Source organism: Mycobacterium sp. 050272, assembly GCF_039023525.1.
Classification (GTDB): domain Bacteria; phylum Actinomycetota; class Actinomycetes; order Mycobacteriales; family Mycobacteriaceae; genus Mycobacterium.
Genome location: NZ_JBCHKV010000021.1, coordinates 57,672 through 98,723, shown reverse-complemented (window position 1 = coordinate 98,723; position 41,052 = coordinate 57,672). Strand labels below are relative to the sequence as shown.

33 protein-coding genes, 1 tRNA gene and 1 pseudogene (1 of these 35 cut by a window edge) are annotated in these 41,052 nt (G+C 66.4%); 10 read left to right on the top strand and 25 right to left on the bottom strand.

Features of this window, described 5'->3' with window-relative positions; translation table 11 throughout:
• Positions 1–90 precede the first annotated feature (90 nt).
• Positions 91–729, bottom strand: a pseudogene (locus AAHS21_RS28035) (thiolase family protein); the annotation flags it as partial.
• Positions 730–751: 22 nt separating this feature from the next.
• Complete coding sequence (locus AAHS21_RS28030) at positions 752–2,977, bottom strand: acyl-CoA dehydrogenase (RefSeq protein WP_342930771.1); 2,226 nt, start codon at positions 2,975–2,977, stop codon at positions 752–754.
• Between the two features lie 183 nt (positions 2,978–3,160).
• Here AAHS21_RS28030 and AAHS21_RS28025 point away from each other — a divergent pair, with 183 nt between their 5' ends.
• Entirely contained in the window at positions 3,161–3,760 is a 600-nt protein-coding gene (locus AAHS21_RS28025) for a TetR/AcrR family transcriptional regulator (RefSeq protein WP_342930770.1), read from the top strand.
• Between the two features lie 408 nt (positions 3,761–4,168).
• On the top strand, positions 4,169–4,549 hold the full coding sequence (locus tag AAHS21_RS28020) for a hypothetical protein (protein WP_243393722.1): 381 nt from the start codon (positions 4,169–4,171) through the stop codon (positions 4,547–4,549).
• Positions 4,550–4,574: 25 nt separating this feature from the next.
• Here the strand turns inward: AAHS21_RS28020 and AAHS21_RS28015 are convergent, their stop codons facing one another.
• Genes AAHS21_RS28015 through AAHS21_RS28000 form a run of 4 tightly spaced genes read right to left on the bottom strand, consistent with a single transcriptional unit; the run spans position 4,575 to position 8,938 of the window.
• Positions 4,575–5,738, bottom strand: a complete 1,164-nt coding sequence (locus AAHS21_RS28015; protein ID WP_342930769.1) for an alpha-D-ribose 1-methylphosphonate 5-triphosphate diphosphatase — start codon at positions 5,736–5,738, stop codon at positions 4,575–4,577.
• Position 5,739: 1 nt separating this feature from the next.
• Positions 5,740–6,825, bottom strand: a complete 1,086-nt coding sequence (locus tag AAHS21_RS28010; protein WP_342930768.1) for a zinc-binding dehydrogenase — start codon at positions 6,823–6,825, stop codon at positions 5,740–5,742.
• On the bottom strand, positions 6,822–8,249 hold the full coding sequence (locus tag AAHS21_RS28005) for an MFS transporter (RefSeq protein ID WP_342930767.1): 1,428 nt from the start codon (positions 8,247–8,249) through the stop codon (positions 6,822–6,824). The genes AAHS21_RS28010 and AAHS21_RS28005 overlap by 4 nt, the downstream gene beginning before the upstream one ends.
• A complete protein-coding gene (locus tag AAHS21_RS28000; RefSeq protein ID WP_342930766.1) occupies positions 8,246–8,938 on the bottom strand; it encodes an HAD family hydrolase in 693 nt (230 codons plus the stop codon). Before AAHS21_RS28000 ends, AAHS21_RS28005 begins: the two co-directional genes overlap by 4 nt.
• Positions 8,939–9,164: 226 nt before the next feature.
• On the opposite strand from AAHS21_RS28000, the gene AAHS21_RS27995 reads away from it, so the two are divergent.
• Positions 9,165–9,893 (top strand): GntR family transcriptional regulator, encoded by a 729-nt coding sequence (locus tag AAHS21_RS27995; RefSeq protein WP_342930765.1) that lies wholly within the window; start codon positions 9,165–9,167, stop codon positions 9,891–9,893.
• On the opposite strand, the gene AAHS21_RS27990 is transcribed toward AAHS21_RS27995, so the two are convergent.
• The 3 genes from AAHS21_RS27990 to AAHS21_RS27980 form a co-directional block, all read right to left on the bottom strand.
• Positions 9,894–10,385 (bottom strand): isochorismatase family cysteine hydrolase, encoded by a 492-nt coding sequence (locus tag AAHS21_RS27990; protein WP_342930764.1) that lies wholly within the window; start codon positions 10,383–10,385, stop codon positions 9,894–9,896.
• A 225-nt stretch (positions 10,386–10,610) separates the two neighbouring features.
• Positions 10,611–11,204 (bottom strand): cytochrome b/b6 domain-containing protein, encoded by a 594-nt coding sequence (locus AAHS21_RS27985; RefSeq protein ID WP_342930763.1) that lies wholly within the window; start codon positions 11,202–11,204, stop codon positions 10,611–10,613.
• A complete protein-coding gene (locus tag AAHS21_RS27980) occupies positions 11,201–12,322 on the bottom strand; it encodes a catalase family peroxidase (RefSeq protein ID WP_342930762.1) in 1,122 nt (373 codons plus the stop codon). Before AAHS21_RS27980 ends, AAHS21_RS27985 begins: the two co-directional genes overlap by 4 nt.
• A gap of 281 nt (positions 12,323–12,603) precedes the next feature.
• Between AAHS21_RS27980 and AAHS21_RS27975 the strand changes: the two genes are divergently transcribed.
• From AAHS21_RS27975 to AAHS21_RS27965, 3 genes are read left to right on the top strand one after another with little or no spacing between them, the layout of a single operon-like run.
• Positions 12,604–14,376: an amidohydrolase family protein gene (locus tag AAHS21_RS27975; protein ID WP_342930761.1), complete on the top strand. Its 1,773-nt coding sequence runs from the start codon at positions 12,604–12,606 to the stop codon at positions 14,374–14,376.
• A gap of 11 nt (positions 14,377–14,387) precedes the next feature.
• Positions 14,388–15,758 (top strand): aromatic ring-hydroxylating dioxygenase subunit alpha, encoded by a 1,371-nt coding sequence (locus AAHS21_RS27970; protein ID WP_342930760.1) that lies wholly within the window; start codon positions 14,388–14,390, stop codon positions 15,756–15,758.
• Positions 15,759–15,807: 49 nt separating this feature from the next.
• The gene (locus AAHS21_RS27965; RefSeq protein ID WP_342930759.1) at positions 15,808–16,185 is read left to right on the top strand and encodes a hypothetical protein; all 378 of its coding nucleotides are present in this window, start codon (positions 15,808–15,810) and stop codon (positions 16,183–16,185) included.
• Positions 16,186–16,314: 129 nt separating this feature from the next.
• Here the strand turns inward: AAHS21_RS27965 and AAHS21_RS27960 are convergent, their stop codons facing one another.
• The 5 genes from AAHS21_RS27960 to AAHS21_RS27940 form a co-directional block, all read right to left on the bottom strand.
• Positions 16,315–17,397 (bottom strand): hypothetical protein, encoded by a 1,083-nt coding sequence (locus AAHS21_RS27960; protein WP_342930758.1) that lies wholly within the window; start codon positions 17,395–17,397, stop codon positions 16,315–16,317.
• Positions 17,387–18,238 (bottom strand): ABC transporter permease, encoded by an 852-nt coding sequence (locus AAHS21_RS27955; protein ID WP_342930757.1) that lies wholly within the window; start codon positions 18,236–18,238, stop codon positions 17,387–17,389. The genes AAHS21_RS27960 and AAHS21_RS27955 overlap by 11 nt, the downstream gene beginning before the upstream one ends.
• Positions 18,235–18,951: an ABC transporter ATP-binding protein gene (locus AAHS21_RS27950; protein ID WP_342930780.1), complete on the bottom strand. Its 717-nt coding sequence runs from the start codon at positions 18,949–18,951 to the stop codon at positions 18,235–18,237. Before AAHS21_RS27950 ends, AAHS21_RS27955 begins: the two co-directional genes overlap by 4 nt.
• Before the next feature lie 71 nt (positions 18,952–19,022).
• On the bottom strand, positions 19,023–20,045 hold the full coding sequence (locus AAHS21_RS27945) for an ABC transporter substrate-binding protein (protein WP_342930756.1): 1,023 nt from the start codon (positions 20,043–20,045) through the stop codon (positions 19,023–19,025).
• Positions 20,046–20,190: 145 nt separating this feature from the next.
• Positions 20,191–22,551, bottom strand: coding sequence for a hypothetical protein (locus AAHS21_RS27940; protein ID WP_342930755.1), 2,361 nt, complete (start codon positions 22,549–22,551; stop codon positions 20,191–20,193).
• 67 nt (positions 22,552–22,618) lie between these two features.
• Between AAHS21_RS27940 and AAHS21_RS27935 the strand changes: the two genes are divergently transcribed.
• The gene (locus AAHS21_RS27935) at positions 22,619–23,542 is read left to right on the top strand and encodes a LysR family transcriptional regulator (RefSeq protein ID WP_342930754.1); all 924 of its coding nucleotides are present in this window, start codon (positions 22,619–22,621) and stop codon (positions 23,540–23,542) included.
• A gap of 31 nt (positions 23,543–23,573) precedes the next feature.
• Here the strand turns inward: AAHS21_RS27935 and AAHS21_RS27930 are convergent, their stop codons facing one another.
• The 7 genes from AAHS21_RS27930 to AAHS21_RS27900 all read right to left on the bottom strand — a co-directional run bounded on the left by AAHS21_RS27930 (position 23,574) and on the right by AAHS21_RS27900 (position 31,739).
• Entirely contained in the window at positions 23,574–24,158 is a 585-nt protein-coding gene (locus AAHS21_RS27930) for a class I SAM-dependent methyltransferase (protein WP_342930779.1), read from the bottom strand.
• A gap of 69 nt (positions 24,159–24,227) precedes the next feature.
• On the bottom strand, positions 24,228–25,751 hold the full coding sequence (locus AAHS21_RS27925) for a SulP family inorganic anion transporter (RefSeq protein ID WP_342930753.1): 1,524 nt from the start codon (positions 25,749–25,751) through the stop codon (positions 24,228–24,230).
• A gap of 295 nt (positions 25,752–26,046) precedes the next feature.
• Positions 26,047–27,375 carry a HAMP domain-containing sensor histidine kinase gene (locus tag AAHS21_RS27920; protein ID WP_342930778.1) on the bottom strand — a complete coding sequence of 443 codons (1,329 nt, stop codon included), beginning with the start codon at positions 27,373–27,375 and terminating at the stop codon, positions 26,047–26,049.
• A gap of 170 nt (positions 27,376–27,545) precedes the next feature.
• A complete protein-coding gene (locus AAHS21_RS27915; RefSeq protein ID WP_342930752.1) occupies positions 27,546–28,493 on the bottom strand; it encodes an FAD-binding oxidoreductase in 948 nt (315 codons plus the stop codon).
• Between the two features lie 25 nt (positions 28,494–28,518).
• Positions 28,519–30,306 carry a selenocysteine-specific translation elongation factor gene (gene selB / locus AAHS21_RS27910; protein ID WP_342930777.1) on the bottom strand — a complete coding sequence of 596 codons (1,788 nt, stop codon included), beginning with the start codon at positions 30,304–30,306 and terminating at the stop codon, positions 28,519–28,521.
• Positions 30,303–31,622, bottom strand: coding sequence for an L-seryl-tRNA(Sec) selenium transferase (gene selA, locus AAHS21_RS27905; protein WP_342930751.1), 1,320 nt, complete (start codon positions 31,620–31,622; stop codon positions 30,303–30,305). Before selA ends, selB begins: the two co-directional genes overlap by 4 nt.
• Positions 31,623–31,643: 21 nt before the next feature.
• Positions 31,644–31,739 (bottom strand) — tRNA-Sec (locus AAHS21_RS27900).
• Between the two features lie 326 nt (positions 31,740–32,065).
• Between AAHS21_RS27900 and selD the strand changes: the two genes are divergently transcribed.
• Positions 32,066–33,049 (top strand): selenide, water dikinase SelD, encoded by a 984-nt coding sequence (gene selD, locus AAHS21_RS27895; RefSeq protein WP_342930750.1) that lies wholly within the window; start codon positions 32,066–32,068, stop codon positions 33,047–33,049.
• 6 nt (positions 33,050–33,055) lie between these two features.
• On the opposite strand, the gene nrfD is transcribed toward selD, so the two are convergent.
• From nrfD to fdh, 3 genes are read right to left on the bottom strand one after another with little or no spacing between them, the layout of a single operon-like run.
• On the bottom strand, positions 33,056–34,144 hold the full coding sequence (nrfD, locus tag AAHS21_RS27890; RefSeq protein ID WP_342930749.1) for an NrfD/PsrC family molybdoenzyme membrane anchor subunit: 1,089 nt from the start codon (positions 34,142–34,144) through the stop codon (positions 33,056–33,058).
• The gene (locus tag AAHS21_RS27885; protein ID WP_342930748.1) at positions 34,141–35,148 is read right to left on the bottom strand and encodes a 4Fe-4S dicluster domain-containing protein; all 1,008 of its coding nucleotides are present in this window, start codon (positions 35,146–35,148) and stop codon (positions 34,141–34,143) included. Before AAHS21_RS27885 ends, nrfD begins: the two co-directional genes overlap by 4 nt.
• Positions 35,123–38,464, bottom strand: a complete 3,342-nt coding sequence (gene fdh / locus AAHS21_RS27880; protein WP_342930747.1) for a formate dehydrogenase — start codon at positions 38,462–38,464, stop codon at positions 35,123–35,125. The genes AAHS21_RS27885 and fdh overlap by 26 nt, the downstream gene beginning before the upstream one ends.
• An 83-nt stretch (positions 38,465–38,547) precedes the next feature.
• On the opposite strand from fdh, the gene AAHS21_RS27875 reads away from it, so the two are divergent.
• Complete coding sequence (locus tag AAHS21_RS27875) at positions 38,548–39,381, top strand: DUF1707 domain-containing protein (protein ID WP_342930746.1); 834 nt, start codon at positions 38,548–38,550, stop codon at positions 39,379–39,381.
• A gap of 11 nt (positions 39,382–39,392) precedes the next feature.
• Here AAHS21_RS27875 and AAHS21_RS27870 read toward each other — a convergent pair whose 3' ends face one another.
• Positions 39,393–40,280 (bottom strand): fructose bisphosphate aldolase, encoded by an 888-nt coding sequence (locus AAHS21_RS27870; RefSeq protein ID WP_342930745.1) that lies wholly within the window; start codon positions 40,278–40,280, stop codon positions 39,393–39,395.
• A gap of 239 nt (positions 40,281–40,519) precedes the next feature.
• On the opposite strand from AAHS21_RS27870, the gene AAHS21_RS27865 reads away from it, so the two are divergent.
• Positions 40,520–41,052, top strand: partial view of a cytochrome P450 gene (locus tag AAHS21_RS27865; RefSeq protein ID WP_342930744.1) — the start only. The gene runs 661 nt beyond the window's last position; only the first 533 of its 1,194 coding nucleotides appear in the window; its start codon is at positions 40,520–40,522; its stop codon lies off the right edge, out of view.

Genomic DNA, 41,052 nt, shown 5'->3' with positions numbered 1-41,052 from the left:
GGGTTTGGCGATTTCTCATCCTGCCGCCGAAGGACCCGTCCTCCTCACATCCCGACCATGTCGGCGTCTACAACGTCATGACCCGCAACAGCTAGCTAGCACGTCCTCGACCGTGAGCGGCTTGTCCTTCCAGATCGCGCCGTCGGTGTGGTTGGCGTTGGTGCGGGTGTCGACGACGATCTTGGCCATCGCCCGCTCGTCGTAGCCGTAGATCGCCGCATAACGCTGGGCCACCTGGCCATACGGCCCGTTCTGCCCGAGGTTGCCGTAGGGAATCTCGAATTCGGCTTGCGGAGAGCCATATTGGTTGCTCGACGAGCCGAAGAACATGGCATCGACCATCGGCCGGGGCTTCTGCTTCGACATCGGTGTGATGTAGCGGGCCGGCAACGCGCACAGCACGGCGTCGCAGATGCCGAGCTCGACAGCCGCGGCCGCCCGCCACACCATGGCCGCGGCGCTGGCTCCCCCGAGATCGACATGCTCGGCGAATCGTGCACCCACGCCCAGGTATTCGGCGATCGTGGAGGGGACGAAGATCTCCGACTCGGCCAGGTGGGAAGCGACGATCCCGTTGACGACCTCACCCGGTAGTCCCGCGTCGTCGAGTGCCGCGGCGGAGAGCTCGGCCCATTGCTCAAGGACGAAGGGCGCCGGTGACGCCTTGTTCAGCCGCTCGGGAGGCAGCTCGACGTAGCCGACTATCGCGGCTTCTCCGCGTAATCCCATGGCGTGTCCTTATTTTCGGAGTTTACTTGCGGGGAAGTCCCAGAATCATCTGCGCGATGATGTTCAGCTGGATCTCCCTCGTCCCGCCACCGATCAGCTCGGCCGGGAGATGCAGGTAGGGCTCGACAACCGCGGCATCGTCATCGTCGACCATCGCGACCTGCCCGGTCAGCTGCAGCGTCGCCTGAAAGGTCCGCCGCAGCAGCACATTCATCGCGACCTTGGCGATGCTGGACGCCGGGCCCGATGCCTGACCGTCGAGCAGCCGGATGGTTTCGCGCACCCCGAGTGCCCGGATGGCATTGGTGTAGGCGTCAAGCTCACCGAGCTCGCGCAGCGCGTCGTCGCGGTCAGGCCCGGGTTCCGACGCGAGGCGGCGCAGCGCTATGGCCCGGTCGAATTTCACGTATCCACTGATGGCCGAACGCTCTTCGGCCATGGTGGCAATCGCGAGACTCCAGCCGTCGGTCGGACCACCCAGCAGCATCTCGTCAGGGACGAAGACGTCGTTGAGGAAAACTTCGTTGAAGTGTGCCTGCCCGGTGGCCGTCTTGATGGGCTGGATTTCGATGCCGGGCGAGCGCATATCGATCAGGAAATAGCCGATGCCGCGGTGCTTGCTGGCTTCCGGGTCGGTGCGCGCCAACAGGGCGCCCAAGTCGGCGTATTGCGCCAGCGACGTCCAGATCTTGTGTCCGTTGATCTTCCAGCCGCCGTCGACCTTGCTCGCCCTGGTGGCCAGCGATGCGAGATCGGAACCGGCTCCCGGTTCGCTGAACAGCTGGCACCAATGAATCTCACCGCGTTGGGTCGCCGGTATCAAGCGCTCCTGCAAGTCTTTTGAACCGGCAGCCAGTACTGAGGGCAGAATCCATTCGGCAATGTTGAGCGACGGCCGCACCAGACCGGGTCGCTTGGCGAACTCTTCGTCGATGATGAGCTGTTTGAGGGGATCCGCGTCGACGCCCCACGGCGCCGGCCAATGCGGCGCCATCAGGCCGGCGTCGGCGATCAGCGTTCGCTGCGGCCCGGAGGCCTGGTCCTCGTAGTCACCGTGCGGGGCCGGTGTGTCGTTGCGCAGCTGCATCGCGGCATCGAGCGTCTCGGCGACCCACGACCGGAATTCGGCTTCCGCGTCGCCAAGGTTGACCGACATGTCGCGCGTCCGGGTACACGTGGCCTCGCCCAGCCGACGCGCCCAGCGGTTCGCCGGTCCGATCGATCCGGCCAGGCTGATGGCCCGCCGCCAGTACAGGTGCATGTCGTGTTCCCAGGTGAACCCGATCGCGCCGAGCATCGTCAACGCGTCGAGCACCAGGTCCGGCACCGGCGAGACCGCGATCGTCGCCGCCCCGGCCGCCGCAAGCTGGTGCTGCTCGAGTGACTCGTCCGCGGCACGAACCGCATCCCAGGCCGCCGCGGTGGCCAGCTCACTATTGACCAACAACGTTGCGGCGCTGTGCTGTAACGCCTGGAAAGTGCCGATCACCTTGCCGAACTGTTCCCGGGTGCGCAGGTGCGCGGTAACCGCCTCGACGCACCACTGCACGATGCCGGCGGTGGTACTGGCCACCAGCCCTACCGCGAGGCACCCGGCGCGATCGGGGTCGATACCGGTGAGGACATCCGACTCGGCCACCGGATACTCGGCCAGCCGCACGATTCCGATATCGGTGACCAGGTCTGTGCCCGGGATGGATTCGATTGTCGTCGTTGAATTTCCGACGCGAACAACGGCCCATACGACGTCGCCGCCGTCGCTGCGGGCGGCGACCAGCAGCACCCGCGCCGAGCACGCGCCCGCGGTCACCTCGGAGGTGCCGGAGATCAGCCAACCCTGGCCATCGGGGCGCGCCCGAAAGTCTCCGCCGTCGGGTAGGACCACAACGGCGGGCGCCCCGGACGCCAGCTCTCGCAGCAGCGATTCCGCCGCCGGTTTCGGATCGGCCAGCAGCGCGACGGCTCCAGTGATTACCGTCGGCAGCAGCGGTCCGGGCAGTAGCGCCTTGGCCGCCGACTCCAGGACACATGCGGCATCTATCAGCCGCCCGCCCTGGCCACCGAGATTCTCCGGAAGATGCACCGCGTGAAAACCGTTGGCCACCAATGCGTCCCACCATTCGGGAAGCTGACCGGTCGCCAGGGCGGCGAAAGCGTCTCGTGTCGAAGCGATCGGTGCGTGCCGGGTGGCGAACTGGCCGACGGCTTCGCTGAGATCCTGCTGCTCGGGGGTCAGTCCCAGGGTCATGACCGCGTCCGCGCAGTGGCGAACATGGGCTTCGGCCGCACCGGCTGATATCCTTCCGTCTTACAAGACGAACCGTCTCGTCTTGTGGAAGATTACCGGGGCGGGTCGAGATCTGCAAAGCGACCCCGAGCCCCGCGGCCCGCGGCGAGGACGGCGAGGGACCTGACAGACGAGGATCACCAGATGCCAACCGATCTCACCCAGGCGAGCCCACCGGCCGGCTCACCGAGACGCCGCAGCGAGAAGTCGCGGACGGCCATCGTCACCGCCACGCGCGAGCTACTTCTCGAACGCGGATTCGACGGGTTGACGATCGAGGCGGTCGCCGCGCGCGCCGGGGTAGGCAAGCAGACGATCTATCGGTGGTGGCCCAGTCGTCCGGCGTTGGTGGCCGACGTCATGCTGGAAGACGCCGACAAGATCCTCGCGTCGGTCGACCACACCGAGGACCTGACCGCCGACCTGTTGAGATGGGTGCGCAAGCTGACCTCGACGCTGACGACGGAGCGTGGTTCGGCGATGCTGCGGACGTTGACCGTCGCCTGCATGGAGCATGAGGAGACCGCAGTCAAGTTGCGCGCCGGATTCAGTTTGCCGTTGCACGACAGCGTTCGCTCCCGACTGTTGGCTGACGGCATCGATGCGGCCACCGCCGAGTCGGCGGCCGATGCCATTGTCGGCGGCGTGGTATATCCGATCCTCTCGGACGCGCGGCAGTATTCACGACGGCGAGCCGAATTGACCACGCAAATCATCGTCGAGTCCTTGCAGCGCACACGCTGAAGACGCGGTATTGCGTGATCGGGATCGATGCTGAAATGCCGTCCGCGTGTCCCGAAAAATAGTTAGATCGGCGAGCCATATCTCGGCCCGACGCGAGATTCACGGCTTCATTCAAACGTTGGGTGGCGGCGCCCCGGTCGCCGCGAAAATGGCTGGCATACCGCATCATCTAGACGGATTATCGGTATCACCAATTCGGATTGGACCTCGATCCGGCCGGATGTAAAGATCCGTTGAGTACCTCGATCGGACGACTATCCAGGAGTCCAGCAATGGATCTGTCTATTCAGCGGGTGCCGAACTCGCAAACTGCTATGCCGAGCAACTGCGTCGCCGATTGCCGCGGTACTCAAGGTGGTAGTCGCGCGGCTATCCCAAACCCGGCGCGAGCGAATTAGGCTTCGGAGCATGACCAACCGGCCGAGTCCGTGGGGGAATGAGCGAGCGAAACTCTCGCATCAGTTGGACATGCGCGGTGAAGACCTCGGCCGCAGGCACGCGCGGCGGCTTTGCCACCGCTTCGCGCGCGTCGGCGTCGAAACTTCGCCGGCCCGCTTACGCGCGATGCTGGCCGGCGCACCGTGTGCGGCCAGTGAAGAAGCCAATCTCCGATTCGCGTTGATCGCAGCCGAACTCGATCGGGAAGCCCGCACCGCGAAGTACCGCCAGATGAGACGCGAGGGCGCCCGATCGTTACTGATCGCCGGCATGACGCTGCTCGCATTGAATTTCCTGCTGTGCGCGGCCTACGCGCTGCTGAACCTGGCCCAGCAGTCCTCACCGTACTGACGAGTCGCGCTTTCCGCGGGGCGCGTCACCAAAGGGCGGGACCGCTGACCTGCCGGCCCGACGACCAGGTTGCCACCACTGCGGCCATCGGCTCGGTGCGGACCGCGACCAGGTCGGCGGGTTGACCCGGTGTCAGCCCCCCGATTTCGCAGCTCGAGGACGCAACGACGTGGCGCGGATGCGTGCTGAGCATGGCCACCGCGGAGTCGATCGAGGCCACCCCCGCCTCGCTGATCGCCACGGCGGCCCGGGCCAGTGACCCGCTGTGGTAGTCCGAGGTCAGCACATCCACCACGCCGGCCTCGATGGCCTCCCGCGCGGACAGGTTGCTCAAATGCGACGAACCGCGCCACGCGTTGGGTGCGCCCATGACGACGGCGAGTCCGTTATTGCGTGCTGCCGCAGCAGCATCCAGGGTCAGGGGGAACTCGCATATGCTGGCCCGCATCGCGGCCGCCTCGGTGACGGCGCTTTCGCTGTCCGGGTCGTGTGTGGCGAAGACCGTGTTGTGCGCTGCGGCGAACCGGGCAATCTGTCTGCGGCGCAACGGTGTTCCGGTGGCATGCCGATGCAACGTCGCCAGCCAGCGGTTGAGTTCGTCGTCGTCCAGGCACAGCCTGGTCCCCATCGCCGGACGCCATGCCCGTTCGGTTTGGTATTGCCCCTGACCCGGGGTGTGGTCCATCACCGAAAGCAGCCCGATTCGGCGGCCGTGCTGGCGGAGCAGTTCGGCTGTGCCGTCCACGGATTCGGGGTCACTGACGTCGACCCGAAGGTGGACCGGCACTGTCACCGGGAGATCCCCGGCGACCCGGTGCAGGGTCTGCAGCACGCAATGGGCACGACGATATCCGTCGGCCGTGTCGGGTCCTTCGCCCACCGAGATGCACAAGTATGGACGCACGACGCCGTGGGCAACCGCGTCGGTCGTGAAGTCCTCCAACGCGGCGTCGAGCGGTATCACCGTTGCAGGCCGCGGAGATTCAAAGCGTGGCAACGAATCCGCGTGCAGGTCGGTGAACGCCGGCCAAAGCTGCAATGGGCGCACATCGACTTGCTTCGAATGGGGTGGTGGCTGGGTGTCGACGGAGCTGATGCAGCCGTCTTCGATCGTCACCCAACGGGGCCCGACCGCTTCGTCGCGGTCTACCTGTTCCGTAGTCCCGGTGATCACCCGGGCCGCTCGCATACTAATCATCTTGTGGGGCAACTGATTGACGTAGTGATCGCGACGCTGCCGCGCGGCGTAACGCGTCGTCGAGGTGATCCAGATCGGCCGCCGCCGACACGAGCCCGGCGAAGGGATAGCGGTCGTGGTGAGCGACCAGGAAATCGACGGCAGCCCGAAGATGCAGGGGGCGATAGTTGTGCACTCCGGTGATTGTCATGAGATTTCGGACCAGATACTCCGGGTCGATCGATATGGGCTGACTGGCGGCCACCGATCCCGCAAGGACGGCCCGGCCCCCGACATCCAAGCTGGAGATGCAGGCTTCGACGGCCAACGGGCTTCCCGACAATTCCAGCGCCACGTCGACCGGCGGCACGTCTTCGGGATCACCGACAACCAGGTCGGCACCGAAGCTATACGCCGTTTCCTGCCGCGCCGGGTCCGGATCGCATACCGCAACCCAGGCACCGAGTGCATCGGCCATCGCTGCGGCGGTGACTCCCAGCATGCCCGCACCGGTGATCAGGATCCGGGTGGGATCGCGGTGGCGATCGAGTTCGGCTGCGTCGAACACCGCCGCGACGGTCGCGGTAGCGCACGACGCGGGTGCGGCCACGGTGTCCGGCACGCTATCGGGTACCTCGACAATCGTGGTGCCCGGCAACAGAACACAGTGACTGGCGAAGCCGCCGTTGAGCGGCCAGGCGCTGTCGAGTGCCTCGTGACCGTACTTCTTGAGATGCAGACACTTTTGTTCCAAGCCCCACACGCAATTGCGGCATCGTCCGCAGGACGCCGTAATGGACCACACGACCCGGTCTCCGACGGCCACCTCGGTGTCGTTGGGATAGCGGGGCCGCCCGCCGGAACCGATGGCCACTACATGACCGACCTGTTCGTGGCCGAGGATGCCCGGGTGCGGAGCGTCCCTGCGTCCACTCACGGTGTGCAGGTCGCTCCCACAGATGGTGGCCAGATCGACTGCGACCAGGACCCGGCCGGGGCCCGGGTCGGTCGCCGCACTGGTGGTCACCACGGTGATCGGCAGCCCCACCCCGTCCCAGCGCGCATACCGCGCGGCCACGGCGCCGTTGACTGCCGTCATGCCGACACCGGTTGCGACGCCGTCGGCGCAATCACCTTGCGAGCGCCCCGTTTGCGTGGCCCCGACCCGACGTCGACGGTATCCAGCGCGACGTCCTTGGGCTCGGCCAGCAGCGTGGTGGCGACGATGCCGAGCGCAAAGCACACACCGGCGATCAGCACCGTCGGTCGCAACCCCAGGTGGGCGAGGGCCACCGGAGTAATCAGAGCGCCCAGGAATGCGCCCACTTTCGCGGTCCCGGCCGAAATCCCGTGTGCGGTACTGCGGATCGCGGTCGGATACGATTCCGCGGCCAACAGCATGGTCGTGTAGTTGGGTCCGACGGCGATGCCGAACAGCGACAACCCGAAGACCACCGCGAACGGTGTCACCGTCGACGTCAGCCCCGGTATCGCGGCGATCAACGCCATCGACAACGCGGAGAGGCTGAATCCGATCATCTGCAATGGTTTACGGCCGATTCGGTCCAACAACGCAAGGCCAACGAGCGCGGCGACCAGGCTGAAACACACCACCAGCGCGGCGTTGATCGCCATGTTGGTGACGATACTGGTGTGCGGCGCAATGCTCTTGATGAGCAGCGGCTGGCTCACCGAATTTCCGTACACGGCAACATTGAAGAAAAACCAGCTACCCGCGGTGCCGAGCAGGGTCAGCTGAAACGATTTGGAGCGCAGGGCTTTCCACAATGTCACTGATCCGGGCGCGCGGTCTGCGACTGCTGGCTCTACCGTGCTTCCGGAGAACACGCTCAGATCCCGCGCCGCCCGGTCGGCATCGCCGGCCACGACCAGGGTCCACCGCGGGGATTCCGGCATGTGCCGGCGATTCCACAGCACCAGCAATGACGGGATCGCCCCGAGGCCGAGAATCAGCCGCCAGGACAGCCCCGGCGACGTGCCAAGAGCGACGATGACAAGCGCGACCACGTAGGCCGCGACCTGTCCGAAAACGTAGAACAGAAAGGTCAATCCGACCAACCGACCGCGATTTCGCCGGTTGGCGTACTCGGTCATGATCACCCCGGAGGCCGGATAGTCGCCGCCGATACCGATCCCGAGGACGACACGGGCGATCAGCAGGCTGATGAAGTTCGGGGCGAAGGCTGAGGCGAGCGCACCGATGACCATCAGCACCGCCTCCAGCCCGTAAACCCGCCGGCGGCCCAACAGATCGCCAAGACGCCCGAACAGGAATGCGCCCACCGCGACCGCCAGCAAGGTAGAACTGGTCAGCGCCCCGACCTGTCCTGCCGACAGATGAAATTCGGGCTTGACCAACAGGGTCACCGTGCCGATGACGTTGAGGTCGTAGGAATCGGTGAAGAATCCCATGCCCGCGGTGACGGTGGCCTTCAGATGAAACCGGCTGACCGGCGCATCGTCGAGCCGCGCCCGCACCCCGGCTGTGGCCGGCGTCGTCATCGCGGCACCGCCTGGTTATGGGCGTCGATGCAGGCGACCAGGTCGGCGACCGAGTCCAGCACGTGAGTGTGGGGCACGGTCGCGAAGTCGGCATCACCGTGTGCCCCGGTCCGGACGCCGGCCACGATCGCCGCGCCGGCTCGCGAACCGGCCCACAGGTCGCTGGTGGTATCGCCGGCGACGGCGATCTGGTCGACGGCTTCGGTTCCGGTGCGCAGCAAAGCCGTGAGGATCATGTCGGGATAGGGCCGTCCGCGGCCGGCGTCCGCCGGTGACAACGCATGTGTGATCAGGTCGCCCCACCCCAGGGCCGCGATGATGCGGTCGCGAGTGGTCGGGGCAAAGCCCGTTGTGAGCACGACGGCGCAGCCCGATCCGCGGAGCTTTTCGATGGTCTCGGCGGCCTGCGGGATGGGCGCCACCCGGTTGCTCTGAATGACTTCGACGTAGGCCGCTTCGAACGCGGCGTTGGCTGCTTCCGCGCGCTGCACGTCGCCGTCGAAGATGGCCCGGAACACCTCGATCTTCGACTGTCCCATCGTCTCGTGGACATAGCGGAGGGCCGCCTGATAGTCGGGGCTGCCGGTAGACAGCCCTGACGACGACAGGGACGCGTCGAACGCATCGGCTACGGCACCGTCGTCGAGCACGGTGGTGCCCGCCATGTCCAGGCAGGCCAGTCTGATCATGTCCGTCTCCTCTGGGCGCCAGCGTCGGGCAGGTAGGTCGGCGCCGGGCATCTGAGTACCGCACCGCGCGTTGCTGAAACCGTCTGGCTGAGCCCTGGCGCGGCGGCTTCGCCTAGGTGTACGAAAGGTGAACGTTGACGGCCGATTTCGTCGCAGTTGTCCGAACAACTCGACGATCGCCGGTCTCTGGCAAAGCGGGAGCATCCGCGCGGCGTTAAGGTACGCTGTGGTCGCCGACCCGAAATACCGCTCGATCGCCCGGATCCTGGAAGCAGAGATTCGCGAATTCAACGACGGGCAGCGGGTCCCGAGCGAAAACGAGGTAGCCCAGCGTTTCACCGTCGCCCGCTCGACCGCGCGTGCCGCGCTGCAGTATCTGACCGCCCGCAACGTGATCCGCCGGGTGCGCGGAGCCGGTAGCTTCGCCACCCACCGCATCGACTATCCGATCGACGCGGAACGCGCGCCCTCATGGAGCGCCACGGTGCGCGCGGCCGGCGCCTCTCCCCGAAGCGTGGTGCGCACCTGCGTCCAGCAGCTGGCGCCCGCGGAGATCGCCGCCAAACTGCAACAGCTGCCCTCGGATCCATGTCACCGCCTGGTGCGGCTGTCGTACGTTAACGATTTGCCCGCGGCGTGGGGAATCGAATGGGTGCCGGCCACACTGGTTCCCGACCTCGCATTGGCGATGCGTGCCAACGACTCGCTACACGAAGTCCTTACCAACGCCGGCCTTTCGCCGCGACGGTCGTGGGTGCACGCCAGCACTGAGATATTCGAAGGCGAAGTCGCCGACCAACTCGACGCGCCACAATCCAGCCTGGGTTGGTACATCGAGAGTCTCAATCTCGACGACCGCACGTTGCGGCCGGTGTCGATCACGCAGCGGTGGTTGCGCGCCGACACCGTCCGGGTCACCTTTGACAGTGCGGTCAGCAGCCGGGTCGGCCGTTAGCTAGCGTCCCGAAATGGTGGCGAGGACTTCGTCGGTGGTCAGAATCGCGCTGGCATAGTTCGGGATATTGACCTCGAGGGCCGCGCGCATTTCCACATCCGAATAGCTGGCCGTCGCGTCCTTGACCATCGTGACGTCATATCCGAGTTCGGCGGCGAACCGGACGGTCGCCTCGACACAGGTGTGGGCGATCAGGCCGACGACGATCAACTTATGGATACCGTGCTTTTTGAGCAGGAGATCGAGATCAGTGTTGGCGAATCCGCTGGAGCACCAATGTTCTTGGGCAACAACGTCACCCGGTCGCGGCTCGAAGTCGGGATGTAGCTGTCCACCCCAGGTTCCGTACTCGAAGGTCTTCCGTGACCACGCCGCCCGCTGGATAGGCGTGATGTACTTCCAGGTCTCGTAGTCGCCCGGGCGGTACCGGCGATGCAGCGCGTAAAAGACCCGGATCTCCGCCGCCCTCGCAGCGTCGAGGATTTCACGCATGTGCCGAACACATCCGTTGGCTTAGGCGACGACCTTGAGACGATCCCATACCTTGCCGCCTTCGGAGATGAAGTCGTTGTACGGATCGATCACGAGAAGACCGGTGCGGTCGGTTTCCTGCGTCACGCTGACATGGTCGCACGCGAGCCAGGCGGATATGAGCGGCGGATTACGGCGACGGCGGTGAATCGGTGAGAGTGAAATACCACCACAGCCGCTCCTGACTCAGGAACCGGTTTCACTGTCTTGACCTGCAGCACGGAATCTGCTGGGCCACAGTGCCATTCGATCAAGCAGACCATCCCGCAACACCAGCGTGTGAAACAGCACCGCGCACATGTGGGCGGTAAACGCGGCGAACAGCAGGAAGGCGAAGACCCCGTGGCATTCGCGCAGTACCGCATACAGATCGAGGTTCTGCGGCGCGATGCCCGGCAGGCGAATCGGCCCCACCATAGTGACCGGCAGTCTCGCGGCCGACACGGTGGCCCATCCGATCAGCGGCTGTATCAGAAGCAATGCGTAGAGCGCGTACTCCGACCACGTCGCGATCCGGCGCTCGGCGCGGCTCATCGTGGCCAAAAACGCCGGCGGGCGGTGCGTGAGCCGGTTCGCCAGCCGCACCACCGCGAAGATCAGGATGGCCACGCCCAACGGCCGGTGGATGGCCAGCAGCAACGGGTAATAGCTCAGCGAAGCGATCATCGTCACGCCAATGAGCAACTGCACGATGACCATTGGCGCCATGGTCCAGTGCAGTATCCGGGACGGAATTGTGAAACGTGCCGCGGTGCTGGTCGTTTCGACTTCGTCGGTCATGAGCGCACCTGGCCGACATTGACCTCACTGGGCGACTTGGGTTCCTCGGCACGGCGAGTGAACGAGCGCGCGTAGACGGCCGACCGTGCGGCCAGTAACGGGTCGTCGGACACGGCGATGCCGTCGGGTAACACCGTCGGGTCGAAGTTGATGTCGCGTGCGTTGCCGGCTTCCTCCGTCTGCACCGCGTCGATGGTGATGGTGCCCGCGTCGATCGACTTCCGCGATTGCGGCCAGGGCTTGGTGGCGTCGCTGGTCGGGTCGCCCGGTTCACCGATCGTGAGCATGAGCTTCCATGTCAGCGGCCGCTGCGCGACCGCGCGGATGAGGTCGTCGAACAAGTAGTCCTTGCCGGACGAAGCGGGCGCAGCCGCCTGCTGCGCAACCGCCGACCAGCGCACCGGCACAGTCGCACCGGCACTGTTGGTGAAGTAAAACGCGTTCAGACCGTGAAACGTGCTGTCCGCGAACCCCACACTGGGCGGCGTCTGTTTGATGACCTTCAGCGCCGCCACGGTCTCGGGATGGCGCTCGAGGAATGCGGCCATCTTTTGGGGATCGGGCTTGCCGGTCGCGGGGACCGGTTTGGACGCGAGCAACCGCTCGTAAAAACCCTCCGGGGTGCGGTCGGTGAAGACGGGGAAATTCACCATCGCGGTGCGCCACTGCTGGCCGTTGGGCACCTGGAACACCAGACCGAATCCGCGGACGGTGTCTGGCTTGTCACTCTGGTCGGGCAGACCACCGCCCAGCGAAAACCTGCCGACCAGCGGCACGCTTCCGGTCCGGAACACCGTCGCCCGGCAGACCGCCGCGCCCGCGCCGTTGCTCGCGAACGACCCCGTCGCGCTCAGCCCTTTGGCGTGGTTTCGCCGGAACCCGTCATGGCGGCCGAAGACGTGCTCGAACCGATCGGCGAAGCGCGGCGGGGTCAGCGTGTCGGGCCGCAGCCAGCCGCCCGCGTAGGCGAAGCCGCCGACGTCCACGGCGGCGACGCCGGCCACCGCGCTCATCCCCAGCAGCGCGCCGCGCCGGGAGAGCGCACCGAAACGACGCTGGCTGGGTTGTGGTTCAGCGGGCCGATTCGCCGGCTCCTGATCGCGATCAGCGGGCTCCATGGCCCACCGTCCTTTCCGGTCTGCCGCAGCGTGGAACTAAGGCGCTGAAGGCAATTCAATCCAGGGGCTGTTGAGGTGCGCAACTCCTACGGGTTACCGACGCGCACAATCCGGACCACGACACGGCGCAAGGTTTCGTTCAACTCGTGCCAAGACCTTCACTATTTACGCTCCGAGGCGTAGCGTAATGGGCGGCCGAGGCCGGGCGTTCCCCGGTCTCGTGTCCACCATCTCCGGCCAGCCAGTCCCATGGCGACCCCGAACAGACTCGGAGGGCACTCGTGTTCGACCTCAAGATCACCGGTGGAACCGTGGTCGACGGCACCGGCGCCGAGCGCTACACCGCCGACATCGGTATCAAGGACGGCCAGATCGTCGACATCGTCCGTCGCGGCACCGACGACCCCGAGACGGGCGGCTTGGCGACAGCACCGGCGGCCGAAACCATCGATGCGACAGGGCATGTTGTCGCTCCCGGATTCGTCGACATCCACACCCACTACGACGGCCAGGTGAGCTGGGACGGCCTGCTCGAGCCGTCCAGCGGCCACGGTGTCACCACGATCGTGACCGGCAACTGCGGCGTCGGTTTCGCGCCGGTGCGGCCCGGCAGCGAGCAGTGGCTGATCGAGTTGATGGAAGGAGTCGAGGACATCCCCGGCACCGCCCTGACCGAGGGCATCGAATGGGGCTGGGAGACCTACCCCGAATACCTCGACGCGATCGACAAGCACAAGTTCTCGATCGACGTCGGCAGCCAGGTGGCCCACGGCGCCATTCGCGCCTACGCGATGGGCGAGCGCGGGGCCCGCAACGAGCCGGCCACACCCGATGACATCGAGGCGATGGGACGGCTGGTGACCGAAGCGATCGAGGCCGGCGCGCTCGGCTTCTCGACGTCGCGCACGATGGGGCACCGCGCGATGGATGGCGAACCGGTCCCCGGCACCTACGCGGCCGAGGATGAGCTGTTCGGTCTCGGCCGGGCCATGGCGGCCGGCGGCCAGGCGGTGTTCGAGCTTGCACCGCAGGGGTCCGCGGGCGAAGACATCGTCGCGCCCAAGAAGGAACTCGACTGGATGCGGCGGCTGAGCGCCGAAATCGACCGACCGGTGTCGTTCGCGCTGATCCAGGTGGACGCCGACCCGAACCTGTGGCGCGAGATGCTGGATCTGTCCGCCGATGCGCACGCCGAGGGCGCCCGGCTTTACCCGCAGGTCGCGGCGCGCCCGTTCGGCATGATGATCGGATTCCAGGGCCACCACGGCTTCAGCCACCGGCCCACCTACCGCCGACTGAAGGCCGAATGCAGCCGCGAGGAGCTAGCGCAGCGGCTGGCCGATCCCGCGGTGAAGGCCGCGATCCTGTCCGAGGACGACCTGCCCGCCGACCCGAGTTTGCTGTTCGACGGCATGTTCGCGTTGGTGCAGCACTCTCTGCGCCGACTCTTCGCGCTGGGCGATCCACCCGACTACGAGCCCACCGCCGACCGTACCGTCGCGGCCATCGCCAAGGCCCGCGGCGAGGACCCGCTGTCGACGCTGTATGACCTGATGCTCGAGCGGGATGCGACGGCGATGCTGATGCTGCCGTTGTTCAATTACGCCGAGGGCAACCACGACGCGATCCGTGAGATGCTGCTGCACCCCGCCGGCGTGCTCGGGCTGTCCGACGGCGGCGCCCACTGCGGGATGATCTGCGATGCCTCCTATCCCACCTTCCTGTTGACGCACTGGGCGCGAGACCGGCACCGCGGCGACAAGCTGGCGCTGGAATACGTGATCCGCAAGCAGTCTCGCGATACCGCGCACCTCTTCGGGCTGACCGACCGCGGCACCATCGAGCGCGGCAAGAAAGCCGACATCAACGTCATCGACATGGACGCGTTGCGGCTGCATCCCGCGGCGATGGCCTTCGACCTGCCCGCCGGCGGCAACCGGATCCTGCAGGCAGCCAGTGGGTACGCGGCGACGATCGTCAGCGGAACCGTGACCCGTCGCAAGGACGTCGACACCGGAGCGCGGCCCGGTCGCCTGGTGCGCGGAGCACGCTAAGGACTCGGTCAGTGACCGCGGCTGCCGGCAATCCGGCGCACACCCGGGACGAGGATGCGATCGGCACCCCGCCCGACAGCCCGACGCTGGTGCCCGCCGAACGCTACTACTCGCCGGCATTCGCACAGCTCGAGATCGAGCGAATGTGGCCGAAGGTATGGCAGGTCGCCTGCATGCTCGACCACGTCGCTGAACCGGGTGATTACTTCGAATATCGCTGCGGCCCTTACGCCGTGCTGATCGTCCGCGGTGACGACGGCGTGCTGCGGGCATTTCAGAACGCCTGTCGCCATCGCGGCAACTCGCTGTGCACCGGCTCGGGTTCGGGACTGCGCGAGCTCAAATGCGGCTATCACGGGTGGACCTGGGATCTGGCCGGCACGCTCAAGCGGGTGCCGAACCGCAAGGGCTTCGGTGCCCTGCACATGTCCGACTTCCCGCTGGTTCCGGCCAAGGTCGACAGCTGGGCCGGCCTCGTCTTCGTCAATCTCGACGTGGGCGCGATGCCGCTGATCGAGTACCTGGAGGCGATACCCGACGACATCGCCTGGTGCCATTTGGCGGACTTCCGTTGCTACGCGACCCTCACGGTCGAGGTCGAGGCCAACTGGAAAACGATCGCCGACGGGTACAGCGAGACCTACCACATCCAGACCCTGCACCCGGAATTGCTGCGTTGTATCGACGATATCCATGCGCCACAACAGATCTGGGGTCACACGGGTAAGTCCGATCAGCCCTATGGCGTGCCGAGCCCAAGGTTTGACGGCGCGCTGAGCGACGAAGAAGTCTGGGACGCTTACGTATACACCCAAGGTGCGCTGATGGGCGCGGCCGAAGGCACCCCCTTCCCCGCCGACGAACGCCGGCCCGGACAGACGGTGCAGGAACTGATCGCGGACCGCACCCGGGATTTCGCGGCCAGCCGGGGAGTGAACCTGGACTGGGCCGATACCGACCGGATTACCCGGCTACACCAATACAACGTGTTCCCGAACATGACGTTGCTGGCCAACGCCGACCACCTGACGATCATGTGCTCACGCCCTGGCCTCGATCCCGGCTCGACCCCCGATGAAGGCGAGTTGGTGATGTTCCTGATGACGCGGATGGCGCCGGGCGCCCCGCGCAACAAGCCGACGGACGTTCGGGTAAACGCCGGGGAGGCCGAACCCGGCCTGGTGCTCACCCAGGACATCCGGGTGCTGCCGGGCTTGCAGCGGGGCATGCACCAACCCGGATTCACCCACCTGGTGCTCTCCGGCGAGGAGCGCCGGGTGATCAACATGCACCGCAATCTGGAGCGCTACCTCGGTCTACCGGAATCCGATCGGATGACCGGCGGCATAGGAGAACCCGGGCAATCCGCGTCGACAATTTAATCGGCGAGCACCCCCCGAAAGCGCCGCCACGGGTCTAGACTTCCGGCTTGTGACGACCGCGTCGAATCCGTGTGGTGACGAACAAGGGCAGCTGCCACACCGGTTGCATATGCAGTATCAGATCGTCGGTCAGCGGCGGGCGCGGCGGATGTGCCGGTCTTTCGCGGACGTGGGTGTCGATACCGGGCCGGTTCGTCTACAGCAGATGCTCGCGGGCATGCCGGTCACCGAAGGAGAGATGACCGACGTCAATTTCGCTCTCATCGCGACCCAGATCAAGCGCGACGAGCGCAATGCGAAGCGCAAGCAACTCCAGCGTCAGGGCACCCGCTCGCTGATGTTCGCCGGGATGATTCTGCTAGTGCTGAACTTCTTGTTCTGCCTCGCCTACCTGATGCTCAACCTGACCGACCAAGCCCCGCTCTAGCGCGTTGCGCGCGGCGCTCCCGCTATCGAGTGTGCGTCCTGGGCGTTGCGTGTGCGCTCAGGGCGACGACACGCCGATAGAACCCGTCGTCGACGCACATTCAAAGCCGTTGCCGCACAATGCCCAGCGCTAGCACCACTGAAATGGTCGCGGCAGGGTTATCGTGCGCTCGGCGGGCGGGTACCAGCCCTGAGGTGCGTGCTGATCGGTGTGTAGGTAGCACTGCACCCGCGCTTCGCGGCTGCCGGGCGTGAAGGTCAACAACCTGCTGATCGGCAGCGTGGTCAGCGGCATGTGATGGCGGCTCAGCGAGGCGACGTTGAGGAACCATGTGCCCCAGCGCTGTTCGATGTGGGTCTTGCCGCCGTAGTTGTCGTCGGGGTGGGTGTGAGTGTGGCCGGCGAACCAGATGGCCACGCGGCCTGGGTGCTCAGCGAGAAAGTCTTCGAACTGGGCCGAGTCGGGTTGGCTGTCGACCCAGTAAAGATAGGACGCCCCGTTGGGGGTGCCCTGCGCGAATGGCCGGTGGTAGTGCTCCTGCCATTGCCCGTCGGTACCTTTGCGCACGCCTTCCCATTCACCCGATGCGACGGTCGTGTCTTTCAGTACGTAGTGATGGACCGAGACGATGTTGAGCTCGGGGTGCGCCAGCACCATGTCCTGCCACCACAGAAAGGTTTCACCGCTGACCACGCCGCCGGGGTTTCCACCGAGGGTTCCGCGGCCGACCCGTTGGGAGGGCTCGTTGCGGTCGCTCATCATCAGGAAAAGCAGGTTGCCCACTTGGAATGAATACCGCTCCCAAGTTCCGCTGATCGGATAGCGCCGGGCCCGCGGGTCCACGCCGGAGTTCTCGGTGTGCTCGCCTAACGGATCGATCCACTTCTGCCACCACCACGCCTCCGGCTCGTCTAGACCGCTGCGGTCGTGGTTGCCGCACACGCTGTAGACATCCTCGCGACGATGCCCGCGTAACGCGCCGAATTGTCGTCGTATTTCCCGGCCCTCGTTGTCGTCGGGCAGGCTGTGATGTGCGCCCGACATGTCTCCGACGTCGAGGGCCAGATCCCAGTCGAACGATGGCCCACCCTTCGGACCCCCAGATTGAGCGTGAATCAGGGCCTCGGCAAGGCTGTCTCGACCGTGACGCTTGTCGGTGCCCACATGGGCGTCGCCGAACGCCCAGAGTCGAAGCGGCTTGTCAGGCGTCACGGTCGCCCACCAGACCCCAGCGCCGGCGAACTTGTAGGTCCGCGTAGCTGAACACCGCGTCGACGACGATCCCGATCACCAGGATCACGATCATGATCGAAATGGCCGATGGCATGTCGGTGAGGTTCTGGGCGTTCTCGAGCAACACCCCGATCGAGGACGTGTTGGCCACCAGCACGACCAGCTCGCCGGCCATCAGGCTGCGCCACGCGAACGCCCATCCTTGCTTGAGCCCCGTGACGAACATCGGCAGGGCGGCCGGCACGATCACATGCCGGTACAGGGCGAGCGGCCGCAGCTGCAGTGTCGTCGCCGCGCGCAGTAGCAGCGGCGGTATGTGATCGACCCCGGAGATGACGCCGATCGCCACCGAAGGTGCGGCCCCGATCACGATGACGAACAGGATCGCTGAGGTGTGCAACCCGAAGAAGATGATGGCGAACGGAAACCACGCGATCGCAGGCATTGTCTGTAGCCCCGTGATGAGTGGCCCGAAAGCGGCGCGCAGTAACCGGTTTCGGGCGATCAGCGCTCCACTGACCGAACCGATCACCGCCGCCAGGACGAATCCTGTCACCGCACGGCCCATCGTGGTTGCGATGGCCTCCCATAGCAACGGGCCGTGCAGTTGGTGCCAGAGATTTTCTGCCACCGCCGCCGGACGGGGCAGCACGAACGGGGGCTGCCATTCGGTGTACACCACCAGCTGCCAGATGCCGATAAACACCCCGATCGCGGCTACCTTCGGCCAGATCATGACCGCGAGCCGGGGTACGCGGCCGGTGCGGGTGGCCCACGCCGGGTAGTCGGGGACGTCGGTGCGTCCGGTAGTTAGCGTCATCGCGCGATCCCACCGCGGTCGAGCCGGTCGGTGATGTGGGCGGCAAGCGTCGCGACCTCCGCCGTGTTGATGTCGCGGGGGCGCGCCAGGCCCACGGCGAACTCCTCGACGACGGTCGCGGGCCTTGCACTCAACAGGACGACACGGTCGGCCAGGCGTACCGCCTCGCGCACGTTGTGTGTCACAAAGACGACGGTCAGATTGCGGGCCAACACAATTCGTTCCAGCTCGCACTGCAGACGATCCCGGGTCATGGCATCTAACGCGGCGAACGGTTCGTCCATGAGCAACACATCGGCGTCTTGTGCCAGGGCACGTGCCAGCGCTACCCGCTGTTGCATACCGCCGGACAGCTGATGCGGGCGATTGCCGGCGAATTCCAACAATCCCACGGTGTCCAGCAGTTCACGGACCCGTTCCCGCCGTTGTGGCCGCGGTGTCGCTCGGGCCCGCAGGGCCAATTCGACGTTCCCCGCGGCGGTCAGCCACGGGAACAACGCGGGTGCCTGGAACATCAACGCGATGCGGTGTCTGCCCGTCTGAACCGTCCCCGACGAAGGTTGATCGAGCTTGGCAATCAGCGACAACAGGGTGCTCTTGCCGCAACCGGAAACGCCGACCACACAGACAAACTCACCGGCTCGCACCGCCAGGGACAGCGGCCCCAGCGCCGTGACGTCTCCGTATCGCCTCGTCAGCTGGTCAAGGCGCAGCACGGGCTGCGGGGAACCTTGCTCGCCTGTGTCGGGGTTCGTCACGACGTCAAGGGGTATCGTCGCGGCCCTCACGCCGCCACCGCCGGCTTGCCCGCGGCTGCCAGCTCGCGGTTGAGCGGCCCGAAGTCGAAGATGCCGTCAAGGTTGAGGGGCTGCAGCAAGCCGACCGCAACGCCCTTGCGGATCTGGTCGTTGAGTGACTGCACGCCGGGGTCGTTGGTGAAAGTCGTCTCCTGGAACGACGCGGTCAGAACCTCGGGTGACAGGCCGTTTCCCAGCGCCTTGGTCAAGGTGGCGTTGGCCGATCGGGCCGCCGCGTCAGGGTTGTTGTGAATCGTCTCATTGGCCTCGATCTGACCGCGGACCAGTCCCGCGACGACATCGGGGTGGGCGGACAGGAACTCTTGGCGGACAACCAGAATCGTGATGGTGTTCGGATCCGACCAGAGTCGGGCGCCGCCTGCGTTGACCAGTTGCACGTCGTACGGTGCCGATTCGAGAGCGCCGTCGATCTGATTGCTGATGAATTGTTGGACGATCGCCGACTCGGGCGTGGTCGGCTTGACGATGACGTCCCCGCCGCCTTGCGGGTTCGTCTTCAATCCGTTATTCAGCAGCCAGTCGCGCAGGCTGACATCTTGGGCCCCGCCGAGCGCCGGATCGGCGACGGTCTTTCCGCGTAGGTCGGCCGCGGAGGTGATACCCGGCTTGACGACCATCGACGTCCCACCGGCGGCGGACCCGGAGATGATTTTGATGGCGGTGCCGTTCGACTTCTGCCAGGCGTTGAATGCGGGGTTAGGCCCTATGTAAGCGGCATCGAGTTGCCCGGACAGCAGGGCGGTGGTTTCCGCGGTGCCCTGACTGAATGGCTGCGGCTCGAATTTCACTGCTGGCCCGAGACTACGCGCGAACGTGCCGGTGTCGATGCCGACCAAGGCTGACGCGTGCGTGATTCGGGTCAAGTAGCCAAGCCGCAGGGTGACGCCGGAGGACTTGGATGCCGGGGCGTTGCTGGAGCACCCGACCAGGGCCGCTGCTGTGGCCAGCGCGGAAACTATTGCTGCATAGGCGAATTTGGGAAATGACACGGGTGCTCCCGAGAAGGGTTTGGGGGGTAGGGGTCGGTCCGGGATCAGCGGCCGGGGTAGCCGGTGAACGACGGACTCGGACACGCCGCGCGGGTAATGCGGCCGAAATCGACGTGTCGACGCCGTGTCAGCGCCGCTTGTCTCATCACTGCTGCTTCCGCTGGGGTCGGGCAACGAACAGCGGGCTGGTCCAAACTTGGTGCCCATCGGATTGATTGCCGCGCAGATAGATTGCGCTGTGTTCCCGCGGCAGTTTCACCGTCAGTGCTCCAGTGACAGTGCTCGGCAGCGCTGACGGCTCGGCTATACGCTCGACCAGGATTCGCAGGTTAAGACCGCCGGCGCGGGACTCCCGCTGGTTGTGCGCGATCAGCTCGGCACCGGTGACGGTCATCGTGGTGCGACGCTCGTCCTCGATCACCGTGGTGTCGATGTCGAATTGTGCCCGCGCTATGTCGTCGAGGCGCACAATCACCCCGATGTCGGCACCATAGGTGGCGGTTTGCCATCTGATCGTTTGCCCGATGGCGTCAAAGGTCTGTTCGGGATGTGTAGCAGCCCACGGCATCGCCGCATCGACCTTGGTGCCACTGACTCTGAGTTGGCCCGCCCAGGTCGCCCAGCGGTACCGGTCTCGGTGCCGCGCACCTCCCCAGCGAATTCGTACCAGCGAGTCTGAAAACCCCGCTTCGGAGTTCATGTCCCGCCTCCACAGCGGTCCTTGGGTGTCATAGATCAGCAGCTCGTCCCAGCCACTGCTGCCATAGACCGCGTAGTTGACGACGAGTTTGTCAGCGGCGGTGAGGATTTCATCGCCCATCCAATCGTCGCCGCTGTGTAAGAGTGCGACCGATCGGCTGCCCGTGGTTGCCCAGGTGCGCCGAGACCGTAGTGCCTGGCCGACGTGTTCGGCGCTGAGTTTGTCGGCGAGCAAACCGGTCAAACCACCGCGTCCGCCGAAGATGTTGGCGCCCGGTGCGCCGCCGCCCGGCCGTCCACGATGTTCGTCGCTGGCGGCGCTGGCGCCGACCTTGAGTCCGCGAGCCAGGGCGTCCTCGAGGAACCACGGGCTGCTGCCCCAGCTCGAATGCACCTCGATCAGACGCTCCAGTTCGGGATGGTGCCAATCCAGCACGGCGCGCCGGCCCCCGACATGCGGGATCAGTAAGTATGCGTCGGGATCCTTTTCGTAGGCGGCGTATAGCTCCGTGATGGGCCAGGTTTGCGGTGTGGGCGCGGTGGCGGTCATGCCCTGGCGCCACTCCAAAGACCTCGCGACAGTCGTGTCGTCGCCGAGGAACACCACGTTGTGATCGCCACCGGCGCCCGCGGTGCCACACCATTCCACGCCGGGGAAGCACACGAACTGGCCGTCCTGTGCGGCCGTGCGGCAGGCGTCGACCACATCGGACCAGGTGCCGTCGGTGATCTGGAAGTCATTGGCGGTGTAGCCGAGGACATCGAGGCCACCGATGTCGCGGCCGTAGCGCAGGTTCCAATCCGTGCTCTGGGTTCCGACGGTGTCGTTGGAATGCACGTGCAAGTCGCAGAAATATGCCCGTGGCGCAGGCAGATTCGTGATGACGTCGATCTCGGCGGTGGCTGGGCCGAAGGTGGTCGTTCCGGTTCGCGCGCCTACCTGAATTGCGCCCGGTCGTGCCGCTACGTTCAATACCGCGTGCGCCCAACCCGCCGCGGGCATCTTTGCGGTGCAGAGCTTTTCACCTTCCAGCTGCGCTTGCACATCCGCGGGCACATCGCGGCAGGCATTGCCCCAGCGGTCTTCCAGGTGGGCGTGCAGTCGCACCGAGCTCACGTTGGGACCCACGACGCGGGGACCGTGCACCACCAACCGAGCGGGTGGTCCGGGAACGATCGCTATCTTCGCGACAGCCGCGTGGGCCATCCGCGATGTGCCGAGCGGATCGACGAACAGATGCACCTCGAAGTCGTCCTCGACAAAGGTCTGGACACGGGTGCCGGGCCCGCCGAAACGCCGGTCACCGAGCCGGATCTCGATGACATCACCGGGGCGCAGGTATCCGTCGACGACATGCACCAAAAGCGACTTTTGGAATGGCCGCTCACCGCCCTTGACATCGTAGCGGGCGGTCAGGCGCTGAACCGTGGCGGCACCATCTTCCGATGCTCCGCCGATTACCGACCGACTGATCAGGATTGCGGTCGCGAAGTCACGCCCGGCAGGCTCGGTGGTCTGCAGGTCCCAGTCGGAGTAGTAGCGGAAGCACAACTTGAGCCACCCGCTGTCGGCGATGCCGGACTGTCCGACGGTATAGGTGAACGTGATTTCCTCGACCGCGCCCGCGGTAACCGTCGGCGTATTACAGACCAGGCTGCCGAGGAACGGAAGCGATTCGAACTCGGCGTTGATGCGGTCCCGCACCTCGACCGACGAACAGTCGTTGGTCCGCAGCTCGCCCTGGCCCCGCGCAACCACGACGGGGGCCGAAGCCGCCCGTTCGTCGCGCGAAACGCCGGCAGACATGCGTCAATTCTCAGTGCCCGCCACTTAGGCGTCCAGCGCATAGATATGATCTGATCAATCAGCAGAGGTGATTAATCTGAATCTGCAACAGCTCCGCTACGTGCTGGCCGTGGCCGAAACGCGCAGCTTCACCCGCGCGGCCGAAACCCTCTTCGTGGTGCAATCCGCGCTGAGTCAACAGGTACGCAAGCTCGAGGCCGAGTTGGGTGTCCAGCTATTCACCCGCACCACGCGCTCGGTATCGCTGACGACTGTGGGCGAAGCCTTGATCCCGTTGATGCGCCAGGTCATCGCCGGGGTCGACCGGATCACCGTGGACGCGCAAGCGCTACGGGGCTCGGTGACCGGACGGCTCACCGTGGGGATGATGGAGATTCCGTCGGACAGTTTGGATGTGGCCGCGCTGATGGCCACCTTCCACGCGGACTATCCCGACGTCACGGTGACGTTGCGCAGTGGGGGCAGCGACGTGCTCGTGCAGGCGACCCGCGACCGCAAGCTCGACGTGGCCATCGTGGGCTCCAACGTCGCACGGTCGGGTGACCCGATTTCGTTCGACCACTTGTTCTCCGAGTCGCTCGTCGCCGTGCTGCCCATTCAGCATCGGCTGGCCGCGAATCCGTCTGTCTCGCTGAACGAATTGGCCGAACTTCCGTTCATCGACTTCCCCCTGGGGTATGGCCTCCGGCACGAAACCGACCGTGGTTTCGCGGGAATTCAGCGTCGTGTCGCGTTTGAAGTCACCCGGGTCGACGAGGTCATCCATTTCGTCTGCCAGGGTCTCGGTGTGGCGTTGCTACCCGAATCGGTCGCGCGCAACCGCGCCGAAGCGAATCCCACCCTCGTACTGCTCCCCGTGCGAGGGGCGGTGTTACGACGGGAGGTTCATCTCGTCGCGCCACACGCCGAGCTGTGCTCCGCGGCGACACGAGCCTTTATCCAATGCGTACATGCACACATCGCCCACAGAGCCGAGACTCAATCGACTTGAGCCAGCGCGGCGCAGTGAGATCAGACTCCGCTCAGGCCGGTCTGCGAAAGCGCACGATGTCGTGCCATCGATTGCCGCTCGCTTGCCCGAATTCGAAGTTCTCGGGCTCGACCAGATCACGCAATTCCCGCACGCTCATCCGGTCCGGATCGCTAAACCCTTCGACGAACACGAGTTGCCCTCCCGGCTTCAGCACCCGGCCCAGGGAACGGATGCAGGCCGGTTTGTCGGGCACCTCGCCGATCACCGCGGCCAGGAACGCGACGTCGAAAGTGTCTGCCGGGTACGGAAATCCGTCGCTCGCTTCCCCGGTCGTAAAGCCGACGTCATGGAATCCCGCCCGCTCGAGCTGCCGCCGCGCCTTGTCCAGCATCTCGGGTTGGAGGTCGAACAGGTCGAGCCGGCCGTAGGTGAGACGCCGTGCGATCTGCACGCTGTAGAAGCCCGGGCCAGGCCCTACTTCCAGCACGTGCTCGGTACCGGTGAGGCCGACGCGGTCGACCTTGCGTGCCGGGTTGGACAGCGCTCGGCGGACCGGATTGTTGAGCAAGAATGCCGCCTGATGCGGATAGGGAGCGGCGCCTTGGTGGCGGAGCTTGTGGAGCAGAGGATCCATCCAGGTCGTCGACATCGCGTCTCCTAACTCGTCGGTCAAGTTAGGGTACCCTAAGTACGCGCGTGGGCGCTAGCCCGCCTGCAGAACCTCACGGGTCGATGTCAGGCGTCCGACTTCGGTCACGCCGTGGATCCGCACCGTTCCACCCGTCGCGTGGTGTTGCTGCTGCCAGTCGTTAATCGCTTGGTGCGCAGCGTGATCCAAGTAGCTCACCAGAAGATGCACGGTGACAGTGGTGCGCTCTGGGATCGATGCCAGCACGCGAGTCAGCCTGGGTAACGCGAGAAACGTGCACGCCCCCTCGACAACGACCCGCCATTCGTCGCCCGCGGACGTCGCCTCGACCTTCGCCCGGATTACCCGCCAAGCGGTCAAGACGATGGCCAGGGCGAGTCCGATCATCACGCCGTGCAGCAGGTTGAGAAACACGACCGCGACAATGGTCACCAGATAAACGGTCAAATCGCCTGACTTCATGGCGGTTTCAATATGCGCCGGCGCCAGCAGCTGTATGCCGATGACGATGAGCAGCCCGGCGAGAGCCGCGGTCGGAATCTGCTCGACCAATTCCGCAAACGGGATCGCGAACAAAAGGATCCACAAGCCGTGCATGATCGTCGAGGCGCGGGTCTTCGCCCCCGCGTTGACGTTGGCAGCGCTTCGCACGATGACACCGGCGATGGGAAGTCCGCCGATCGCGCCGGACACGATGTTGGAGAAGCCCTGTCCGATCAGCTCGCGGTTGAAGTCGGTGCGTGGTCCGTGGTGCATCCTGTCGATCGATACCGCCGTCAGCAGGCTCTGCACGCTGGTGATGAGTGTCACGGTAATGATGCCGATGACGACGGCACCCCAATTTCCCTGCGGAATAGCCGGCAGTTGAAGCGCTTTGGCGACCGAGCCGTCCAGCTCGATCCGGGAGACTCGGAACGGGAAGATCAGCGAGACAACGGTCACCACCACGATGGCGACCAGCGGTCCGGGAACGGCGGACACTTTGGCGGGGGCCCAGCGCCAGGCGATCAGGATGCCGATCACCAGCAGCCCCAACAGGACTCCGGGCCGATGCGCGTTCACAACTTGTTGCGGCAGCTCAACGACGTTGCGCCAGGCCGTGCTTTTCGACTCACCGCCGAGCAATACATGGGCCTGCTGAAGTGCGATCGTGATGCCGATGCCGGCAAGCATCGCGTGCACGACGACGGGCGAGATGGCCAGGGCGGCCCGCGCAACCCGACTGAATCCCAACAGGACTTGCATAACGCCGGCCACCGTGGTGATGAAGCATGTTATACCCCAGCCAAATTCGCCGATCAGGTCGGCCACCACGACGGTCAGCCCGGCGGCGGGGCCACTGACCTGCAGCGGCGACCCCCCGATGGCACCACCGACAATCCCACCGACGATCGCGGCGATCAAACCGGCCAGTACCGGTGCGTCGGATGCGATCGCGATGCCCAGGGACAGCGGCAGGGCGACCAAGAAGACCACGAGAGAGGAGGACAAGTCATGCCGAAGCACCGAACGCAACCCGTCCCTCAGTGACGCGGAGCGTTCGATGGTTCGCCCTTCGGGATGTTCGATGAGTTGCATCGGTACCTCGCTCGTTGGGTTTGCGTGGTCGACGCTACGGTATCGCTCCACCCGCGATAGCTGACATCGACGTAACAGGCTGATACGCAGGCGATTACGTTCTTTCACCAACTCCGTTGTTTTGGCTGGGTCCGCCTGGCCTGCATTTGAAGGTATGTGCACCGTCAGCGCGGGTCAACCGGACAAGCCAGTCGCATACGGAATGCAAATTTTTGCTCGTGCTGTTACGAATTCGCGATGCGTCATGACAACAAAGCTAAAACGTTTGGCCTGCTGCGTGTTTCGTGTGGTTGACTCAGCAAGGGCCGCGGCCGTCGCCTGACAGCTTGAGCAGAAGTCGCGTTCCGCCGAGCGGGCTGGCGTGCAGAGATGCGTTCCCGCCGTGCAATTCTGCTTGTTGGGCAACCAGCGCCAACCCCAGTCCGGAACCCGAGCGCGATGCCGTCGAACCGCGAGAGAAGCGTTCGAATACCGCGGTGCGTTCGGATTCGGGGACGCCGGTGCCGTCGTCGTCGATCGCGATTTCGACGCCTTCGGCCGAACTGCTCACGGTGAGTTGAATCTTGGTGGCACCGCCGTGCTTGACGGCGTTGGCAATCGCGTTGTCGATCACCAGCCGCAGACCCGTCGGCAGCCCCACCATCAAGACCGTCGGCGACGGCACCAGTGAGACCTCCACGTCGGGGTAGATGCGCAGCGCATCGTGCGCGGCACGATCCAACAGCTCGGTGATGTCGAACGGCACGAAGTCGTCGACGGTGGTCAGCTGCCCCTGCGCGAGTCGCTCCAGCGCCGTCAGCGTTGCCTCGATGCGGCTCTGGGTGCGGATGACGTCGCCGATGATCTCCTCGCGCTGCTCGGGGGCCAGCTCGAGCGTGGACAGGACCTCCAGGTTCGTGCGCATCGCGGTCAGTGGGGTGCGCAGCTCGTGTGAAGCGACCGCGGCGAAGTCACGGGCCGACTCGAGTGCCGCCTTGGTGCGTTGCTGCTCGTTGCCGATGCGGTCCAGCATCTGCTCGACCGCGTCGGCGATCTCGACGGCTTCCCGTACACCGCGGACCGCAACCTCGTCGGGACTGGACTGCGCATTGATGGCGCGGGCTTGCCGGGCCAGCAGGACGAAGGGGTTGACCATGATCAACGAGATCACCCAGCCGACCAGGAAGGTGCCGGTGATCACGCCAGCGCAGATCAACAACACCCGTAGGTGCAGTTCGTTGATCCGATGCTGCGCCTCGGCCAGCGGTGCGGCGAGCGCGATCGAGACCGGCCCCGCGTTGAAGGTACGGACGCGGTATTGCACCCCGTTGATCGTGGTGTTCGCGTAGCCGTTGGCCAGTTTGGGCAAGACGATGTCGCTGGGCACCGACACGGTCAACGCACCGATGCGGGCGGTGCGCACCAGATTGCCGTCCGGCGAGGGCCGGTCAGGAGTGCTCTGGTGCGGGCTGTTGAGCAAGGTGTTGATGTCGCCGAGGCTGCTCACGGAGTCCAACCGGCGGTCGAGCTGGCTGTACTGATCGTTGGTGACGCCGACCCAGACCCATACGCCCAGCGTGACGACGAGAGCGATCACGCCCAATTGCGCAACGATGACGATGGTGCGCAACGACAAGACACGCATCGGCAGTCGAATTTTTCTCAACGCGCGAATGGTGGGCTCCCTTACTGAGCTAATACTGCTTCGCGACCATCATGGCCCATTACTGCGTCACCGGTCTGCTCAACCGCGTGAGACCGAAAGACGTGTTCCAATGTGCATCCGAAATAGCGTGCATTGCAACGACTCTCGATTCAGGCAAGGTTCAATTCGCGGGGTAGCCCCGCACTGCAAGCGGCCTCGGCGAGCAGCTCTCCGAGCAACGGCCCGAACTTCATCAGGTTGTTGCCGACGAAGCCGACCACACGGCCGCGGCGCACCGCCTTCCACCCATCTCCGCCGGCGTCGAGCCACGGAGCATGCACCGTGAAGCAGTCCACCTGGCCCACGGGCGACAGCGACGGGAAGAGCGCACGCACCCCGTTCGGATCCGGTATCGGCTGACCGAACGCCCATCGGCCGGTGCTGCCCAGTGGCAGCCCGTAGCCCTCGGGTGCCGCCAGACAGGCGGCACCGGTGGCGTCGGCACCCTCGTAGGTGTAGCGGGTGTGCGGGGTGAGCTCGACATCGAGCGGGCCCAGCAGATCCGGTGTCTGGGCTCCCACACACACCAGAACTTGGTCGCCCCGCGTCACGGTGCCATCCGCAAGGCGGACCGAGCCGTCGTCGCCGAGCGAGACGACCCGGCCGCGCCTAATCTGGACCCGGGCCGCCAAGGCGCTCAGCGCACGGTGAGTGCGCAGGCTGCCACCGAGCGGATCGAAAATCGCGGCCTCCCAGGGCGGCGTGACGAACGGTATCCGGGCCTGGATCTGGTGGCGGTCGAGCCAAGAGAACTCGGCACCGGCCTCCGTCATCGCTGTTGCGGTCTCCTCGGGCGGGGCCGCCGCGACGAAACCCTCGGAACCGAGCACCCGTCCCACCTCGAGGTCGTGCTCCCAACGCTGCCAGCCGGCGCGGGCCTGGATGGCGAGCCGGCATAGCGCGGGGCGCTGATGGGCGATGCGGAAGATGCGCGCCAGACCCACGGACAAGCCGGAGAACGGTTCGCCGCGTTCGAACACGACCGTCGGCTCTCCGCGCCTGGACAACTCGTAGGCGGCGGCAAGACCGCATATTCCCGCGCCAACGACAATGATCACGTAAATGCCTCCCCTACAATCGGATTCATCGCACCACCTCGCGATGGCCGGCATCGACTCGACGAGTCCAGCCCCGCGCGTCGAGATGTTCCAACAAGGGGATCGCCACCCGCCGGGTGGTGTTGAGGGCCTGGCGCGCTTGGCTGGTGGTGAACGGCTGCGCCAGCCGGGCCAACTCCCGCATCGCCAGAGCCGGCGCACTGGGCAGCAATACGACGCCGTCGCGCAGCCGCAGCACCCGCCCGGCCCGCTCGGCGGCCGCCAGTTCGCGGGCGGACAGCTGCAGCGCCGACAGATCGTCGGCCTCCGGCGCATCGAAGGGCTCGGCACGCAGTCGCGCTTCCAATTCGCCCACGGCGGCCTCGGCCCGCCCTAGCTCGTCGCGAGCGCCGGGCTCCCGAATATGGCCGCCCCGCTGCTCCAGTCCCGAGTCGCGGGTGACCCCGTCGAGCAACGACTCGTCCGGCAGGGCCAGCAGGTCGCGCGCGGCACCGCGAGATAGCCCCTCTGCCAACGGGTCTCGCGTATGCAGTTCCGCGACCGCGGCGCGCAGCCGCTGCTGCCAGGCCTGGTACGTCGCGGCGTGCACCCACCAGCCGTCGAGCACTCGCACGCTCTCGGGTATCCCCGATGATACGAAGCCCAGACGGCGCAGATGGCTCTCCCGCACCGCGCCGCGGCGGGCCACCTCGGCGCCGACGTCCCCGGACGCGTCCATCGCGTTCAGCGCCGCGGCTCGACGGGTTCCGTCGCCGCGCCGCCGCAGCACCGGGGGATCGGCGTCGAGCACCAGGGCGCCCAGGACCCGCTGGCCGCCCGGGTCGCGCAGCACCAATCGGTCGCCGAGCACCAGCGGCAGTGGCCGGTCGAGCGTGAGCCGGCCGTGGTCGTCATCGAACGGCCGCAGCCGCGCGGGCACGGCCGCGGTGCCGACGTGCACGACGAGCTGGGCGGCGGCCTCGGTCAACGGGCCACCGGTGGTGCGGCGAATGTCGAGCGTTGCGGTGCTGGCCCATGCGCCAGGGGTGACCAGCGCGCTGCCCCGTTGGATCACGTCGCGCGAGACGCCACGCAGGTTCAGCGCGACCCGGGCCACCGGCCCCAGCCGCGGGTAGGGCTCGCCGCGGCTCTGCAAGCCGCGGATGACGACCGACTGCGGCTGGTTCGCGTCGAGCACGTTCAGCCGGTCGCCGCGCGCCAGGGTGCCGGCCGCGAGCGTGCCGGTCACGACAGTGCCCGCGCCGGTGATCGTGAAGGACCGATCGACCCACAACCGCACCCGGGCGGTGGTCTCGGGTGCGGGCAACTGCCCCAAGACGCGATCGAGAGTGGCACGCAATTCAATCAGCCCGGTCCCGTCGACCGCGGACACGACAACACCGGGGGCATCCCGCAGCCCGGTGCCGGCCAGTTCGTCGCGCGCCTGGGCCAGCACCTCGGACGCACGGTCCGGCGCCCGGTCGGCACGCGTCACCACGATCAGGCCGTGCCGGATGCCCAGCGCGGCGAGCGCGTCGCGGTGGTCGCTGGACTGCGCTTGCCAACCCTCGTCCGCGGCGACGACGAAGCAGACCACCGGCGCGGGACCGAGGCCGGCCAGCGTGTTGGCCAGGAACCGCTGGTGCCCGGGCACGTCGACAAAGGCCACCTCGCGGCCCGACGGCAGGGTGGTCCAGGCGAAGCCGAGGTCGATGGTCAGACCACGGCGTCGCTCCTCCTCCCAGCGGTCGGGCTCCATGCCGGTCAGGGCACGGATGAGCGTGCTCTTGCCGTGATCGACGTGGCCGGCGGTGGCCAGGACGTGGCTGCTCAGCGGTCCGCCTCGGGCGTTTCGGTTAACGCGGCGCGCACCGCCGTCAGCAGACGATCGTCGTCGGACTCGGGGATGCAGCGCAGATCCAACAGGCAGGCGCCGTCGTGCACCCTCGGCAGCACCGCGGGCTCACCGGCGCGCAGGGCAGCCGCCGCCGATTCGGGGAGGCGGACCGCCCAGCCCGGCAGCGCGACGCCCGGGGCGCCGCCGCCACCGACTCGGCCGTCGTGCGCGACGACGGATGCGCCGACCGCCTCGGCCAGACGCTGCGCGCGCGCCCGCAGCCGGTCGGGATCGGCGTGTAGGGCCTGGGTCACCGGCGAGGTGCCGGCCCGGACCGTCGCCTCCAGCGCGGCGAGCGTGAGCTTGTCGGCTCGCACGGCGCGCGCCAGCGGATGCCGCGCCATCCGGGTGACGACCTCGGTGCGGCCGAGCACGATGCCCGCCTGCGGGCCGCCCAGCAGTTTGTCGCCACTGGCGGTGATCACGTCGGCGCCCTCGGCCAGCGCGGTGGCGGCGTCGGGCTCATCGGGCAGCAGCGGATCGGCCGCCAGCAGCCCGCTGCCGAGGTCGACGACCAAGGGGACGTGTTTCTCGTCGGCCAGCGCCCGCAGCTGGGACACCGCGACAGCGGAGGTGAACCCCTGCACCCGGAAATTGCTCTGGTGCACCTTGAGCACACATCCGGTCTGCGGCCCGATCGCGTCCGCGTAGTCCTTCAAGTGGGTGCGGTTGGTGGTCCCGACCTCACACAGCCGGGCGCCGGTGGACGCGATCAGGTCGGGCAGCCGGAATCCGGCGCCGATCTCGACCAGCTCGCCGCGGCTCACCACGACCTCGCCGCCGGCTGCCAGCGCGGTGGTCGCCAGCACCAGCGCGGCGGCGCCGTTGTTGACGACCAGCGCGTCCTCGGCGGCGGGGCAGACATCCAGCAGCGCCTGACGAAGGGCGACCGCGCGCTTCGAGCGGGTGCCCGTCGCGAGGTCGAGCTCCACGTCGACGTAGCCGCTCGCGGACACCAATGCCTCGATCGCGCTCGCGGCCAATGGCGCCCGGCCCAGGTTGGTGTGCACGACGACGCCGGTGGCGTTGAGCACCGGGCGCAGCTTGGTGTTGCGGTGCGCGGTCAGCGACGCCAGCACCGCGTCCTGCACCTGGTCGGGCGCCAGGTCGCCGCGGCGGGCCCGGTCCTGAATGCCGCGCACCACGTCCCTGACCGCCTGCTCGCCCAGCCGGTTTCGCGCCTCCTGCACCGGCGGAAGCGAAAGCAACTGATCCGTGCGCGGAATCAGGCGGCGCGGGTCGACCTGTGTCACGTGCCTCCTCGCGTCCAGGGCTGGCGGAGGCGGACGGGAATCGAACCCGCCAGACCGAGATACTCGATCTCACCGGTTTTGAAGACCGGGGGGACCACCAGGAACCCAAACGCCTCCATGCACAAACTAGCGTGGTCAGCGCCGATGCCGACGAGCCCGCCCGGGTTGCCCCGTCCGCCCCAGCGGCCGCCGGGGGTCGAAGTGCCTGCCACCGCGTGCGGGTCGAGGTGTCCGCCGCCGAGCGACAAAACCGCCGGATCGCGTTGAGTGTGCGGCGATGGCGTTGAGCGTGCGGCTGCGGGGGCCTCACCCGGCGTGTCGCCGCCATGGGCGCACATTCGACGCCAGGAATGCACCCGCGAGCGTCGAGGGTGGCGATGTTGACAGTTGTCGCTACGAGGCGGGCAGACGGTGAGCCCGCTCCCGCCTCGTAGGCTCGTGGCATGACCCAGACGCGGACCCGGCTGACCGGTTATGCGCACGGCGGTGGCTGTGCCTGCAAGATCCCGCCCGGCGAGCTGGAAGAGGCGGTCCGTGGCCTGGCCGGGCAGATCTACGGGAATGTTCTGGTCGGCCTCGACGATGGTGACGACGCGGCCGCGGTGTTGGTCGGCGACATCGCGGTGCTGTCCACCGCGGACTTCTTCACGCCGGTCGTCGACGATGCCTACGACTGGGGTCGGATCGCCGCAGCCAACGCGCTCTCCGACGTCTACGCGATGGGCGGACGCCCGGTGGTCGCGATCAACCTGGTCGGCTGGCCGCGCGATGTGTTGCCACTGGAGCTGATGACCGAGGTGCTGCGCGGCGGGCTGGCGGTGGCCTCGGAGGCCGGGTGCCCGGTGATCGGCGGTCACTCCATCGACGATCCGGAACCCAAATACGGCATGGCGGTGACCGGTGTGGCCGACCCGAATCGGTTGCTGCGCAACGACGCCGCCGAACCCGGGCTGCCGCTGACCCTCACCAAACCGCTCGGGGTCGGGCTGCTCAACAATCGGCACAAGCAGACCGGCGAGGTGTTCGCGGAAGCGATCGCGACGATGGCCCGGCTCAACCGCGACGCCGCCGAGGCCGCGGTGGCAAACGGTGTGCACGCGGCCACGGATGTGACCGGCTTCGGGCTGCTCGGCCATCTCTACAAGATGTGCCGGGCCTCAAAGGTGGGAGCGGTCATCGACCGCTGCGCGGTGCCGGTACTCGATGCCGGCCGGGCGGCGCTGCGCGACGGGTTCGTCTCCGGCGGGTCTCGGCGCAACCTTGATTGGGTGCGCCCGCATCTGCGTCCCGGCCCCGGCGTGACCGAGGATGATCTGTTGCTGCTCGCCGACGCGCAGACTTCGGGTGGCCTGCTCGTGGTGGGCGAACTGCCCGGTCACCCGGTGATCGGTCACACCGTCGCCGGCGAAGGCATCGAGGTTCGTTAGTCCGCTTTAACCGGCGGTAGTGATCGAGTCGTCGGTGATGCCTGACGCGCGGCGAGCCGCCAGCCGGCGCCGCTGCGGCTCCATCGTGTAGCGAGGGTCACGGGCCGATGCCTTGCCCGCCTCGAAGAAGCCGAACCTCAACATCGCCGACGCCGTCAGCAGCGTCAAGCCGGACAGCGCGGCGACATCGCGGCGGTGCCCGCCGAACAACGCACCCAAACCGCCTGCGGCGGCGAGTATTTCACTCGTCTGTAGCATCCTGCCAGGCCTGCCCTGGTGCAGCGGTTCTCTGGTCACCGGGTCCATTCGGAACTCTGTGAACCTGGCCGAGATCAGATCCCCGACCGCACCGATGACCGCCAGCTTGCGCGCGGGCCCGGCCTCGGAGACCGGGGTGGTGATCATCGCCAATCCCGAGGCGGCCAGGCTCGCGGAGCTGACGAACACGAACGGCAGATCTCGGTACGCGGCGTTCCACGTCGGGGTGGCCGTGTCGGTGAGCAGCACCGCGGTGTAGACGGCCAGCGGTGGCGACAACACCGCGGCACCCAGGCCGGCCGGTGCCTCCACGGCGCGCAGCACGGACCGCAACGGGCCCAACGGAATTCGCTCGCCCGTCATCCGATCGATCTCGGCAACCGCGGCTATTCCGATGCCAGCGCTGAACGAGCTGAGGATCCACGAACCGATGCTCATCGGCGAGGTCAGCTTGACGGTCCGCAGCATGTTGACGAAACGTTCGGGCCGGCCCAGGTCCTTCACCAGCGCGACCGCGCCCAGCGACACCGCAATCAGCGCGGACAGTCTTGTATTGCGGCGCAACTTATTTCGGCCGGTGAGCTGAGCGCCGGCCGCGAGCAGGCCGGAACCGCCCGCGACGCCTCCCAAGAACAGGTAGGCGGCCACTTCATGTCCCCAGGGCGCGGGCTTGACCACCGGACGGCCGTAATACGAGGTGAACTCGGCGTCGGGGACCATCGGCATTTCGCGCGAACCGTCGCCGCCGCCCCGACGAGCGCCACGCGCGCCTTTCCTGCGCCGCTTGCCTCCCTCGGGTTCTGGCGGACGAAAGCTGTCGAATTCCGAGGTGCTCACCGGCTACTCCAGAACGCCAGCACGGCGGCTCCGGCCATGCCGACCGCAGCCATCGTCGCCCGCTTGAACATCGTCGGCAGGTCGGCCGTGCACACCCGCGGATCCGGCGGCAGACCGTAGACCTCGGGTTCGTCGAGCAATAAGAAGACCGAGCCGGTACCGCCGACACCGTCGTGCTCGTTGGCGCCGTAAAGCCTTGCTTCAGTGCGCCCTTCGGCGTGCAGCTGGGCTACCCGCTGCCGCGCTCGGTCCACCAGGTCGTCGTGATCACCGAACTTGATCGACGTGGTCGGACAGGTCTGGGCGCAGGCGGGTACCTGGTCCTCGATCAGGCGGTCATAGCACAGCGTGCACTTCTGGGCGACGCCGGTGACGAACTCCTCCTGCGGGCGGCCCGGCCGGTCCACCGGCGTCGCATACGTGCCGTCGCTGCGGCGCTCGACCACGCCGAAAGGGCAACCCGCGACGCATGTTCCGCAGCCGTTGCACACATCGTGCTGGACCACCACGGTGCCGAACTCGGTGCGGAATAACGCCCCGGTGGGGCAGACGTCCAGACAGCCCGCGTGCGTGCAGTGCTTGCAGACATCCGAGGACATCAGCCAGCGAAACTCGGGAGTGTCTGGGGGTTTCGAATCGGCGGGGACGTCCGCACTACGCTGTTTCGAATCGGCGGGGACGTCCGCAGCACCCGGGATCGCGGGCATGCCCAGGCTCACCAACGCGCGACCGGATTCGCGTGCCTCCTCGATGCGGTCGCGGCCCTGCTCGATGAACGCCACGTGCCGCCAGGTGCTCGCGCCCAGCGCGCCGGTGTTGTCGTAGGACGAGCCCAGCAGCTCGAGGTCGCCGTCACGCGGGTTGCGATTCCACTCCTTACACGCCACTTCGCACGCCTTGCAACCGATGCAAATCGAGGTGTCGGTGAAAAAGCCCTTGCGCGGCTTGACATCTCCCCACCCGGCATCAGCGGCTGGGTCACTCGGTCCGATCAGCTGAGCCATCGGTTCCCTTCCCGTCTCGCTCGCGATCGATGCTCTCCCACACAGCTTCGCTCACTCGAACATTGTCCGTCTCCACGGTGGCGCCCGCGCGCGACTGGTATTCCTCGATCAACCGCAGCAGCTTCGCGCCTTGCGGCCGGCGGCCGGGCTGGATGTCGCAGGACCCGGCCTTGGACTCCTGGATCTGCACGTTCGGATCCAGCGTCACGCCCAGCAGATCGTTGGCCCCGTCCCCGCTCACCACCGCGTCGCTCCCGACACCCCAGTGATAGGGCAGCCCGATCTGGTGCACCGTGTGGTCGCCGATTCGCAGCGGGCTCATCCGCTCGGTAACCAGCACCCGTGCCTCGATCGCCGCGCGCGGCGAGATGATCGTGGCCCACCCGTAGGGCTCGAGCCCGCGTTCGGCGGCCAGCTCGGGTGAGACTTCGCAGAACATCTCCGGTTGCAACTCCGAGAGATAGGGCAGCCACCGGCTCATGCCGCCGGCGGTGTGATGCTCGGTGAGCCGGTAGGTGGTGAACACGTACGGGTACACGTCGGCGCCCGGGTCGCCGGCGCTGGGAGCGCTCAGATTGTCCTTGCGCGGGAAGGTGATTCGCGAAGGGTTCTGCTGTTGCGGGTAAAGCGCGTTGGCGACCGGCGACTCCTGCGGCTCGTAGTGCGTGGGTAACGGCCCGTCCACCACACCCTTGGGCGCGAACAGCCAGCCCTTGCCGTCAGCCTGCATGATGAACGGGTCGTCGCCCGCGATGGCGTCCGGGCCGCCGACGTCTGGGTCCGGCCGGCTACCCGGTGCCCGGTCGACCACGAAGTCGGGCACGTCGTGACCGACCCAGCGCTGCTGCTCGGGGTCCCACCAGATGTAGCGCTTGCGCTCGCTCCACGGCTTGCCGTCGGGGTCGGCCGAGGCGCGGTTGTACAGAATCCGCCGGTCCAGCGGCCACGCCCAGCCCCACTGCGACTGGCTGGGCCCGGTGCCGCCGTGTGGCACCCGCCGGGCGGCCTGGTTGACGCCGTCCGCGTACACACCGGAGTAGATCCAGCATCCGCAGGACGTCGACCCGTCGGCACCCAGTTCGGTGTACCCGGGCACCGGCTGGCCGGCTTTCGGCCCGGTCAAATAGCAACCACTGATCTCGGCCAGTACGGCCATCGAATCGGGCTCGCCACGCTCATCGGTGGGATAGTCCCAGGTCAGATCCAGCAGCGGCCGGTCGCGTTCGTCGGCGGATCCGGCCAGCCGCTGCCGGATTCGTTTGCCCAGCTCGAAAAAGAATTGCAACTCGCTCTGGCAGTCGCCGGGCGGATCGACGGCCTTGTGCCGCCACTGCACAAGGCGTTGGGTCTGGGTGAAGGAACCGGCCTTTTCGACGTGCGTCGCCGCCGGGAAGAAGAACACCTCGGTCTCGATGTCCTCGGTTTTCAGCTCGCCGGAAGCGATCTCGGGGCCGTCCTTCCAGAAGGTGGCCGACTCGATCATGTTGAGGTCGCGCACCACCAGCCACTTCAGGTGCGCCATACCCATGCGTTGCATCCGGCCGTGCGCCGATCCGACGGCCGGGTTCTGTCCCAGCAGGAAATACCCGTCGACCTCGTCGTCAAGCATCGACATGACCGTCTGATACGTGCCGTGCGGTCCGGACAGCCGCGGCAGGTAGTCGTAGGCCCAGTCGTTGTCCTCGCGGGCCGCGTCACCCCACCATGCCTTGAGCAGGCTGACGATGTAGGTGTCGGCGTTGGCCCAGAAGCCTTTTTGGTTCTTCGGCCCGACCGATTTGATGTAGTCAGCGAAGGTGTCGTGCACACCGGCCTTCGGCATCGACAGGTAGCCGGGCAGCAGGTTGAACAACGTCGGTATGTCGGTAGACCCTTGGATGGTCGCGTGTCCGCGCAGCGCCATGATGCCACTGCCCGGGCGCCCCACGTTGCCCAGCAGTAGCTGCAAAATCGTTGCGGTGCGGATGAATTGGGCGCCCAGCGTGTGCTGCGTCCAGCCAACGGCGTAAGCGAAGCAGGTGGTGCGCTCCCGGCCCGAGTTGGCGACGAGCGTGCGTGCGAGGTAGTCGAAGTCCTCGATGCTTATGCCACAGACGTCGCGCACCATCTCCGGGGTGTACCGCGCATAGTGCCGCTTGACGATTTGAAACACCGTCCGCGGATGCTGCAGGGTCTCGTCGCGCATCACCCGGGCGTGCGGCAACGGCGGGCCGCCGCTGCCGTGCGCATCGCCGGCGGCGCGGGCCGAGGCGCTGGCACCGTGTTCCTGATCGGCTTCGTCTTGCTCCTGTCCCGCATAGGCCCACGTCGATGGGTCGTACTGTCCGGTCTCGGGATCATAGCCGGAGAACAGGCCGCCCAAATCCTCTGCGTCGCAGTAGTTTTCGTTGATCAGAGTGGCGGCGTTGGTGTAGGCCACCACGTACTCCTTGAACCACTTGTCATTGCTGATGACGTAGTTGATCAGCGCGCCCAGTAGCACCACGTCCGAGCCCGCCCGGATCGGAATGTGTTTGTCCGACACGGCCGAGGTGCGGGTGAAGCGCGGATCAATGTGAATCAGCTTCGCGCCGCGCGCCTTTGCCTCCTCGACCCACTGGAAGCCGACGGGATGGCACTCGGCCATGTTGGAGCCCTGGATGATGATGCAGTCGGCGTTGGCCATGTCTTGCAGTGACTGGGTGGCGCCACCGCGCCCGAAGGAAGTCCCCAGACCGGGAACTGTGGAGCTGTGTCAAATACGAGCTTGGTTCTCGATCTGGATCGCGCCGGCGGCGGTGAAGAGCTTCTTGATGACGTAGTTCTCTTCGTTGTCCAGGGTGGCTCCGCCGAGCGCGGCGATCTTCATGGTGCGCCGCAGGGGATGGCCCTTCTTGTCGATGTCCTGCCAGGCATGCCGGCGGGCCTCGACGAAGCGGTCGGCCACCATGTCGATGGCGGTGTCGAGATCGATCGACTGCCATTCGGTCGCGCGCGGGGCGCGGTAGAGCATCTTGGTCTGCCGCTTCGGCGAGTTGACCAGCTGCTCACTGGCCGATCCCTTGGGGCACAGTCGGCCACGCGAGATCGGCGAGTCCGGATCGCCCTCGATTTGGACGACCTTCTCGTCCTTGACGAAAACCTTTTGGCCGCAGCCGACCGCGCAGTACGGGCACACGCTTTGCACGACGCGGTCGGCGGTCGTGGTGCGTGGGGTCAGCGCACGGGTGTGCTTGGAGGTCACCGCCGGCCCGCGGCCGAACGCGTCGGCCGAACGCAGCTGACGGATGACGGGCCATTCGAGAAAGATCTTCGGCGAGGGCAGCTTCGAAGCCATGCCTTGAAGCCTAGTGGGGCGCGCGATCGATTACCCGGCGGGAACCGGCGCGGTATTCCACCGCGCCTCCTACGATGTTTGCTGTGATCAGCGACAACACCCGGGCTACCGACGCCGATCGCAACAACGCCTGTCAAGCGCTCGACGCGGCACTCGGCGACGGCCAACTGTCGACAGAGGAACACCGCCAGCGGGTGAGCGCCGCAACCAAGGCCACCACCCTGAGCGAATTGCAGTCGCTGCTTTCCGACCTGCAAACCCATTCCACCCCGGTCACGCCGGCGGCCCCGACACCGAAAGTCGGTAGCCGGGCCATCTGGATCGCGGGCGCGGCGGCCTCACTGCTCTTACTGCTGGGTGCGGGTTTCGCCGTGGTGCAGTGGAACAGGCCATCAGGCACGTCTGCGCCGAATCTGACCACGACGTCGCCCAGCATCGGCTCCGGCGGCAACACCGCGAGTGCGGCACCGCAGCCGCAGCAATTGCTGAGCTTCGCCGGAATGACGACCCTGCTGGCGCAGATGCGCACCCAGTTCGGCGACACCCTCGGCTATCAGCTCAACGTCTACCAAGACCAAGCGGTGGTGATGCGTCCGGACACCGCCAACCCACACAAGATCGTCACCTGGCTCTACCGCGACGGCAACTGGGCGGACCTCGGCCCCCGACCCTCCCCGCTGTCGAACTTGGCGGTCGGGGACCTGAGCAAGTTCGACGCGCAGGCTGTGCTCGGCGTCGTACAGCAGGCACCCCAGACGCTGCACATCTACGACGCCAACCAGATATTCCTGACAATCGAGTCACGCAAGGACGGCTCGTTGGGCCTGCGGGTGCACGCCTCGTCCGCCGGGCAGAGCGGAACCATCACCATCGGCACCGACGGCGCCGTCATCGAGATCGCGCCGCCCGCCCGTTGACCGCGCGTCGGTCAGGTGATCGACGCGGCGTAGATCTCCGCAATGTTCGATCCGAGCTTCTCGTCGAATTCCGCGTCGCTCTGCTGGGCGGTCAGTCCCTCGGTCAACGCGCGCGAGAAGCTGGCGATCAGTCCGTGATTGCGGGCCAGGATCTCGCAGCTCTCGGTCAGGCTGTAGCCGCCGGACAGCGCGACCACCCGAAGTACCCGGGGGTGCTCGATCAGCGGCGCGTAGAGGTTGTCTTCGTCGGGCAACGTCAGTTTGAGCATCACCTGCCGGTCGCCCGGGAGCTCGTCGAGTTTCGTGTGCAGCGCCGCCACCAGCAGACCGTCCGCCTTGGGCTTGTCCGGGCTCTTGATGCTGACCTCGGGCTCGACGATCGGCATCAATCCGCGCTCGGCGATGTTGGCGGCGTACTCGAATTGCTGGTCGACGATGGCGTTGATGCCCGCCTCGTTGGGCTCTTGGATGAACGAGCGCATCTTGGTGCCGAATATGCCCTTGTCCACGGCGCGATCCAGCAGTGAGTCGAGTTTGGTCATCGGCTTCATCAGCTGGACACCGTTTTGGGCATCGCCGAGGCCCTGGTCGACCTTCACGAACGGCACGATGTGCTTCTGCTTCCACAGATAGGCCGCGGTGTCTTCGCCGTTGATGGCCCGGTCCATGGTCTGTTCGAACAGGATCGTGGCCAGTACCCGGTCGCCGGAAAAGCTGGGGCTGGCCATCAGGCGCTCACGCATCTCATGGATGAGGTTGAACATCTGCTCGTCGTTGTCGTACGCATCCTGCTCAATCCCATACAGCTTCAAGGCTTTTGGCGTACTGCCGCCGCTTTGGTCCAGCGCGGCGATAAAGCCACGCCCCGACGCCATCGCGTTGCGTTGTTCTTCGTTCACTGCGTTCCTTCCGTCGTCGCCTGGTCCGGGTCCGCGGGCCGCCGCTGGGAACCCCCAGGTTCCAGCATTGCGCACCACCAGCCCCTGCGCCTACAGGCATTTCGGCCCCTGGCGGCACACCGCAGCGCGGTGATTTGATCAGGATCTATTGACTGAGGTGATCGGCATATGTGACGATTTCGTCAGAATCAGCGAGTCGCGCGGATGAGCGGCTCCGCCGGGCAGCGAGGAGATTCCCTATGAGCAAGAGGCGCGAGGATGTCGCTACCGCCTACTGGCATGACATCTACAGCCGCGCCGCCGTGCTCGACCCCTACCCGCACTATCGGCGACTGCGCGACGCCGGCCCGGTGGTCCGGCTGCACAGGCACCGGGCCTACGCACTGCCGCGCGACGCCGAGTGCAAAGCCACACTGCGCAACGACTCGGCGTTCATCTCCGGACGCGGCGTCGCGCTCAACCCGTTCAGCAACCGACTGTCGCGCGGCACCACACTCAACAGTGACGGCACCGAACACGATCAACGCCGGAAGCTTCTTGCTCACCGGCTGATGCCCAGGGCACTGCGCTCCGTCAGCGAAACCATCGAAAAGATGGCGGATACCGTGGTCGACGCGGCGCTACGACGCGGCACCGTCGACGCTGTCGCCGATCTGGCGACGGCCCTGCCGCTGGCCATCGTCCCCGATCTCGTCGGCTGGCCCCGCGATCGACGTCAGCATCTGATCGAATGGGCCGGCGCCACCTTCGATGTCCTCGGCCCACTCAATTG

Excerpts from the sequence above, each read along its gene's own strand:
- AAHS21_RS28030 (WP_342930771.1), bottom strand. The coding sequence starts at position 2,977 with ATGACCCTGGGACTGACCCCCGAGCAGCAGGATCTCAGCGAAGCCGTC.
- AAHS21_RS28025 (WP_342930770.1), top strand. The coding sequence starts at position 3,161 with ATGCCAACCGATCTCACCCAGGCGAGCCCACCGGCCGGCTCACCGAGA.
- AAHS21_RS28020 (WP_243393722.1), top strand. The coding sequence starts at position 4,169 with ATGACCAACCGGCCGAGTCCGTGGGGGAATGAGCGAGCGAAACTCTCG.
- AAHS21_RS28015 (WP_342930769.1), bottom strand. The coding sequence starts at position 5,738 with ATGCGAGCGGCCCGGGTGATCACCGGGACTACGGAACAGGTAGACCGC.
- AAHS21_RS28010 (WP_342930768.1), bottom strand. The coding sequence starts at position 6,825 with ATGACGGCAGTCAACGGCGCCGTGGCCGCGCGGTATGCGCGCTGGGAC.
- AAHS21_RS28005 (WP_342930767.1), bottom strand. The coding sequence starts at position 8,249 with ATGACGACGCCGGCCACAGCCGGGGTGCGGGCGCGGCTCGACGATGCG.
- AAHS21_RS28000 (WP_342930766.1), bottom strand. The coding sequence starts at position 8,938 with ATGATCAGACTGGCCTGCCTGGACATGGCGGGCACCACCGTGCTCGAC.
- AAHS21_RS27990 (WP_342930764.1), bottom strand. The coding sequence starts at position 10,385 with ATGCGTGAAATCCTCGACGCTGCGAGGGCGGCGGAGATCCGGGTCTTT.
- AAHS21_RS27985 (WP_342930763.1), bottom strand. The coding sequence starts at position 11,204 with ATGACCGACGAAGTCGAAACGACCAGCACCGCGGCACGTTTCACAATT.
- AAHS21_RS27980 (WP_342930762.1), bottom strand. The coding sequence starts at position 12,322 with ATGGAGCCCGCTGATCGCGATCAGGAGCCGGCGAATCGGCCCGCTGAA.
- AAHS21_RS27955 (WP_342930757.1), bottom strand. The coding sequence starts at position 18,238 with ATGACGCTAACTACCGGACGCACCGACGTCCCCGACTACCCGGCGTGG.
- AAHS21_RS27940 (WP_342930755.1), bottom strand. The coding sequence starts at position 22,551 with ATGTCTGCCGGCGTTTCGCGCGACGAACGGGCGGCTTCGGCCCCCGTC.
- AAHS21_RS27930 (WP_342930779.1), bottom strand. The coding sequence starts at position 24,158 with ATGGATCCTCTGCTCCACAAGCTCCGCCACCAAGGCGCCGCTCCCTAT.
- AAHS21_RS27925 (WP_342930753.1), bottom strand. The coding sequence starts at position 25,751 with ATGCAACTCATCGAACATCCCGAAGGGCGAACCATCGAACGCTCCGCG.
- AAHS21_RS27920 (WP_342930778.1), bottom strand. The coding sequence starts at position 27,375 with ATGCGTGTCTTGTCGTTGCGCACCATCGTCATCGTTGCGCAATTGGGC.
- selD (WP_342930750.1), top strand. The coding sequence starts at position 32,066 with ATGACCCAGACGCGGACCCGGCTGACCGGTTATGCGCACGGCGGTGGC.
- AAHS21_RS27885 (WP_342930748.1), bottom strand. The coding sequence starts at position 35,148 with ATGGCTCAGCTGATCGGACCGAGTGACCCAGCCGCTGATGCCGGGTGG.